Origin of the sequence: Methylobacterium sp. CB376 (genome assembly GCF_029714205.1) — a bacterium.
Taxonomy (GTDB): domain Bacteria; phylum Pseudomonadota; class Alphaproteobacteria; order Rhizobiales; family Beijerinckiaceae; genus Methylobacterium.
Map to the genome: position 1 here is coordinate 4,998,389 of NZ_CP121648.1, position 54,378 is coordinate 5,052,766.

The 54,378-nt window shown below is 73.9% G+C and carries 55 protein-coding genes (1 of these 55 running past the window's edge); 27 read left to right on the forward strand and 28 right to left on the reverse strand.

Going from position 1 to position 54,378, the window contains the following annotated elements:
• Positions 1–73 precede the first annotated feature (73 nt).
• Together QA634_RS22905 and QA634_RS22910 are read left to right on the forward strand one after the other, a co-directional pair.
• A complete protein-coding gene (locus tag QA634_RS22905; protein ID WP_012334295.1) occupies positions 74–325 on the forward strand; it encodes a hypothetical protein in 252 nt (83 codons plus the stop codon).
• A 7-nt stretch (positions 326–332) separates the two neighbouring features.
• Positions 333–608, forward strand: a complete 276-nt coding sequence (locus tag QA634_RS22910; RefSeq protein ID WP_012334296.1) for a hypothetical protein — start codon at positions 333–335, stop codon at positions 606–608.
• A gap of 171 nt (positions 609–779) precedes the next feature.
• Here the strand turns inward: QA634_RS22910 and QA634_RS22915 are convergent, their stop codons facing one another.
• Positions 780–1,484, reverse strand: coding sequence for a hypothetical protein (locus QA634_RS22915; protein ID WP_012334297.1), 705 nt, complete (start codon positions 1,482–1,484; stop codon positions 780–782).
• Positions 1,481–1,792, reverse strand: a complete 312-nt coding sequence (locus QA634_RS22920) for a hypothetical protein (protein ID WP_012334298.1) — start codon at positions 1,790–1,792, stop codon at positions 1,481–1,483. The genes QA634_RS22915 and QA634_RS22920 overlap by 4 nt, the downstream gene beginning before the upstream one ends.
• Before the next feature lie 319 nt (positions 1,793–2,111).
• On the opposite strand from QA634_RS22920, the gene QA634_RS22925 reads away from it, so the two are divergent.
• On the forward strand, positions 2,112–4,937 hold the full coding sequence (locus tag QA634_RS22925; protein ID WP_012334299.1) for a phosphoenolpyruvate carboxylase: 2,826 nt from the start codon (positions 2,112–2,114) through the stop codon (positions 4,935–4,937).
• Between the two features lie 154 nt (positions 4,938–5,091).
• Positions 5,092–6,021, forward strand: coding sequence for a glutaminase (locus tag QA634_RS22930; RefSeq protein WP_012334300.1), 930 nt, complete (start codon positions 5,092–5,094; stop codon positions 6,019–6,021).
• A 46-nt stretch (positions 6,022–6,067) separates the two neighbouring features.
• Here the strand turns inward: QA634_RS22930 and QA634_RS22935 are convergent, their stop codons facing one another.
• The gene (locus QA634_RS22935; protein WP_012334301.1) at positions 6,068–6,262 is read right to left on the reverse strand and encodes a DUF2735 domain-containing protein; all 195 of its coding nucleotides are present in this window, start codon (positions 6,260–6,262) and stop codon (positions 6,068–6,070) included.
• A gap of 455 nt (positions 6,263–6,717) precedes the next feature.
• On the opposite strand from QA634_RS22935, the gene QA634_RS22940 reads away from it, so the two are divergent.
• Positions 6,718–7,755: a glutamine synthetase beta-grasp domain-containing protein gene (locus QA634_RS22940; protein ID WP_012334302.1), complete on the forward strand. Its 1,038-nt coding sequence runs from the start codon at positions 6,718–6,720 to the stop codon at positions 7,753–7,755.
• A 337-nt stretch (positions 7,756–8,092) separates the two neighbouring features.
• Here QA634_RS22940 and QA634_RS22945 read toward each other — a convergent pair whose 3' ends face one another.
• Entirely contained in the window at positions 8,093–8,974 is an 882-nt protein-coding gene (locus tag QA634_RS22945) for a YihY/virulence factor BrkB family protein (RefSeq protein WP_012334303.1), read from the reverse strand.
• Positions 8,975–9,114: 140 nt separating this feature from the next.
• Here QA634_RS22945 and QA634_RS22950 point away from each other — a divergent pair, with 140 nt between their 5' ends.
• Together QA634_RS22950 and QA634_RS22955 are read left to right on the forward strand one after the other, a co-directional pair.
• On the forward strand, positions 9,115–10,005 hold the full coding sequence (locus QA634_RS22950) for a DMT family transporter (protein WP_012334304.1): 891 nt from the start codon (positions 9,115–9,117) through the stop codon (positions 10,003–10,005).
• Between the two features lie 169 nt (positions 10,006–10,174).
• Positions 10,175–11,857 carry an acyl-CoA dehydrogenase family protein gene (locus QA634_RS22955; protein WP_012334305.1) on the forward strand — a complete coding sequence of 561 codons (1,683 nt, stop codon included), beginning with the start codon at positions 10,175–10,177 and terminating at the stop codon, positions 11,855–11,857.
• 29 nt (positions 11,858–11,886) lie between these two features.
• Here the strand turns inward: QA634_RS22955 and QA634_RS22960 are convergent, their stop codons facing one another.
• Together QA634_RS22960 and QA634_RS22965 are read right to left on the reverse strand one after the other, a co-directional pair.
• Positions 11,887–12,375: a BLUF domain-containing protein gene (locus tag QA634_RS22960; protein ID WP_012334306.1), complete on the reverse strand. Its 489-nt coding sequence runs from the start codon at positions 12,373–12,375 to the stop codon at positions 11,887–11,889.
• Positions 12,376–12,386: 11 nt separating this feature from the next.
• On the reverse strand, positions 12,387–14,780 hold the full coding sequence (locus QA634_RS22965; RefSeq protein WP_012334307.1) for a bifunctional diguanylate cyclase/phosphodiesterase: 2,394 nt from the start codon (positions 14,778–14,780) through the stop codon (positions 12,387–12,389).
• On the opposite strand from QA634_RS22965, the gene QA634_RS22970 reads away from it, so the two are divergent.
• Positions 14,767–14,949, forward strand: coding sequence for a hypothetical protein (locus QA634_RS22970; RefSeq protein ID WP_150108714.1), 183 nt, complete (start codon positions 14,767–14,769; stop codon positions 14,947–14,949). The genes QA634_RS22965 and QA634_RS22970 overlap by 14 nt on opposite strands.
• Positions 14,950–15,137: 188 nt before the next feature.
• Here QA634_RS22970 and QA634_RS22975 read toward each other — a convergent pair whose 3' ends face one another.
• From QA634_RS22975 to QA634_RS22985, 3 genes are all read right to left on the reverse strand, one after another.
• A complete protein-coding gene (locus QA634_RS22975; RefSeq protein ID WP_012334308.1) occupies positions 15,138–18,557 on the reverse strand; it encodes an acyl-[ACP]--phospholipid O-acyltransferase in 3,420 nt (1,139 codons plus the stop codon).
• A 69-nt stretch (positions 18,558–18,626) separates the two neighbouring features.
• A complete protein-coding gene (locus tag QA634_RS22980) occupies positions 18,627–18,902 on the reverse strand; it encodes a YiaA/YiaB family inner membrane protein (RefSeq protein ID WP_012334309.1) in 276 nt (91 codons plus the stop codon).
• Positions 18,903–19,025: 123 nt separating this feature from the next.
• Entirely contained in the window at positions 19,026–19,727 is a 702-nt protein-coding gene (locus QA634_RS22985) for a PspA/IM30 family protein (protein ID WP_012334310.1), read from the reverse strand.
• A 106-nt stretch (positions 19,728–19,833) separates the two neighbouring features.
• On the opposite strand from QA634_RS22985, the gene QA634_RS22990 reads away from it, so the two are divergent.
• From QA634_RS22990 to QA634_RS35585, 3 genes are all read left to right on the forward strand, one after another.
• Positions 19,834–20,481, forward strand: coding sequence for a TetR/AcrR family transcriptional regulator (locus tag QA634_RS22990; RefSeq protein ID WP_012334311.1), 648 nt, complete (start codon positions 19,834–19,836; stop codon positions 20,479–20,481).
• Positions 20,478–21,341: a 3-methyl-2-oxobutanoate hydroxymethyltransferase gene (gene panB / locus QA634_RS22995; protein ID WP_012334312.1), complete on the forward strand. Its 864-nt coding sequence runs from the start codon at positions 20,478–20,480 to the stop codon at positions 21,339–21,341. Before QA634_RS22990 ends, panB begins: the two co-directional genes overlap by 4 nt.
• Positions 21,342–21,633: 292 nt before the next feature.
• The gene (locus QA634_RS35585; RefSeq protein WP_018259737.1) at positions 21,634–21,783 is read left to right on the forward strand and encodes a hypothetical protein; all 150 of its coding nucleotides are present in this window, start codon (positions 21,634–21,636) and stop codon (positions 21,781–21,783) included.
• Between the two features lie 189 nt (positions 21,784–21,972).
• On the opposite strand, the gene QA634_RS23010 is transcribed toward QA634_RS35585, so the two are convergent.
• Positions 21,973–22,800, reverse strand: a complete 828-nt coding sequence (locus QA634_RS23010; protein WP_012334314.1) for a dienelactone hydrolase family protein — start codon at positions 22,798–22,800, stop codon at positions 21,973–21,975.
• Positions 22,801–23,114: 314 nt separating this feature from the next.
• On the opposite strand from QA634_RS23010, the gene QA634_RS23015 reads away from it, so the two are divergent.
• Positions 23,115–24,260, forward strand: a complete 1,146-nt coding sequence (locus tag QA634_RS23015; RefSeq protein WP_265576406.1) for an acyltransferase family protein — start codon at positions 23,115–23,117, stop codon at positions 24,258–24,260.
• A gap of 117 nt (positions 24,261–24,377) precedes the next feature.
• Entirely contained in the window at positions 24,378–25,220 is an 843-nt protein-coding gene (locus tag QA634_RS23020; protein ID WP_012334316.1) for a DUF3108 domain-containing protein, read from the forward strand.
• A gap of 299 nt (positions 25,221–25,519) precedes the next feature.
• Here the strand turns inward: QA634_RS23020 and QA634_RS23025 are convergent, their stop codons facing one another.
• Positions 25,520–26,113, reverse strand: a complete 594-nt coding sequence (locus QA634_RS23025) for a hypothetical protein (protein ID WP_283026803.1) — start codon at positions 26,111–26,113, stop codon at positions 25,520–25,522.
• Between QA634_RS23025 and QA634_RS23030 the strand changes: the two genes are divergently transcribed.
• Positions 26,090–26,287 (forward strand): DUF1236 domain-containing protein, encoded by a 198-nt coding sequence (locus tag QA634_RS23030; protein WP_283026804.1) that lies wholly within the window; start codon positions 26,090–26,092, stop codon positions 26,285–26,287. The genes QA634_RS23025 and QA634_RS23030 overlap by 24 nt on opposite strands.
• 94 nt (positions 26,288–26,381) lie before the next feature.
• Here the strand turns inward: QA634_RS23030 and nadC are convergent, their stop codons facing one another.
• The 5 genes from nadC to QA634_RS23055 all read right to left on the reverse strand — a co-directional run bounded on the left by nadC (position 26,382) and on the right by QA634_RS23055 (position 32,309).
• Positions 26,382–27,245 (reverse strand): carboxylating nicotinate-nucleotide diphosphorylase, encoded by an 864-nt coding sequence (nadC, locus tag QA634_RS23035; protein ID WP_012334318.1) that lies wholly within the window; start codon positions 27,243–27,245, stop codon positions 26,382–26,384.
• A complete protein-coding gene (locus tag QA634_RS23040) occupies positions 27,242–28,744 on the reverse strand; it encodes an L-aspartate oxidase (RefSeq protein WP_012334319.1) in 1,503 nt (500 codons plus the stop codon). The genes nadC and QA634_RS23040 overlap by 4 nt, the downstream gene beginning before the upstream one ends.
• Positions 28,741–29,742 carry a quinolinate synthase NadA gene (nadA, locus tag QA634_RS23045; protein ID WP_012334320.1) on the reverse strand — a complete coding sequence of 334 codons (1,002 nt, stop codon included), beginning with the start codon at positions 29,740–29,742 and terminating at the stop codon, positions 28,741–28,743. The genes QA634_RS23040 and nadA overlap by 4 nt, the downstream gene beginning before the upstream one ends.
• A gap of 118 nt (positions 29,743–29,860) precedes the next feature.
• The gene (locus tag QA634_RS23050; protein ID WP_012334321.1) at positions 29,861–30,814 is read right to left on the reverse strand and encodes an NUDIX hydrolase; all 954 of its coding nucleotides are present in this window, start codon (positions 30,812–30,814) and stop codon (positions 29,861–29,863) included.
• Positions 30,815–31,091: 277 nt separating this feature from the next.
• On the reverse strand, positions 31,092–32,309 hold the full coding sequence (locus QA634_RS23055) for a GNAT family N-acetyltransferase (protein ID WP_012334322.1): 1,218 nt from the start codon (positions 32,307–32,309) through the stop codon (positions 31,092–31,094).
• Between the two features lie 115 nt (positions 32,310–32,424).
• Here QA634_RS23055 and QA634_RS23060 point away from each other — a divergent pair, with 115 nt between their 5' ends.
• Positions 32,425–32,721 (forward strand): hypothetical protein, encoded by a 297-nt coding sequence (locus tag QA634_RS23060; RefSeq protein ID WP_012334323.1) that lies wholly within the window; start codon positions 32,425–32,427, stop codon positions 32,719–32,721.
• 147 nt (positions 32,722–32,868) lie between these two features.
• On the forward strand, positions 32,869–33,105 hold the full coding sequence (locus QA634_RS23065; RefSeq protein ID WP_012334324.1) for a DUF6894 family protein: 237 nt from the start codon (positions 32,869–32,871) through the stop codon (positions 33,103–33,105).
• A 47-nt stretch (positions 33,106–33,152) separates the two neighbouring features.
• Here the strand turns inward: QA634_RS23065 and QA634_RS23070 are convergent, their stop codons facing one another.
• Positions 33,153–33,374 carry a hypothetical protein gene (locus tag QA634_RS23070; RefSeq protein ID WP_012334325.1) on the reverse strand — a complete coding sequence of 74 codons (222 nt, stop codon included), beginning with the start codon at positions 33,372–33,374 and terminating at the stop codon, positions 33,153–33,155.
• A 214-nt stretch (positions 33,375–33,588) separates the two neighbouring features.
• On the opposite strand from QA634_RS23070, the gene QA634_RS23075 reads away from it, so the two are divergent.
• Positions 33,589–34,770 (forward strand): DUF3095 domain-containing protein, encoded by a 1,182-nt coding sequence (locus QA634_RS23075; protein WP_012334326.1) that lies wholly within the window; start codon positions 33,589–33,591, stop codon positions 34,768–34,770.
• An 87-nt stretch (positions 34,771–34,857) separates the two neighbouring features.
• A complete protein-coding gene (locus QA634_RS23080; RefSeq protein WP_012334327.1) occupies positions 34,858–36,603 on the forward strand; it encodes a patatin-like phospholipase family protein in 1,746 nt (581 codons plus the stop codon).
• Between the two features lie 314 nt (positions 36,604–36,917).
• Here QA634_RS23080 and QA634_RS23085 read toward each other — a convergent pair whose 3' ends face one another.
• From QA634_RS23085 to QA634_RS23105, 5 genes are all read right to left on the reverse strand, one after another.
• Positions 36,918–38,171 (reverse strand): cytochrome P450, encoded by a 1,254-nt coding sequence (locus QA634_RS23085; protein WP_012334328.1) that lies wholly within the window; start codon positions 38,169–38,171, stop codon positions 36,918–36,920.
• Between the two features lie 5 nt (positions 38,172–38,176).
• Entirely contained in the window at positions 38,177–39,460 is a 1,284-nt protein-coding gene (locus tag QA634_RS23090; RefSeq protein ID WP_012334329.1) for an NAD(P)/FAD-dependent oxidoreductase, read from the reverse strand.
• The gene (locus tag QA634_RS23095; RefSeq protein WP_012334330.1) at positions 39,453–39,668 is read right to left on the reverse strand and encodes a ferredoxin; all 216 of its coding nucleotides are present in this window, start codon (positions 39,666–39,668) and stop codon (positions 39,453–39,455) included. Before QA634_RS23095 ends, QA634_RS23090 begins: the two co-directional genes overlap by 8 nt.
• Before the next feature lie 182 nt (positions 39,669–39,850).
• Positions 39,851–40,837: a glutathione S-transferase family protein gene (locus tag QA634_RS23100; protein WP_012334331.1), complete on the reverse strand. Its 987-nt coding sequence runs from the start codon at positions 40,835–40,837 to the stop codon at positions 39,851–39,853.
• Between the two features lie 45 nt (positions 40,838–40,882).
• The gene (locus tag QA634_RS23105; RefSeq protein WP_012334332.1) at positions 40,883–41,806 is read right to left on the reverse strand and encodes an alginate O-acetyltransferase AlgX-related protein; all 924 of its coding nucleotides are present in this window, start codon (positions 41,804–41,806) and stop codon (positions 40,883–40,885) included.
• A 110-nt stretch (positions 41,807–41,916) separates the two neighbouring features.
• Between QA634_RS23105 and QA634_RS23110 the strand changes: the two genes are divergently transcribed.
• From QA634_RS23110 to QA634_RS23130, 5 genes are all read left to right on the forward strand, one after another.
• Positions 41,917–42,477, forward strand: coding sequence for a 2'-5' RNA ligase family protein (locus tag QA634_RS23110; RefSeq protein WP_198293050.1), 561 nt, complete (start codon positions 41,917–41,919; stop codon positions 42,475–42,477).
• Positions 42,474–43,223: a phosphatase PAP2 family protein gene (locus QA634_RS23115; RefSeq protein ID WP_012334334.1), complete on the forward strand. Its 750-nt coding sequence runs from the start codon at positions 42,474–42,476 to the stop codon at positions 43,221–43,223. Before QA634_RS23110 ends, QA634_RS23115 begins: the two co-directional genes overlap by 4 nt.
• A gap of 152 nt (positions 43,224–43,375) precedes the next feature.
• On the forward strand, positions 43,376–44,149 hold the full coding sequence (locus QA634_RS23120) for an enoyl-CoA hydratase (protein ID WP_012334335.1): 774 nt from the start codon (positions 43,376–43,378) through the stop codon (positions 44,147–44,149).
• Positions 44,149–45,105 carry a threo-3-hydroxy-L-aspartate ammonia-lyase gene (locus QA634_RS23125; RefSeq protein ID WP_012334336.1) on the forward strand — a complete coding sequence of 319 codons (957 nt, stop codon included), beginning with the start codon at positions 44,149–44,151 and terminating at the stop codon, positions 45,103–45,105. The genes QA634_RS23120 and QA634_RS23125 overlap by 1 nt, the downstream gene beginning before the upstream one ends.
• The gene (locus tag QA634_RS23130; RefSeq protein ID WP_012334337.1) at positions 45,102–45,620 is read left to right on the forward strand and encodes a prolyl-tRNA synthetase associated domain-containing protein; all 519 of its coding nucleotides are present in this window, start codon (positions 45,102–45,104) and stop codon (positions 45,618–45,620) included. Before QA634_RS23125 ends, QA634_RS23130 begins: the two co-directional genes overlap by 4 nt.
• Positions 45,621–45,648: 28 nt before the next feature.
• On the opposite strand, the gene QA634_RS23135 is transcribed toward QA634_RS23130, so the two are convergent.
• On the reverse strand, positions 45,649–46,404 hold the full coding sequence (locus tag QA634_RS23135; RefSeq protein ID WP_012334338.1) for a trypsin-like serine protease: 756 nt from the start codon (positions 46,402–46,404) through the stop codon (positions 45,649–45,651).
• Between the two features lie 561 nt (positions 46,405–46,965).
• Here QA634_RS23135 and QA634_RS23140 point away from each other — a divergent pair.
• The gene (locus QA634_RS23140; protein ID WP_012334339.1) at positions 46,966–47,658 is read left to right on the forward strand and encodes a carbonic anhydrase; all 693 of its coding nucleotides are present in this window, start codon (positions 46,966–46,968) and stop codon (positions 47,656–47,658) included.
• 108 nt (positions 47,659–47,766) lie between these two features.
• Here QA634_RS23140 and rpsI read toward each other — a convergent pair whose 3' ends face one another.
• The 3 genes from rpsI to QA634_RS23155 form a co-directional block, all read right to left on the reverse strand.
• Positions 47,767–48,255, reverse strand: a complete 489-nt coding sequence (gene rpsI, locus QA634_RS23145) for a 30S ribosomal protein S9 (RefSeq protein ID WP_012334340.1) — start codon at positions 48,253–48,255, stop codon at positions 47,767–47,769.
• Between the two features lies 1 nt (position 48,256).
• Positions 48,257–48,718 carry a 50S ribosomal protein L13 gene (gene rplM / locus QA634_RS23150; protein WP_012334341.1) on the reverse strand — a complete coding sequence of 154 codons (462 nt, stop codon included), beginning with the start codon at positions 48,716–48,718 and terminating at the stop codon, positions 48,257–48,259.
• Between the two features lie 177 nt (positions 48,719–48,895).
• A complete protein-coding gene (locus QA634_RS23155) occupies positions 48,896–49,333 on the reverse strand; it encodes a PaaI family thioesterase (RefSeq protein ID WP_012334342.1) in 438 nt (145 codons plus the stop codon).
• 91 nt (positions 49,334–49,424) lie between these two features.
• Between QA634_RS23155 and QA634_RS23160 the strand changes: the two genes are divergently transcribed.
• Both QA634_RS23160 and QA634_RS23165 read left to right on the forward strand, forming a co-directional pair.
• Positions 49,425–50,207 (forward strand): enoyl-CoA hydratase, encoded by a 783-nt coding sequence (locus tag QA634_RS23160; protein WP_012334343.1) that lies wholly within the window; start codon positions 49,425–49,427, stop codon positions 50,205–50,207.
• A 114-nt stretch (positions 50,208–50,321) separates the two neighbouring features.
• Positions 50,322–50,864 carry a CoA-binding protein gene (locus QA634_RS23165; RefSeq protein WP_012334344.1) on the forward strand — a complete coding sequence of 181 codons (543 nt, stop codon included), beginning with the start codon at positions 50,322–50,324 and terminating at the stop codon, positions 50,862–50,864.
• 3 nt (positions 50,865–50,867) lie between these two features.
• Here QA634_RS23165 and mgtE read toward each other — a convergent pair whose 3' ends face one another.
• A complete protein-coding gene (gene mgtE / locus QA634_RS23170) occupies positions 50,868–52,238 on the reverse strand; it encodes a magnesium transporter (RefSeq protein WP_012334345.1) in 1,371 nt (456 codons plus the stop codon).
• Positions 52,239–52,533: 295 nt separating this feature from the next.
• On the opposite strand from mgtE, the gene QA634_RS23175 reads away from it, so the two are divergent.
• Positions 52,534–52,974, forward strand: coding sequence for a low affinity iron permease family protein (locus QA634_RS23175; RefSeq protein WP_043702628.1), 441 nt, complete (start codon positions 52,534–52,536; stop codon positions 52,972–52,974).
• A 46-nt stretch (positions 52,975–53,020) separates the two neighbouring features.
• Here the strand turns inward: QA634_RS23175 and QA634_RS23180 are convergent, their stop codons facing one another.
• Positions 53,021–54,378, reverse strand: the 3' portion of a protein-coding gene (locus QA634_RS23180) for an amidase (RefSeq protein WP_012334347.1). 64 nt of this gene lie beyond the right edge of the window; only the last 1,358 of its 1,422 coding nucleotides appear in the window; the start codon falls outside the window, past its right edge; the stop codon is at positions 53,021–53,023.

Genomic DNA, 54,378 nt, shown 5'->3' on the forward strand with positions numbered 1-54,378 from the left:
AGCCCGGGGATTGTGATCCGCGGCGGGACTGGCAGTTTTGGGGTCAGAGACGGCGTACAGTCCAGAGACCGCGATGATGTCACAAATCTCGCCCATGTCGCGGCTCCACCCGGCCGCGACCGTGCCGGCCGCGCGCGGGGGCAGCCTCTGTCCCTCCGGTGGCGAGCACCTGGCGAACATCCTCTCCGCCGGGCTGCAGGCCGCCTTCGAAGGCGCTCTCCTAGAGCGCCTTCCGACCGACCTCGCGTCGAGCCTCCACGAACTCGTCGCGCGGCTCGACGGCGGGCCCGCGCCGCAGGCCCGAGATCCCAACCCGCGTCCTTAAGAGTCCCATGACCGAACTCGCTTCCGAACCCACACGCATCCTCACCTTTCCCCAGGCCGTGTCCTCCGCGCCCGCGGACGAGAACACCGCCTCGATGATCGACGTGCTGCAGGACCAGCTGCGGCTCGCACGCGAGGGCAAGCTGCGCTCGGTGGCGGTGGTCTCCGTGTCCTCGGACGGCGCCTCGATCGGCACGCAATGGTCCTGCACGCACGGGGACATTTCGAGCCTGATCGGGAAGCTGACCGTGCTCGCCCACGACATGATGGCGGCGCGCAAGTAGGCCGAGGGCTCGCGGCCCGGAGAGCCGGCCCCCCGCGGCCGCCTCGCCGCGTCCCGCGGAGTCAGCTCAGCCGCTGTCCGGCCGATCACGTCCGGACGGTGTACGCCAAGCCCGCGCGGCGCGTGAGCGAAGCCGCCATCCGCATGGCGACGCGATCCGTCGGATGTCGCATCACTCGATCGCACCCTGGGGCAGCGTGAAGCCGTTCGGAAGCCGGCCGGCAGGCTCGTCCGCCTTGCGGGCAGGCTTGGCGCGACCGGTCGGCGCGGACGCCGCCGACGGGCCGCCCGGCCGAGCGTCCCCCGCATCCTTGGCGGCGCCGGGCGAGGCGCCCTTGGACGAAGCGCCCTTGGACGAAGCGCCTTTGGACGAAGCGCCTTTGGGCGCCTCGACCTTCGGCGCCGCCACCTTCGGTGCCTCTCCGCAGGCCCGGAACGGCAGGGCGGCGACCACGCCCGCCCCGTCATCCTGAAGGATCCGCAGGGTCTTCGGCAGCCCGTCGAGGCCCGCGCCCCAGCGGATCGCCGCGCCCGGACCGCTCTGCGCTTCGAGGCTCGCCGGCGCGCCGCCGCGACGAAGGTTGTCGAGGTCGGGGCCGTAGGCCGTCGCGGCCTTGCCGCGGATCACCACCTCCAGCACCTGCAGAAGGTCCGGGGTCAGCGGCCGCAGCGGGTTCTCGCGCGTGAGGGTTCCGCGCCGGGTCACCCACAGGCTCACGCCCTTGCCGCCGGCATAGGACGCGGCCTCGTTCCCGCAGGACACGGGCGCGGCATCCTCGGCGCGCGCTCGGGTCGATCCGGCCACCGGCAGCGCCGCCCCGGCGGCCAGCAGCGCCGCTGCGGCGAGCGGGACCGCCGAGCCCGCGACGCGCCTCATCGGTCCCCCCCGTTCGCGTGACGGTGCTCGTCGGGATCGTGATCGATCACCTGCGGAGGGCTCCTGTGCGGGGCCGGCCGCGGGGCGGGGCCGGGGAGGCGCCCGGCCGGCGCCTCGGGCTCCGCGTCGCTGCGGTCGACGAGGCCGTGCGGCCGCGGTCCGAGCGCGTCGTAGAGTTCGTCGCCGCGCTCCTCCAGCAGGTGCTCGCGCGGCAGGCGCAGGGGCGGCCGGCGATCTCCGGCCACCAGCACCAGAAGGAGGATGATCACCGCGAAGGTCACCGCCGCGGCGGCCAGCAAGAACACCATATCGACCGAAGCCCGAGGCCGCTCCCTGGTCCGTCCGCGATCCCGCTCGCCCGGCGCCGGCCCGGATCAGCCCTCACGCCTTCGGATCTAGCCCGAGAGCCGCCCGGTGACCAGGGGCGCCGGATGACCCGTTCCGCGGGCTGGCGCGACGCCCCCGTCCTATGATCCTCTGACGGCGCGCGCGACCGAGTCGCCCGGGCGCGCCCGGCGCCCCGCGCGGCCCGGCACGCCCGGCCTCCCGCGCGGAAGCGGCGCGGAACGGACCTTGCGTCGCCCGGCCCCGCACCCGCATCCGGCCCTGCCGCGACGAGAGATGCCCATGTACCGGCCCGAGGAAACCCCCGACTCGCCCGCCGCTCCCGAGAGCCTGGAGGCGGACCTGCTCCAGCTGGTGGAGCAGGCCCGGCAGCAGGCGAGCGAGGACCCATTCCGCAACCCCGTCCTCACCGTGGCCCTCGCGATCAGCCGCCGCATGGACCGGGGCGAGGTGAGCGAGGCGGACCTCGAACCGCTCTTCCGCTCCCTGCGCGGGCAGGCCCTGGAGGAGCGGGCGCAGCGCCTGCGCGCCTATCTGGGCCTCGACCAGGAGGGCGGCGACGACCTCGCCCGCGCGGTGCCGCTGATCCTCGGCGAGGAGAGCGACTTCGAGGTGGCCCGGGCCCGGATCGAGCGACCGCGCTTCGCGGCGGTCTTCACCGCGCACCCGACCTTCGGCATGCCCAAGGCGGTGGCCCGCCTGCTCGCCGAGGCCGCCTCGACGCCGGCCCCGGAAGGCCGGCGGGCCCTGCTCGGCGAGGCGGCGGGGCTGTCCTCCCGCCCCGACCCGGTCATCACCCTCAACGACGAGTTCGACCAGGCCCGCTTCTCGGTGCAGCACGGGCGCGCCGCCCTCGACGGGCTGAACGAGGCCCTGCTGCGGGCCGCCCGCGAGCGCTGGCCCGAGCACTGGCACGACCTGGTGCCGCAGCCGGTCGTGATCGCCTCCTGGGTCGGCTGCGACACGGACGGGCGCACCGATATCGGCTGGTGGGACACGCTGCGCTACCGGCTGGAATCGAAGCGCACGCAATTCGAGCGGGTTCTGGCGCAGCTCCCGGAGGATCCGGCCGCCGTCCCGGTGCGGCGGCTCGCGGAGGCGGCCCGCGACGCGGTGTCGCGCCAGCTCGCCGTCGCCCCCAAGCTCGGCGACGATCCGAGCCTGGAGGTGGTGCACCGCTTCGCCCTCGCGCTGATCATCGAGCGCGAGCGCGCCCAGACCGAGGCGGGCCCGCTGCTCTCCGCCCTCGGCGCGGCGATCGCGGCGACGCGCGACGAGGAGGCGCGGCTCAGGCTCTGCGTCCTGCGCGCCGGCTGCGCCGCGCACGGGCTGCAGAACGGGCTGCCGCATTTCCGGCTCAACGCCACCCAGGTCCACAACGCGGTGCGCCGCTCCCTCGACCGGGAGGGCGACCCGACCGACCCGGCCCAGCGCCGCTCGCACCTCGCCTCGATCAACGCGCTCCTCGACCACGTCGAGGCGGTGCCGGTGGATTTCGGCGCGCTCGCCGCCGAGCGCTCCTCCGCCTCCCGCCTGATGATGACGATCGCCCAGATCCTCAAGCACGTGGACGGCACCCATCCGGTGCGCTTCCTGATCGCCGAGACCGAGACCGGCTACACGCTCCTCGCCGCGCTCTGGCTCGCCGAGCATTTCGGCATCGGCGACAAGGTCGAGATCACGCCGCTCTTCGAGACCGCCTCGGCCCTGGAGCAGGGCGTGCACGTCGTCGAGGACGCGCTGCGCTCCGCCCATTGGCGGCGCTACCTGCGCCGGATCGGCCGCCTCGTGCTGCAATTCGGCTACTCGGATTCCGGCCGCTACGTCGGCCAGCTCGCCGCCACCTTCTGGATCGAGCGGTTGCGCCTGCGCATCACCGAGATGATGGTCGCGAACGGCCTCGCCGACATCGAGCTCGTGATCTTCGACACGCACGGCGAGTCGATCGGCCGCGGCGCCCATCCGGCGAGCCTGCGCGACCGCCTCGCCTACCTCGCCCCGAGCCAGGCGCGCCTGCGCAACCGCGAGGCGGGGCTGAAGGTGCGGCTCGAATCGAGCTTCCAGGGCACGGACGGCTACCTGCTGTTCGGCTCCGCGCCGCTCGCGCGCGCCACCGTGCTGCGCATCGTCGAGCACGTCTTCGAGGCGGGCGATCCCCCGCCCGATCCGATCTACGCCGAGCCCGACTTCGCCACCGAGTTCTTCACCGGCGCCCGGCAGGACATGGAGACGCTGGTCGACGATCCCGGCTACGCGGCCCTGCTCGGCACCTTCGGGCCGAACCTGATCGACCGCACCGGGTCGCGGCCGGTGGCGCGCCAGTCCGACGCGGGCGGCCCGGTCGCGATCACCCATCCACGGCAGATCCGGGCGATCCCCAACAACGCCATCCTGCAGCAGCTCGGCTTCCTGGCGAATTCGATGCACGGGGTCGGCCACGCCGCCGCCCGGGCCCCGGACCTGTTCGGCGAGATGCGGGCGGAGTCCGAGCGCTTCCGGCGCGCCTTCAGCCTCGTCCAGCACGCCGCCCGGGTCAGCGACCTCGACGTGCTGCGCGCCTACATCGAGACGCTCGATCCCGGCATGTGGCTGGAACGGGCGCGGCGGGCGACGCGCGACGGGCGGCGGGAGGAGATCATCGCCATCGCGGGTGCCCTCGACCGGCTGAACCTCGCCCCGCGCCTGCGCCGGCTGTTCGGGCGCCTGACCCACGACCACCTGATGCTGCACTCGGTGGCGCGCGACCTCGCCGCGATGAGCCTGCGGCTGACCCTGCTGCACGCGCTCCGGCTCGCGCTGATCCATCGGATCTGGTTCCTGGCCGTGCACATCCCGGGCTTCCGGCCGCAGGCCGGCGTCACCCGCGAGAGCCTGATCGAGCGCATCCTGCGGCTCGACGTGCCGGGCTGCCTGAAGGCGCTGGACGAGATCTTCCCGGTGACGCCGGACCCGACGCTCGGCCTGAATTTCGGCGAGCCGGCCGGGCCGCGCGGGGTCGGCACCTACGAGACGGAGCACCGGACCCTGTTCGAGCCGATCGGCCGCCTCTTCGCGCAGGTGCGCGAGATCAGCGGCATGATCCAGCACGAGGTCGGGGCCTTCGGCTGAGCGTCCTGCGCCGAGAGGGGCACCGGTCCGGCGGCGCCGAGGAGGCGATGCCGGTCGAAGCGGGACCGCGTCGCGCAACTCCGCTTCGCGCGGGCGGCGATGCCGCACCCGGCCGCCCCGCCACCGCCCGAACCGCCCACCGCGAGGCCCGCCCGTGACCGACCTGACCCGCGTCGTGACCGAGATCGCCGAGGAGATGCGCGCCCGCCCCGACCGCGGCGAGGTCGCCACCTACATCCCGGAACTCGCCCGCATGGACCCGCGGGCCTTCGGGATGGTGGTGATCGATGCCGACGGCGAGGTCGCCGCCGCCGGGGATTGCGACGTGCCGTTCTCGATCCAGAGCATCTCCAAGGTCTTCACCCTCACCCTGGCGCTCGGGATGGTGGGGGACCGGCTCTGGCGCCGCGTCGGCCGCGAGCCGTCGGGGAGCCCCTTCAACTCGATCGTCCAGCTCGAGTACGAGCGCGGCATCCCCCGCAACCCCTTCATCAATGCGGGGGCGATCGCGGTCACCGACGTGATCCTGTCGCGCCACCAGCCCCGCGAGGCGCTGGGCGAGATCCTGCGCTTCCTGCAATTCCTGGCGGGCGACGCCGCGATCGCCATCGACGAGTCGGTGGCGGCCTCCGAGCAGCGCACGGGCTACCGCAACATGGCGCTGGCGAATTTCATGAAGGCGCACGGGGTGCTCGACAACCCGGTGCCCTACCTGCTCGGCGTCTACTTCCACCACTGCGCCATCGCCATGACCTGCCGCCAGCTCGCCGAGGCCGGCCGCTTCCTGGCGCATTCCGGGCGTCACCCCGCGACCGGCCACCTCGTGGTGCAGCCCGAGCGGGCGCGGCGCATCAACGCCGTCATGCTCACCTGCGGGCACTACGACGGCTCGGGGGAATTCGCCTACCGGGTCGGCCTGCCCGGCAAGAGCGGGGTCGGCGGCGGCATCCTGGCGATCGCGCCCGGCCGGGCCTCGATCGCCGTGTGGTCGCCGGGGCTCGACGCGGCGGGCAACTCGCATCTCGGCCGCATCGCGCTCGAGATGCTGACGAAGCGGCTCGGCTGGTCGATCTTCGGCCAGTGACGCCGCGGGGGCCCGCCCACTCCCCCGGCGTCGCTGTCCGGCACCGTCACGGCTTGCGGCTGCGGTCGGCGTCCTGGATCGCCGCCTCGTGGTACCAGCCGGCGCCGAAGGCCGCGTCCGCGTAGCGCGTCGCGCGCTCGCCCGCCTCGGCCTGCGGCCGGCGCGCCGCCGGGGCGGCGCGGTTCCGCAGGGGGAATTGATAGATCTTCGCCGTCTCCCGCTGGGGGCCCGCCTTCATCATCAGCCGGTCTCCTGTCGTCCCGCCTGGCGGTACGCGCCAGTCACCGGGTCAATATAGCCTCCACTGCCCGCTGCTTGCACGGTCTGCTGCCAAAAAAATCAGTAAATGCACGCAATTTGCGCAGAAATGGTCTTGCCGATCACGATTGCATTGTTGCAGCGCGCTCCCTCCGCGCCGAGCGCCCCGCTGCCCTCGATCGCGGCAGGGGCGCGCGGCTGCCCATCCGGTGGGCAGTCCCGGCGCGGTCGCCGCCGCCCGCGGCGCGGGCGCGATCCGGGCGCCCCTCGCTCCCTCCGGGCCGGGACGGCGCCTCGCCTTCGGCCGGGCTGCGACCGCGACCGCGCCGCGGGAACCCCACTTGGCACAGCCTGTGCTTTAGGGTCTGCGCCTTGGGAGGCAAGGTAACTGGCAGCAGCGCCTCAAGCTCCGCATGGTTCCCTGACGAGAGGCTGGAAATGACGAAGTACAAACTGGAATATATTTGGCTTGACGGCTATACGCCGGTTCCGAATCTCCGGGGCAAGACGCAGATTAAGGAATTCGACAGCTTCCCGACCCTGGAGCAGCTGCCGCTGTGGGGCTTCGACGGGAGCTCGACGAAGCAGGCGGAGGGCCACAGCTCGGATTGCGTGCTGAAGCCCGTCGCCCTCTATCCCGACCCGGCCCGCACGAACGGCGCCCTGGTCATGTGCGAGGTCATGATGCCGGACGGCGTCACCCCGCACCCGACGAACAAGCGCGCCACCATCCTGGACGACGAGGGCGCGTGGTTCGGCTTCGAGCAGGAGTACTTCCTGTACAAGGACGGTCGCCCGCTCGGCTTCCCGGCCTCCGGCTACCCGGCCCCGCAGGGCCCCTACTACACGGGCGTCGGCTACAAGAACGTCGGCGACGTGGCCCGCCAGATCGTCGAGGAGCACCTCGACCTCTGCCTCGCGGCCGGCATCAACCACGAGGGCATCAACGCCGAGGTGGCGAAGGGCCAGTGGGAGTTCCAGATCTTCGGCAAGGGCTCCAAGAAGGCCGCCGACGAGATCTGGATGGCGCGCTACCTGCTGCTGCGCCTCTGCGAGAAGTACGGCGTGGACATCGAGTGGCACTGCAAGCCGCTCGGCGACACCGACTGGAACGGGTCGGGCATGCATTGCAACTTCTCGACCAAGTACATGCGCGAAGTGGGCGGCAAGGCCTATTTCGAGGCGCTGATGGCCGCCTTCGCGAAGAACCTCGACGACCACATCGCCGTCTACGGCCCGGACAACCACCTGCGTCTGACGGGCAAGCACGAGACGGCGCCCTGGAACAAGTTCTCCTACGGCGTGGCCGACCGCGGCGCCTCGATCCGCGTGCCCCACAGCTTCGTGAAGAACGACTACAAGGGCTACCTCGAGGATCGCCGCCCGAACTCCCAGGGCGACCCCTACCAGATCGCCTCGCAGGTTCTGAAGACGATCTCGGAGGTCCCGACCGGCGCCGTCTCGGCCGCGGCCTGACCCTCCCGAACTGACCGACGCGCGCGGCGGGGATGGCAGCATCCCCGCCGCGTCGCGTTCGGGCCGCACCCGGCGGACGGGGGCGGCCGCTCGCCCGACGCAAAGCGCCCGCCGCAGCGGGGGCTGGGGCGGGCGAAAGGTAGGTCTCCGTCTCGAGAGATCCGCGTGCAGCACAGCACGGCGCCCGCCGCGGCGCATCATCCATTTGGGGGAATGGGCCCGGGCCGGGACCTCATCCGACATCCGACGGATCGCGGCGCGAGGCGGATGTCGGCTTCGCTCAAGCGCCGCGCGGGCTTGGCATCCGCTGTCCGGACGTGATCGTCCGGTTAGCGGATCACATCAGCTTGATCGTGTCCTGGCGGCTCTGCGCCTTGGCCTGCAGGCGGCGACGGCGGGCGGCGATCAGGGTGCCGTTCACCTCGCCCCCGAACAGGAACATGGCGGCGAGCCAGTAGACGAAGATCAGGAACACCATGGCGGTGGCCAGCCCGCCATAGGTCGAGACGTAGGCGCTGGAGAAGCGGTCGAGGTAGGTGCCGAAGCCGAGGCCGGCGATCACCCACATGCCGAGCGTCACCGCCACGCCCGGCAGCACCATGTGCCAGGGCCGGCGCCCGGCCGCGATGAACTTGTGGGCGATGACCAGGACGAGGGCGATCAGCAGCGCGGTGAGCGCCACCCGCACCACCGCGATGGTGAGCCCGAGGGGTTCGATTCCGGGCGCGACCATGACCAGCGCGCGCCAGACCAGCGGCCCCAGCACCACCAGGAAGGTGAAGGCCAGCATCGCGAAGGCGCCGCAGATCACGTAGCCGATCGATTCCAGGCGGGTCAGCCACCAGGGCCGGCTCTCGCGCAGCCCGTAGGCGCGGTTGAGCCCGACCCGCAGGCTCTCGACCCCGCTCGACGAGAAGTAGAGGGCGAGCAGCGCGCCGATGGTCAGGATGCCGCCGCGCTGCTCGGTCAGCACCCGGTGCACCTCCGCGGCGACCGGCCCGGCCACCTCGCTCGGCCAGACCTCGAACAGCAGGTTGCTGGCCTCGTCCGCCAGCGACTTGGTGCCGAACACGCTGGCGAGCGCCGTGAGCAGGATCAGGAACGGGAACAGGGAGGTGAGGAGCGAGAGCGCGATGTGGCTCGCGATGGCCCAGCCGTCATGCGCGACGAAGCGCTGGGCCGCGATGGCGGCGATCTCGAGGGCGGTGCGCAGGCGCATGGCGAAGGGGTCTCTACACCGGGCCGGGACGGGGCGGGAGCGCCATTTCGTGCCCCTGCCGCCATGCGCCGGGGGCGTGGCGGGCGGGACGCGGCGGCGGTTGCGTCCGCGCCGCCGCCGTGCTGCCTGCGCGCAGAATGATGACGCTCGCGCCAGATTCGGCGGCGCTCGCTGCGCGCCTCGCCCCGGCCCTGTTCGTGGTGATCTGGGCGACGGGCTTCGTCGTCGCCCGGCTCGTCGCGCCGCACGCCGAGCCGCTGACCTTCCTGAGCCTGCGCTTCCTCGGCACGGTGGCGGTGCTGGGCGGCGTGGCCCTGCTCGCCGGGGCGCGCTGGCCGCGCGGCTGGCGCGGCTGGCGCGACGCCCTCGTGGCCGGGATCCTGCTGCAGGGCCTCTACCTCGACGGCGTGTTCTGGTCGGTCAGCCGGGGCCTGCCGGCCGGTCTCGCCGCCCTCGTCACCAGCCTGCAGCCGCTCCTGACGGCGGTCATCGCGGGGCCGCTCCTCGGCGAGCGGGTCTCGGCCCGCCGCTGGCTCGGCATCGCGGTCGGTTTCCTCGGGGCGGGGCTCGTGCTGGCCCCGAAGCTCGGCGCGGGGGCCGACGCGATCCCGCCCGCCGCGCTCGCGGTCTGCCTCGGGTCGACGCTGGCGATCACCTTCGGCACCCTGTGGCAGAAGCGCACCTCGGCGGCGGTCGACCTGCGCACCAACGCGGCGGTGCAGTTCCTGGGCGCGGCGCTGATGACGCTGCCCCTGGCGCTCCTCCTGGAGGAGGGGCGCTTCGACGCCTCGCTGCCGGCCCTGGCCGGGCTCGCCTGGGCTGTGCTGGGGCTGTCGGTCGGCGGGATCCTGATCCTGCTCTGGCTGATCCGGCGCGGGGCGGTGGCGGGCGTCGCGGCCCTGTTCTACCTCGTGCCGCCGGTCTCGGCCGCCATGGCCTTCGGGCTGTTCGGCGAGAGCCTCGCCCCCGTCCAGATCCTCGGCATGGTCGTCGCGGTCGTGGGCGTCGCGGTCGCCAGCCGGGGCGCCTGATCCCCGGGGGCGCCCCTTCGGGGGCATTCGCCCCCCTGGAGGGGCTTCGCCCCCCTGGAGGGGCTTCGCCCCCCGAAAGGTCGACGGGACGCAAGGGGACGCAGCCCTCTACAAGCCGGCGCGAACGCCGCTATCATGCGGTGCACAAGAACAGCCGGAGATACGAGCCATGTCCGCGCAGGCTGCGCCCCTGACCGTCGAGGCCGACCTGGCCACCCTGGCCCGCGAGGCGGCGACCGCCGCCAAGGCGCTCGCCGCCGATGCCGGGCGCCGAGTGCGGGCGCGCGTCGCCACCGCCGAAGGCCGGCTCTCGGCCGAGAAGCTCGAAGCCGAGCAGCACGCCGCCCACGGCCTCGCCTGGCTGGCGACCTACGCCGAGGCGGTGAGCCAGCTCGCCTCCTACGCGGAGCGGCTCCAGGCAGCCGGGCGCTTCGGCGAGACCGAGAGCCTGCTCGTGCGCATCGGCATCGGCGAGTATCTCGACCAGATATTCGGCGGCATCCCGATGAGCCAGGGCGAGATGGTGCGCCCGACCACCTCCCTCGGGCTGAGCGCCCAGGAAGTGGCGCGCCACCGCAGCGGCGCCGTCGAGACGCTGATCGCGGAGGGCAACACCGCCGCGCACCGCGCCGCCCTGGTCCGGCTGATCCGCGACGGGCAGGGCGCCGCCACGATCGGCGATTCGGGCCTCGACGAGGACATGGAGGCGATCCGCACCGAGATGCGCCGCTTCGGCCAGGCCGAGGTCGTGCCCCACGCGCACGAATGGCACCAGCAGAACGCCTACATCCCCCTCGAGATCATCGGCCAGATGGCCGAGCTCGGCGTCTTCGGCCTCACCATCCCGGAGGAGTACGGCGGGATGGGGCTGCCCAAGATCTCGATGTGCGTGGTCTCGGAGGAATTGTCGCGGGCCTATATCGGCGTCGGCTCGCTCGGCACGCGCTCCGAGATCGCCGCCGAGCTGATCCTCTGCGGCGGCACCGAGGCGCAGAAGCAGCGCTTCCTGCCGAAGATCGCCTCGGGCGAGATCCTGCCCACCGCCGTCTTCACCGAGCCGAATACCGGTTCCGACCTCGCCAACCTGCGCACCAAGGCGGTGAGGGAGGGCGACACCTGGAAGGTCTACGGCAACAAGACCTGGATCACGCATCCGGTCCGGGCCGACCTGATGACGATCCTGGTGCGCACCAAACCCGAGGAGCCGGGCCATCGCGGCCTGTCGCTGCTCCTCGGCGAGAAGCCCCGCGGCAGCGACGCGGAGCCCTTCCCGGTCGCGGGCCTGTCCGGCGGCGAGATCGAGGTGCTCGGCTACCGGGGCATGAAGGAGTACGAACTCGCCTTCGACGGGTTCGAGGTGCCGGCCGCCAACCTCCTCGGCGAGGTCGAGGGCAAGGGCTTCGCCCAGCTGATGCAGACCTTCGAATCGGCCCGCATCCAGACGGCGGCCCGCGCGGTCGGCGTGGCCCAGTCGGCCCTCGACATCGGCCTGCGCTACGCGGAGGAGCGGGTGCAGTTCGGCAAGCCGCTGGTGGCCTTCCCGCGGGTGGCCGACAAGCTCGCCATGATGGCGGTCGAGATCGCGATCGCCCGCCAGCTCACCTACTTCGCCGCCCACGAGAAGGACGAGGGCAAGCGCTGCGACCTGGAGGCCGGCATGGCGAAGCTGCTCGCCGCCCGCGTCGCCTGGGCGGCGGCCGACAACGCGCTGCAGATCCATGGCGGCAACGGCTTCGCGCTGGAGTACCAGATCAGCCGCGTGCTCTGCGACGCGCGCATCCTCTCGATCTTCGAGGGCGCGGCGGAGATCCAGGCGCAGGTCATCGCCCGCCGCCTGCTCGAGGTGCAGTAGGGCCGGGCGCGCCCGGGCCCCGGGACCGCTCAGCCGGCGAGCCCGCGCGGCCGCGGGGCGGGGCCGCCCGCCCCCGCGGCGGATTCGTCGGCCGGGGCGGCCGCCCCCCCGACGAGGAGCGCGCGCATCAGCCGGATCGTCGCCCGCGCCGAGGCGCCGTCTCCGCGCGCCTCGGGCAGCAGCAGCGCGGCCGGCAGCAGGTCGGGCCGGTCGACCGCGATCCGCGTCATCGACCAGGACCCGAACAGCCGCTCGTCCGTCGGCGCCAGTTCGAGCAGTTCGACGCGGCGGTGGCGCAGGTCGCAGCAGATCCGCTCGAAGGTCGCCTCGATGGCCGGGAGCGGGCCTTCGAGCGCCTGCACGAAGATGCCCGGCACGTGCAGGAGCGCCCCGGTGAGCCCCGCGGCCTCGTTGCGCGCCCGGGAGGCCGCGATGATCCCGTCGAGCTCGCGGTCGAGCCGCGCCGCGCGGCCGGGGAGCGCGGCCTCGCTGCGATAGAGCAGGCGGTGAAGCAGCATGGCATTCCTTCTCAGGCGCGCGGCGCGCGCGGCGCGCGAAAGAGTTCGGCGATGGACTCGGCCGGGACCGGCCGGCTGTAGAGGTAGCCCTGCAGCTGGTCGCAGCCCTCGCCCGCGATGAAGACCGATTGCTGATCGGTCTCGACTCCCTCGGCCGTGGTCTTGATGCCGAGGCTGCGCCCGAGCATCGCGATGGCGCGCACGATCGCGACGCTGTCCCGGTCCTGCGGCGTCTGGCGCACGAAGGACTGGTCGATCTTGATCTTGTCGAACGGAAAGCGGCGCAGGTAGCTCAGGCTCGAATAGCCGGTGCCGAAATCGTCCATCGAGATCCGGATGCCGAGGCCCCGGAGTTCCGTCAGCACCGCCAGGGTGCGGTGCTCGTCCTGCATCAGCGTCCCCTCGGTGATCTCGATCTCCAGGCGGGAGCCCGGGAGGCCGGTCTCGGCCAGGATGCCGCGGACCGTGGCGGCGAGCCGGGGGTCGCGGAACTGCACCGGCGAGAGGTTGACCGCGACCGGCAGGGGCGTCGCCCAGCGGCGGGCCTCGGCGCAGGCCGTGCGCAGCACCCACTCGCCGAGCGGGCCGATCAGTCCGGTCTCCTCCGCGAGCGGGATGAACTCCCCGGGCGAGACGAGGCCGCGCTCCGGATGGTGCCAGCGGATCAGCGCCTCGGCCCCGTCGAAGCGGCCGGTCCGGGCATCGACCTGCGGCTGGAAGTAGAGTTCGAATTCCTGCCGCGCGAGGGCGCGCCGCAGGTCGAGTTCGAGGGAGCGGCGGGCCTGCATGCGGGCATTCATGGTGCCCTCGAACATCCGGAAGCGCCCGCGGCCCTCCTCCTTGGCTCCGTAGAGGGCGAGGTCGGCGCTGCGCAGGAGCTGCTCCGGCGTGTCGCCGTCCTGGGGGGCGAGGGCGATGCCGATGCTCGCGCCGATGTCGAGGATGTGTCCGTCGATCACGAAGGGGCGGCTCAGGATCTCGATCGCCCGCTCGGCCGCCGCCTGGATCGCCGCGAGGTCGCCGGCGCCCGCCGCATCCCCCGCCCCGGCGAGCAGGATGGCGAATTCGTCGCCGCCGAGCCGCGCCACCACGTCGGCCGCGCCCACCACCCGCAGCAGGCGCTGCGCCACCCGGCGCAGCAGGTCGTCCCCCATCCCGTGCCCGAGCGTGTCGTTGACGGCCTTGAAGCGGTCGAGGTCCAGGATCAGCAGCGCGAAGGGCGCCGGGTCGTGCCGCCGCGCGGCGAAGCGCTCGGCCAGGAGCTCGGCCAGGACGCCGTTGAAGCGCAGGCGGTTGGCGAGGCCCGTGAGCGCGTCGTGATGCGCCAAGTGGGTAATCGCCGCCTCGGCCCGCAGGCGGTCGCGCTGGTCGCGCACCGCGACCACCAGGTGGGGTCTGGTCTCGATCGCGATGGTCTGGGCGATGACCCGCACCGGGATCTCCGCCCCGCTCGCGTCGCGCAAGGTCGCATCGCGCTCGTGGGTGAGCGGGATCGCCGCGGCCGACAGGCCCGGCAGCAGGTCCGGCAGGGCGCGGCCGATCACCTCCTCGCGGCCCCGGCCGAGGATGCGCTCGATGCTCCGGTTCACGCCGACGATCGCGTCGTCGTCGCAGATCAGCAATCCCTCGACGGCGATGTCGGCGAGGTCGCGCAGGCGCTGGCGCTCCGCCACCCGGCGCCGGTGGTTGAGGATGCTCAGGCGCAGTGCCGCCAGCGCCGCCCCGAGGATCAGGAAGGCCGCGTTGGCCGTGAGGATCGTCACCACGGCGGCGTCGAGGGAGCCGTCCGGCAGCGCGATGCGCGGGTCGTAGCGCAGGGACAGGGCGCCCATGCCGATGAAATGCGCGCCGCAGACCGCGAGCAGCAGAGCGAGCGGCGCGAGGGCGCGCGCGAGGCGCTGCGGCGCCAGGGAGAGCCGCAGCGCCAGGACCGACAGGGCGATTCCGGCGAGGACCGACACGGCCACCCGCTGCCCGTCCCAGGCGATCGTGCCCTGGACCCGGTAGGCCGCCATGCCGGTATAGTGCATGCCGGCGATCGCGAGCCCGATGAGCGCGCCGCCCGCGACCGCCCCGTGCCGCGTCCGGCTGCCGACGATCGCCAGGGCCGCGAGGCTCACCAGCATCACCGCGACCGCGAAGGAGGCGACGGTGGGCGCCAGGGCGAAGCCGAAGGCCATCCCGGGCGCGAAGGCCAGCATGGCGATGAAGTGGGTGGCCCAGATCGCCGAACTGGTGGTGAGGACCGCCGCCGCCGCCCAGCCGATCCGCTCGCGGCCCGACGCCCGGAAGGTCTGCCGCCCGAGCGCGAAGGTCGCGTAGCAGCCGACCGCGCAGATCAGCGCCGCCACGACGATCAGGCGCGGGTCGTGCTGCTGCGTGAGACAGGCGATGATGTCCATCATCGGATCCCGTTCCGGCCCGGGCGCGGCGCCGGCAGCGCCCCGGGCCCGATTCAATCGTGGCCTCATCGATGGTGCGGCTGCGCTTACCCGCCCGTTCACGCCGCCCGTGTCGGACTGGATTTTGCAAGTCCAGGTAGAGATGCCGGTGATCGTGGTGAACGCGCCGTGAAGCCGGCGGGAGATCGGTGCGCGCGATCCGCGATCGCCGCGACCTGCGCGGAACCGGTCGCGGCCGACGCGTTCCCCGACGGGGCCGGCCGCGGCGGCGCGGCCCGCGCCGACCCAATCCTCGCATTCCGGCGGAACGCGCGTGCCGGAATGCGAGGAATGGTCGGCCTCCCGGCCGGGATCGCGGCCCTACTCGGCGGCCGCCGGCAGCGCGGCGCGGGCGCGCACCATCTGCGTCACGGCCGTGAAGTCGGTCTTGCCCGAGCCCAGCTGCGGCAGGTGCTCCACCGTCACGATCTCGGCCGGCACCATCAGCTCGCTCGCCCCCCGCGCCCGCGCATGGGCCAGGAAGGCCGAGCGGCTCGCGTCGCGCTTCTCCGTGACCAGGACGAGCCGCTCGCCCTTGCGCGGGTCCGGCACCGTCGCCGCCGCGGAGGCGGCCTCCGGCCAGAGTTCGGCGGCCAGCGTCTCGACCGCCGCGAGCGAGATCATCTCGCCGCCGATCTTGGCGAAGCGCTTGGCCCGGCCCTGGATGATGACGAAGCCGGCCTCGTCGATCGTCACGATGTCGCCGGTGTCGTGCCACCCGCTCGGGGGCGGCTCCAGCACGCCGGGCTTCTCGGCCCGCAGATAGCCCAGCATCACGTTCGGCCCGCGCACGAACAGCCGGCCCCCCTCCGGAACCCCCGGCAGCGGCTCGAGCCGGGCCTCCATGCCGGGCATGATCCGCCCGACCGTGCCGAAGCGGTTGAACATCGGGGTGTTGAGGGCGAGCACCGGCGCCGTCTCGGTGACGCCGTAGCCCTCCAGGATGCGCAGCCCGAACTTCTCCGCGTAGGTCCCGCGGGTCTGCGCCTTCACGGGCTCGGCGCCCGCCAGAATGTAGCGCAGCGAGCGGAAATCGTAGGGATGCGCCGCCCGGGCGTAGCCGGCCAGGAACGTGTCCGTGCCGAACAGGATCGTGGCGTTCGAGCCGTAGACCAGTTCCGGCACGATCCGGTAGTGCAGCGGCGACGGATACAGGAAGACCGGTACCCCGGAGACCAGGGGCAGGACGAGGCCCACCGTCAGGCCGAAGGAGTGGAACACCGGCAGGACGTTGAAGACCTTGTCGGTGCGGCCGAAATCGATGCGGGCCTGGGCCTGGGCGGCATTGGCCAGCATGTTGCGGTGCGACAGGACCACGCCCTTGGGCAGGCCCTCGCTGCCCGAGGTGAACAGGATCGCGGCCGGATCCTCGGGGCGGCGCTGGGCGATCGCCCGGCGCCAGTGCAGGAGCCCGTCGAGCTTGGCGAGCAGGCCGAGCCGCGCCCGGACATCCTCCAGGTAGACGACGCGCAGGCTCTGGCCGAGCCCGGCCACCACGGCGTCGAGCCGGCCCTTCTCCACGAAGGCCCGCGAGGTGACGATCGTGTCGACCTCGGCGGCCCGGCAGGCGCTGAGGATGTTGGCGGTGCCCGCCGTGAAGTTGATCATCGCCGGGACCCGGCCCGCCGACATCACGCCGAGCACCGTCACGGCGGCGCCGTTGGCGTTGGGCAGCATCACGCCGAGGGCGCGGCCCTCCGGCGCGAGGGGAGCGAGGGCGCGGCCGAGCACGCGCGCCCCGACGAGGAGCCGACGGTAGGAGAGGGGGCCCGAGACCGGATCCTCCGCGGCGACGCGCCGCGGGCCCTCGCGCCGGGCCGCCTCGACCACGGCACCGAACACCGTGCGGTCGATCGGAGCGGTGCGGAAGATCAGGTCCGACATCACCCCGTAGAGGGCGGCGCCCGCCGCCTGGCGGCGCTGCTTGCCCTTCAGGGCGGGATCGACCGAGAGCCGCACCGGCTCCAGCACCGTCACGGTGATCTTCGGCCACCATGTCCGGCGCACCTGGGCCCGCGACAGGCGCGATAACAGCGTGCGCTCCGGCCCCTCGATCCTGACGGGCACGACCACGGCCCCCGCCTTGTCGGCGATCATGCCGGCCCCGTCATAGACCTTCATCAGGCAGCCGGTGACGGTGAGGCGCCCCTCGGGGAAGATGATCAGCGTCTCGCCGCCCCTGACCGTGTTGATGAGGTGGCGCGTCGCCATCGGCTTGGTAGGGTCGAGCGGGATCGCCCGGGTCAGCCACAGGAAGGGCTTTACCCACCAGCGCTGCGCGATGCCGTGGTCGATGGCGAAGGTCGGCTCGCGCTCGGTGAGCGTCAGCGCGAGGCCGCCGTCGAGGAAGCTCACGTGGTTGAGGGCGATGATCGGGTTCGGCCCGGCCGTGTCCAGGTTCTCCAGGCCCCGCACCTCCATCCGGTAGAAGGCGCGGAACAGGATCGACAGGAAGTCCCGGAAGGCGCTCGTCGGCAGCACCGCCAGGATGGCGATCCCGGCCGCGAGGTTGGCCAGCGCGACGATGACGAACAGCCCGGCGCCCGAGACGCCCACCTTCTGCAGCGCCGCGATGCCGGCCGCGCCGAGCACGATCAGCGCCGCCGAGAGCACGTTCGAGGCGGCGATGACCCGGGCGCGCACCTCCTTGGGCGTCCAGGCCTGGAGCGCCGCGAAGGAAGGCACGATGAACAGGCCGGCGGCCGCCGCGAGCAGCGCGAAATCCACCGCGACCCGCACGCCCTCGAAGCGGGACAGGAAGGCGACGGCCCCGAGCGGCGCTGCCGGGACGGAGGCGTGGCCCGCCAGATAGGCGAGGTCGAGGGAGACGAAGCCCATGATCAGGGCCGCGATCGGGGTCGGCAGCACCACGATCCGCCCGGCGCAGAGCCACGAGGCGAGGCCCGATCCCGCCGCCACGCCGATCGAGAACAGGGCCAACATGGCGGTGACGACCGATTCGTCCCCCCCGAAGCTGCCCTTCACCACGGCCGGCAGCAGGGCCAGGACCACGGCGCCGACGAGCCAGAACCAGCTGGTGATCAGCCCGGTGCGCCACAGCCGGGTGTCCGCGTAGAGGTCGCGCACCAGGCCGACCGTCGAGCGCAGCACGTTGCGGTCGATGACGAGACCGGGCGCGGCCTCGCCGGTCGGCGGGATCAGCAGGCTCGCCGCCCAGCACAGGACCGCGAAGCCCATCACCAGCCCGCCGAAGACCGAGGGCCCCCCATGCGTGACCGCCAGGCCGCCCGCGATCGTGCCGGTCAGGATGGCCAGGAAGGTCGCCGCCTCGATCAGCGCGTTGCCGGCCGGCAGCTCGGCCCGCAGCAGGTGATCGGGCAGGATGCCGTACTTGATCGGCCCGAACAGCGCCGCGATGGCGCCGAACATCACCAGGGCCACGAACAGGATCGGGACCGAGGCGAGGACGAAGCCGAGCACCGCCACCGCGGCGGCGCCGATCTCGGCCGCCTTGAGCCGGCGCGTCAGCCACGCCTTGTCGTGCCGGTCGGCGAGCTCGCCCCCGAGCCCCGACAGGAAGAAGAAGGGCGCGATGAACGCCGCGCCCGCGAGCGTCACCAGCGCGGCCGAGCCCCCATCCGCCCCGCCGCCCCCGCCGCCGACCCCGAACAGGATCAGGAACACCAGCGCGTTCTTGAGGAAATTGTCGTTGAAGGCCGAGAAGAACTGGCACCAGAACAGCGGCGCGAAGCGCCGCGTCGTCATCAGCGATCCGGACATGGTTGAACCTTGGTCGATGGGGGGTCTGCCGAAGGACCGGCGCCAGGGGGCGGCCCGCATTCTATCAGGTTACTCCTTGCCGATCTCCATCAGCAGGCGCTCGGCCCGGGCGTCCTCGATCCGGTTGACCATGCGCTTGCTCTCGTGAACGTCGCGGACCGTTTTCACGAGGGTCACGCAGGATTGCACCAGCATGACGACCCCCATGGCGAGATAGCCCTTGATCCAGAGATCGAGGGGCAGGAACAGGATGCCGCCCCCGACCATGGTGGCGGCCCCGAGGAAGGAGGCGTACGTGAAGGCGACCCAGGCCGAGGTGTGCTGGGTGGCGGGTTGCGTGGTCATGGGATGAGACGTCCTTCTGTGGGCAATGATGTGGCGAGACCAAAAGTGACCGGACGGTGCGGCCGGAGCACCGGCCGGCTTGCTCAGTCAGGACGCGGCCGGAGCACCGGCCGCTTTGCCGGGTCAGGACGCGGCCGGAGCACCGGCCGCTTTGGCCCGCAGGCGCTCCATGACGCCCGCGGCATTGGGACGGGTGCGGGGACCGAAGCCCGCCTCCTCCAGCCGCTCGGCGATGCCCGCGGGCTGCGCGGCGTCGAGGATGGTCATCGCTTCCGCCACGGCGGCCTCCTGCGCCTGCTTCTCGCGCAGCCGGCGCAGCGTGGCCTGCGCCTCCGCCAGCGCCGGGCCCGCGCCGGGCGCGCCCTCGCCGCGGCGGACGCGCAGGCGGCGCACCGCCTCGCCGGCCTCGGCGAGCCGCCGGCCGCGCTCCAACTCGGCGAGTTGGCGCCCGCCCTCCTGGACGGTGCGGCGCAGGGCCTCGACCTCCCTGTCGAAGGCCGCACGCGCCTCGGCCAACGACGCGAGGTCGGCCTCCAGCGCCGCGATCGCCTCGGCGGCCTCGCCGGCGAGGTCCTCCCGCCCGCCCGCCAGCGCCGCGACCGCGCGGGTCTCCAGGTCGGCGAGCCGGTCCCGCAGGCCGGCCTCGCGCTTGGCGTCGGCGCCCTGCTGAGCCATCGCCTGCGCCAGGGCCCGGCGGCTGCCGTCGAGGGCGGCCGCGGCCTCCCGGATCTGCTGCTCGAGGAGGGGAAGCGCGTGCTGGTCCAGGACGTCCTCGCAGGCGCGGGCGGCGGCCCCGCGGGCGAGGGTGGCGAAGATCCGGAGCATGAAGGACCTCATGAACGTTGTTCACGAGGCCACGATACACGTCCCTGAACATGGTTCAAGCAGAATTTTGAACGACGTTCACGCGCCGCGGAGGGAGCGAGGTGGAATGACGACGGAGGAGCGCCGCGAGCAGCTGCGCCGGGCGCTGGTCGATGCGGCGGAGGCGGCCATCGTCGAGGGGGGGCTCGGCGCCCTCAAGGCGCGCGACCTCGCCAAGGCGGTGGGCTGCGCGGTGGGTGCGATCTACACGGTCTTTCCCGACCTCGACGCGCTGATCCTCAGCGTGAACCTGCGCACGCTGCAACTCTTCGAGAGCACGATCACGGCGGTGCGGACCGCGACCGGGGAGGGCGGCGCGGCGCACGCGGACCGAGGGGCGGCGACCGAGGACCTGGTGCGGCTGGCGGTGAGCTACCTGCGCTTCGCCATCCAGCACCCGGCCCGCTGGCGCGCCCTGTTCCAGCACCGGATGGCGGTGGCGCCGCCGGCATGGTTCCTGCGCGAGCAGGTGCGCCTGTTCCAGCACATCGAGGCGCCGCTGGCGGTGCTGCGGCCCGACCTCGACGAGGCTGCCCGGGCCCTTCTGGCCCGCACGCTCTTCTCCGCCACGCACGGCATGGTAAGCCTCGGCCTCGATGAGAAGTTGATGACGCTGAGCGAGCCGGTCCTGCGCCGCCAGATCGAGACCGTCGTCGCCGCGATCGGGCTCGGCCTGACCGGCCCGGCGCGGCCGCCCGAGGAGGTGACACCGTGAGCCATCATCCCGATCCGCCCGCGACCCCGCCCGCATCCCCGCCGGTGACGATCCCGATGCTGCAGGCTTGGCGCGCCGAGGGGCGCCGGATCGTGATGGTGACGGCCTACGACGCCGCGATGGCCCGGCTCGTCGACCCGGTGGTGGACGTGATCCTGGTCGGGGACAGCGTCGGTAACGTCTGCCTCGGCTTCGACAACACGCTGCCGGTCAGCCTCGCGATGATGAACCACCACGTCGAGGCGGTGGCCCGTGCCCGGCCGCGCGCGCTCCTCGTGGCCGACATGCCGTTCCTGACCTTCCACCTCGACCTCCCCGACACGATCCGCAACGCCGGCGGCTTCCTGCAGCGCGGGGCGGCGGCGGTGAAGCTCGAGGGCGGCGCCGCGCGGGTGCCGGTGGTGGAGGCGCTCGTGGCCTGCGAGATCCCCGTGATGGGGCATCTCGGGCTCACGCCCCAGAGCGTGAACGCCATGGGCGGCTTCAAGGTGCAGGGGCGCGCGGTCGCGCAGGCGCGCCGCATCGTCGAGGACGCCAAGCGCCTCGAGGATGCGGGCTGCTTCTCGCTCGTGCTGGAGGGGATCCCGGCGGAACTGGCGGCGCGGATCACCGAGGCGCTGGCGATCCCGACCATCGGCATCGGCGCGGGGCCGCACTGCGCCGGGCAGGTCCTCGTCCTGCACGATCTCCTCGGGCTGCTGCCCGGCCGCAAGGCGAAGTTCGTGCGCACCTACGTCGACGGCTACGGCCTGCTCCAGGCCGGTCTGGCGGCCTACGCGGAGGACGTGCGCGCCGGCCGCTTCCCTGGGCCGGAGGAATCCTACGCCCTGCCGGAGGCGGTGCGGGCGGCTCTGGACTGATGCGGCCGGCGCGCCGGGAAGCCCGGGCGATCAGCCCCCACCTCCGCCCGGGCGTCGGTCGCCTCGGTGCCGGGAATGCCGAGCAGCCGCGCCAGGTCGGGCCGGGCCTCCGCGCCGAGCAGGTCCGCCAGGGTGGCGCCGTCGAGCACCGCCAGGAAGGCGGCGAGCGCCTCCCCGAGCGCGCGCTTCAGGCGGCAGGAGGGCGTGACCGCGCAGGCGCCGCCGGCGAAGCACTGCGGATGCCGCCGCGGCCCTGCAGCGTGCGGACCAGCCCGAGCCGCCCGACCTGTCCGTGAACGGCGCCCGGAACGGCCGCGTCCACGCCATGCGGGATCATGTCCGCAGCCTCGCGGCGGGGCGGGACAATGTCCGCCTGCACACCGTCCACGAGGCGCCGGACGCCCAGGACCGGGCCGGAGAGGATTCGACGGGGCGGGCCTGATCACCGCCGAATGGCTCGCCGCCCGGACGCCCTCGGACCGCGCCACCGACTGCCTGTGCGGCCCCAGGCCCTTCCCGGCCGCGCTGGTGAACGGCTTGTCGCGCCGCGGCGTGCCCGAGGAGCGGATCCGCGTCGCGTTCGTCGGCCCGGCCGACGCGCTGGAAGAGGCGCCGCTCGCCGCCCGAGCCCTCAGCGGCCGAGGAAAGCGGGCACCCGCCGCAGGGCGTCCTCCCGGGCGGCGGGGTCGGTGCCCACATGCGCGACGCCGTCCTGGTTCACCGTGTAGGCGAGGCCCCGCCGCTCCCGGACGGGCAGGTTCGGGGCGTCGAAGTCGTGGTAGGCGCCCGGATAGACGACGAGCTCGACCGGGGATCCCTCCGCCCGGGCGGCCTCGGCGAGGCCGCGGCAGGGCTCGGCCCCGGTCCAGTCGTCGGCCCCGCCGACCAGGATCAGGACCGGGATCGCCGCGTGCCAGCCCCGCTCGGCCGGGATGCGGCAGCCCGGATAGAAGGCGACCGCCTTCGCGAAGCCGGGACCCTCGAAGGGGTCGCGCGCGCCCGCGCGGGTGACGTGGAGCAGGGTCGTGCCGCCGTTCGACCAGCCGAGCAGGCTGACGGCGCGGGACTCCACGTCGGGACGCCCCTGCAGGTAGGCCTTGGCCGCGAAGGCGTCGCCCAGGCGCTCGCGGCCGGGCCGCACGACCCGGCCGGTCATGCCGCATTGCGAGCCCACGCCTCGGGACCCGAAACTGTCCGGCATCAGGACCAGGAACCCCGCGGCGGCGAGGCGCTCGCCCCAATCCGCGTGGCGGGCGTTCAGCCGCCCGTCCCGGTCGAAGAGCCCGCCGCAGCCGTGCAGGGCGACCACGGCCGGGTGGCGCCCCGCCGCCGCAGGGCGGAAGAGCAGGGCCTGGATCGGCTGGCCGTCGGCCGACGGGAAGGTCACCTGCTCGGGCTGCGCCGCGGCGCTCGCGCCGAGCGTCAGCGCGCCGAGGAGGGCGAGGAGGAGCCGGGTCACCGCGAAACTCCCTGGGCCGAACGGGGCGTCGCCGCCGAACTCCGCCCCAGGACGGGCGGCGCAGCGCGGCGCCAGAATGGTCCCGGTTCCCCGCGCCCCTGGCAAGCGCCCGCCGCCCGCCGTTCACCGGAGATCGCCGCGGCATGCCCCGCGCCCGCCGCCCCGATCGCGGTGGGCGCGACGGCGCCCGGAAGGCGCGGCCGCGGCGCGGGCAACCCCTCGACGGATCGGCTCCTGCGTATTCTTCGGAAGGCGCGCGCCTGCCGCAACCCGGTACACGTTCGGCCGCGAATGGACGCGGAATGGAGGCGCCCGTGCCGTCGACCCCTCCCGGGCCGCTCCCCTACCTGGCCCCGATCGACGGCCTGCGCGCCCTGGCGATGGCGGCGGTCCTGGCCTCGCACCTGCCTTGCCCGGACGTCCCGCCGGCCCTGGCCGTGCCCTGGCACCTCGCCAACGAGGCCTGGGTCGGCACCGTCGCGGTCGACGTCTTCTTCGTGCTGAGCGGCTTCCTCATCACGCGCATCCTGCTCCGCCAGATCCTGCTCACCGGACGGGTCGATCTCGGCCGGTTCTACCTCAACCGGGCGCTGCGCATCGTCCCGGCCTACTACGTCTGCCTGCTCGTCGCGACGCTCCTCGTCCGGCACGTCTCGCCCTACACGGTGAGCGCGCTGACCTACACGCTGAACTATTATCAACCCCTGCATCCCGCGTCGTTCACGATGGAGCACGCGTGGTCCCTGGCGGTCGAGGAGCAATTCTACCTGGTCTGGCCGCTCCTCCTCGCCCTGGTGCCGCTCGCCTGGGTCCGCTGGCTGACGCGGGCCGTCCTCCCGGGGATCGCGGTGCTGGCCGCGGTCGCGCTGGCCGAGAGCCTGCCCGCCGAGCTCTCGGCGGAACTCATCTACAAGTCGCTGCCGACGCGGATGCTCTCGCTGTCCCTCGGCGCCTGGATCGCGTTCCGGGAGGCGGAGGGACGATCCGCCTCGGGCCTGTCCTGCCTCGCGACGGTCGCGGCCGGGATCGCCACGATGGGGCTCGGCCTCCTCGGGCGCAGGCTCGGCTACGTCCCGGCCGGCGGCTGGTACTGGTGCCCGACCCTGGTCGGCTGCGCGCTGCTCAGCTACGGGATCGTCGCGCACCTCGCGGTCGGCCGCCCGGCCTCCTGGCTGTCCGGCCTGCTCGCCGCGGCGCCGCTGCGCTCCCTCGGCCGGATCTCCTACGGCACTTACCTGTACCATCTCGTCGTCATCTACGCGCTGGGCGTGCACGAGGCGCAGCTGGGCGGGCGGGTTCCCGCCGGGCTCACGGTCGCGACCGCCCTGGGGTTGAGCCTCGCGCTCGGCGCCCTCTCGCATCGGCTCGTCGAGCGGCCCTTCCTGCAGCTGCGCGACGCCGCGTGGCGCCTGCCGAGTCCCCGCCGGTTGCGGCCTGGCAGGCCAGGCCCCGCCGCGTAGGCGCCGGCTTGCCGGTGCCGTCGTTCATCGGGCGTCCAGCGCGGCCGCGCTAACCAGCGCCGCGGGGGACCGGCGCGGCCGGTCCGGCCAGCCCGCGGCGAGGAGTGCCCGCCCGTGATGCGACCGCTGCGTCCCGCCCGCCCCGTCGTCCTCGCCGGCCTCGTCGTCCTCGCCGGCCTCGTCGTCCTGGCCGCCCCGGCGCTCCCCGGCGCCCCGCGCGCCGCGACCCTGGAAGCCACCTACCGGGTGACGCTGGCGGGCCTGCCGGTCGGGACGGCGACCCTGCGCACCGAGATCGGGGCCCGGCGGCGCTACGCCCTGCGCCTCGACGCGACCCTGAGCGGCCTCGCCAGCGTGCTCTGGGGCGGCAAGGGCACCGCCACCGCCCAGGGCGGCCTCGCCGAGGCGGCGGTGCGGCCCCAATCCTTCGCGCTCGATGCCGATTACGGCGGCACGCCGATCAGCGAGCGCATGAGCCTGGATGCTGGCCGGCTCGTCGCCGTGCACATGACGCCGGATGCGCGGGCGAAACCCGACCGTGTGCCGGCGCGGCCCGGCGACGACCGCGACGTCGTCGACCCGCTCTCGGCCCTGATCGGTCCGCAGCTGAGCCCGCCCGGCGCCCCGACCGCGCGCGATTGCGACCGGACATTGCCGGTCCATGACGGCACGGCGCGCTTCGACGTGCCCCTCGGCGAGGGGCAGGCGATGACCTTCGACGGCCCCGGCTACGCGGGCCCTGCCGTGCTCTGCCGGGCCCGCTACGTGCCGCTCTCGGGCCATCGGCCGAAGCGCTGGGTCGTGCGCGCCATGCAGGAGAATCGCGACCTGCGCGTCTGGCTCGCCCCGGTCGGGTCCAGCCGCGTCCTCGCCCCCGTGCGCATCGCGGTGGGCACGACCTTCGGCACGGCGATGGCGGAGGTCACCGCGTGGCGCCTCGACGAGCCGGGTGGCCGCTGATCCCGGCGGCCATCTCCCATGACAGCTGGTTCGGTTCCCGAACCTTCGTGACGTCGTTGGCGTGTATCGCACGTTCGAGATGTCCCGGGCTCGGCCGGCGCCACCCTGTCGGGCTTCCGCGGCCCGCGCGCCGCGGCGGCGACCGCGCGGCCGGGAACCTTTTCGATCCTCCTGCGGTTGCGGGCTGACTTGCGAGCGGCCCGCCCCCGGGCAGGGCCCCGCACAGGAGGACACGCGATGAACAAGCTCGTTCGTGGAACGCTGACCGCCAGCATCCTGGTCCTCGGTGCCGCAACCGCCTACGCGCAGGGCGGCGCTGGCGGCGGAGGCGGGGCCGGCGGCGCGGGTGGCGGGGCCGGCGTCGGGGCGGGCGGCGGCGCGAGCGGCGGAGGCGCGGGCGGCGGTGTCGGCGGGGCGGGCGGCCCGGGCGGCGGGGCCGGTGCGGGCGGCGCGCGCGGTGCGGCCGGGGACCCGGCGGAGCCGGCGGCGGTGCCGCGGCCCAGGGGGCCGGCGGCGAGCGCGGCGGTGCCGCGGCCGGGGGCGAGCGCGGCACGGCGGGTCAGCCGGGCGGCCGCGCGGCGGAGGGATCGGGCCGAACCGGCGGCGCCGGGGAGGCGGGCACGCAGCGCGCCGGCGAGCGGGCCGGCGAGCGCGGCGAGCGCGACACGACCCGCGGGGCCGAGCGCGGCGGCGACAAGGGTGAGCGGGGCGAGAAGGGTGAGCGCGCGGCGGAGCGCGGCGAGCGCGGCACCGAGCACGGTGCGGGGCGCGGCGAGCGCACCGGGGCCATCGGCGAGGCGCGCGGGGCGGCGTCCCGGCTCGACACCCATCAGCGCACCGAGTTCCGCCAGACCATCGTGAATTCCGGCGTGCGGCCGCTGCGGGATGTCCACTTCTCGCTGTCGGTGGGCACGGCGGTGCCGCGCTCGGTCACCCTGCACGCGCTGCCGCCGGCCATCATCTCGCTGGTGCCGGCCTATCGGGGCTTCCGCTACGTGCTGGTCAACGACGAGATCGTGATCATCGATCCGGACACCTACGAGATCGTCGACGTCATTCCGGCCTGATCCCGTCCCGCGTCACGGTCGGCATGGCCCTTCCCCGCGCCGCGGGGGAGGGCTTTTTTCTGCACGCCGCGGCGATGGAGCGATCCGTCCCTGGTCACGCCACGTCGAGGCCGAGATCGATGATCGCCGCGCTGTGGGTGATCCAGCCGGCGGAGATCAGGTCGACGCCCGAGGCCGCCACCGCGCCCACCGTCTCGCGGGTGATCCGCCCGGAGGCCTCGCTGATCGCGCGGCCGTCGATCATCGCGACGGCGCGGCGCAGCGCGTCCGGCGCCATGTTGTCGAGGAGCACCGCGTCGGCCCCCTCCGCCAGCGCCTCCTCGAGCTGGGCCAGGGTGTCCACCTCCACCTCGATCTTGACGAGGTGACCGGTACCGGCCCGGGCGCGGCGGATCGCCGGCCCGACGCCGCCCGCCACCGCCACGTGGTTGTCCTTGATCAGCACCGCGTCGTCGAGGCCGAAACGGTGGTTCGACCCGCCGCCCGCCCGCACCGCGCGCTTCTCCAGGGCCCGCAGGCCCGGCGTCGTCTTGCGGGTGCAGACGATGCGGGCGGGGCCGTGCGCCCGGGCTGCCTCGACCAGCGAGGCCGTGGCGGTGGCGACCCCCGACAGCCGGCAGAGCAGGTTGAGCGCCACCCGCTCCGCCGACAGGATCGCCCGGGCCGGGCCGGAGAGGTGCATCACCGTCTCCCCCGGCGCGACCTGGCTGCCGTCCGGCCGCGCGATCGACACGGCCACCTCGGGATCGAGGAGCGCGAAGGCGAGCGCCGCCGCGTCGGTCCCGGCGACCACGCCCGCCTCGCGGGCCGCGATCACCCCCGAGAAGCGGGCCTGGGCGGGCACGATGCTGTCGGTGGTGAGGTCGCCCGCTCGGCCGAGATCCTCCAAGAGCGCGGCCCGGACGACGGGCTCGACCAGGAGGCGCGGCAGGGGCGGGAGCGAAAGGGCGTCGGTCATCGGACCTCCTCGACGGCGAGGGTTTCGGCGAGGCGGCGCGCCTCGCCCAGGGTGATGTCGGCGTGGCGCGGTGCCTCCTGCGCCGGGTGGTCCGCCCGCCAGTGGGCGCCGCGGCTCTCGCGCCGCCGCAGGGCGGCCGCGGCGACGAGGAGCGCCACGCTCGCCCCGGGCGCCCCGGCGGCGTCGAGGGCGGCGAGCCGCGCCAGCGCCCGGCCGAGGCCCGGAGCGTCGCGCACCACCCCGACCGCCCCGGCCATCAGGTCGCGGATCTCGGCGCAGGTCCCCCGGCCGGGCGCCGCTCCCGCAACGGGCTCAAGCGCGGTGCGCCCGGCCGCCTCGCTCCCGCGGAGATCCGCCGCGATCCAATCCGCGAAGGCGAGCGCTTCGAGCAGCGAGTTGCTGGCGAGGCGGTTCGCCCCGTGCAGGCCCGTGCAGGCAACCTCGCCGCAGGCCCACAGGCCGGGCAGCGAGGCGCGCCCGCGCGCGTCCACCCGGATCCCGCCCATGTGGTAGTGGGCCGCCGGGCGGACCGGGATCGGCGTCGAGGCCGGGTCGATCCCGGCGGCGCGGCAGAGCGCCGCCACGGTCGGGAAGCGGCGGGCGACCTCGGTGCCGCGCGCGTCCAGGAAGACGCGCTCTCCCCGCGAGGTGCGGGCGAAGATCGCCCGGGCGACGACGTCGCGGGGCGCGAGGTCCCCGCCCGCGATCCCCGCCATGACCCGCGCGCCCGCCCCGTCGACCAGCACCGCCCCCTCGCCGCGCAGGGCCTCGGTGGCGAGCGGCAGCGGGCCCCCGCCCGACACCGCGATCGCCGTCGGGTGGAACTGCACGAATTCCACGTCGCGCAGGATCGCGCCGGCCCGCGCCGCGAGGGCGATCCCCTCGCCGAAAGCCCCTTGCGGGTTGGTGGTGTCCCGGTAGAGCGCCCCGATCCCGCCGGTGGCGAGCACGACGGCGCGGGCCCCGAGGTCGACGGCCCGCCCGTCCCGGACCGCGCGCAGGCCCGCCACGCGGCCCCCTGCGTCGCGGCGCAACGCGGCCGCGCTCGCGACCACGACGTCGATCGCCGGGGAGGCCGCGACCGCCCGCTGCAGGGCGCGCAGCACGGCGAGCCCGGTCGCGTCCCCGCCCGCCTTGACGATCCGCCGCCGCCCGTGCGCGGCTTCGAGGCCGAGCGCGAGCGCGCCGCCCCGGCCGCGGTCGAAGCCGACGCCCAGCGTGGCGAGCCAGCCGACCAGGGCCGGCCCCGCCGCGGCGACGCGCTGCGCCACCTCCTGCTCGCTCAGGCCCGCCCCGGCCGCCAGCGTATCGGCGGCGTGGAGCGCGGGCGCGTCGTCCGCACCGAGCGCGGCCGCGATGCCGCCCTGCGCCCAGGCGGTCGCCGTGCCCTCGCCCAGCGGCGCGGCGGTGATCAGCGTCACCGGCAGCGGCGCCAGCCGCAGGGCCGTGGCGAGGCCGGCGATGCCGGCCCCCACCACCGCGACGCGGTCCCGGCTCACGGCCGCACCGCCAGCATGCGCTCGACGGCCCGGCGGGCGGGGGCGATCAGGTCCGCCGGCACCGTGACCTCGTGCGTCAGGGTCTCCAGGGCCCGCCGGATCTTGCGCAGGGTGATCCGCTTCATGTGCGGGCAGAGGTTGCACGGCTTGACGAACCGGATGTCCGGGTTCCGGGCCGCGAGGTTGTCGGCCATGGAGCACTCGGTGATCATCGCCACGGAGGCGGGCCGGCGCTGCTCGACGTAATGCTGCATGGCCGCGGTCGAGCCGGCGAAATCCGCCTCCGCCACCACCGCGGGCGGGCATTCCGGGTGGGCCAGCACCGTCACGCCCGGATAGGCCTCGCGCAGCTCGCGGATCTCGGCGGGGCCGAAGCGCTCGTGCACCTCGCAATGGCCGGCCCAGGACAGGATCTCGATGCCGGGCAGCTCGGCCTGCACGTTGCGGGCGAGGTACTCGTCCGGGATCAGCAGCACCCGGCTCGCGCCGAGGGACTCCACCACCGCCCTCGCATTGCCCGAGGTGCAGCAGAGGTCCGATTCCGCCTTTACGGAAGCGGAGGTGTTCACGTAGGTCACGATCGGCACGCCCGGGTAGCGCCGGCGCAGGGCCCGCACGTCCGCGGGCGTGATCGAGTCCGCGAGCGAGCAGCCCGCGGCCGCGTCCGGGATCAGGACGGTCCTGTCAGGGTTCAGGAGCTTGGCGGTCTCGGCCATGAAGTGGACCCCCGCCAGGACGATCACCTGCGCGTCGGTACGGGCGGCCTCGCGGGCGAGGGCGAGGCTGTCGCCGACGATGTCCGCCACGGTGTGGAAGATCTCGGGCGCCTGATAATTGTGGGCGAGCACCACCGCGTTGCGGGCGCGCTTGAGCGCCTGGATCGCCGCCACCTCCTCCGCCAGCGCCGGCCACTCCATCGCCGGCACGTGGCCGCTCACCCGCGCGTAGAGGTCGGGCAGGGGCAGCGTCGCCCCTGATGCACGCACCGTCGCCACCATGGCTCCCTCCGGGTTTTGCTCAAGATGAGCATTTATTCCGCGAGCCTAGACCCGGTTTCGGCGCCTGTCCAGATATGCTTCGAATGAGCATAAGGGCGCGGGCGCGCCCCGCCTCGGATCAGCCGCGCCGGCCGGGGGGCAGGCGCAGGCCGGGGGCCGGGCGCTCCAGCAGCACCTCGCGGCGGAAGCGCATCAGCCGCGCCGGGCGGCCGCCGGTCTCGCCGCTGATCGCGTCGGTCTCCTCGACGAGCCCCTGCTGGGCCACCAGGCGGCGGAAATTCTGCTTGTGCAGCCGCACCCCGGCGAGCGCCTCGACCGCGCGCTGCAGCTGGCCGAGGGTGAAGGTCGGGGGCATGAGTTCGAACACGACCGGCCGGTACTTGATCTTGCCGCGCAGGCGCCCGAGGGCGGTGGCCAGCATGCGCCGGTGATCCAGGGCCATGGGCTGCCCGGCCAGGGTCTCCGCGGCCCCCGCCTCCGGGACGAGGCCGGCCTCGAACAGCAATTCGTAGCGTTCCAGCACCCGCTCCTCGTTCCAGCCGGCCTCGGCGCTGCCGAAGGCGAGACCGATCCGGTCGTGGCGGCGGGTGCGGGCGCCCGCCTCCGGGGCGGCCTCGGCCCAGGCGGCGAGCCGGGCGCCCAGCGCGTCGAGCAGGGCGGGCCGGCCGCCGCGCCAATCCTCGTAGGGGAAGTACCGGTACCAGCTCTGCCACGCGGAATCGGCCGCCGGCTTGGCCTCGCGCACCAGGGCCAGGTAGGCGACCGAGAGGGCGTGCGGGCCGCCCCCGCCGGGCCGGCGGTCGCGGTCGCCGAACGTGTAGAGCTGCTCAACGTAGCCGAGCGTCTGTCCGGTCTTGCGCTCGACCCAAGCGCGCAGACCCCGCTCCAGCGTCGGGTGGGCCGGCTCCAGGGGGCCGGAGGGCAGGCCCTCGCCGCGGCCCGGCGGCTGGCCGGCGACCGGCACGGTGAGGACCCGCGGCTCCTCCCGGCTCGCCGCCAGGATCACGGCGGCGAGCCCGACCGTGAGGGCCGCCGCCTCGGGATCCCGCACGACCCGCACCACCTCGTCCATCCCGTCTCCCACGCGCCGGGGAGCCCTTACCACGGCGGCGGGCCGCGCCTCCACGGCCCGGGCGGGCGAATGAACCGCTTTTTCTCCAGAGACTTGCCCTGCGGACCGGCGTCCCGCCCGCGGCCGGCGCGTCATCCGGCATCCGGTTGATGGCTTCGTCATCTCCGATTTCGGCCATGCGGATGTCGGCGTCGCTCAGGCGCCGCGCTCAGGCGCCGCGCTTAGGCGCCGCGCAGGCGCGTGAGCCGGGAGCCGCTTCGATCGAGCCGATCCCGTATCACCCGTCGTCGCGGCGATAGGGGGTGCAGGTCTCGTAGTCGCGAAGCGCCTGCCGGACGTAGCCGGCCTCCCGGCGCAGGTAATCCGCGATCGCGCGGCGCAGGCCCGGATCGGCGATGTCGTGGGCCGAGTGCATCACGACCGGCCGGTAGCCCCGGGCCAGCTTGTGCTCGCCCTGCGCGCCGGCCTCGACGCGGCGCAGGCCGCGCGCGATCGCGAACTCGATCGCCTGATAGTAGCAGACCTCGAAATGCAGGAACGGGTGGTCCTCGATGCAGCCCCAGTTCCGGCCGTAGAGCGCCGCGTCGCCGATCAGGTTGATGGCGCCCGCCACGTAGCGGCCCTCCCGCCGCGCCATCACCAGGAGCACGCGCTCGGGCATGCGCTCGCCCAGGAGCGAGAAGAAGCGGCGGTTCAGGTAGGGCCGGCCCCACTTGCGCGAGCCCGTATCCATGTAGAACCGGTAGAACGCGTCCCAATGGGCCTCGGTCAGGTCCGATCCGGTCACCCACTCGACCGTGAGACCGCCGGCGAGGGCGTCCCGCCGCTCCCGCCGCAGCACCTTGCGCTTGCGGGAGGCCAGCGCCCCGAGAAAGTCCTCGAAGCCGGCATAGCCCTGGTTCTCCCAATGAAACTGCTGGTCGATGCGCTGCAGCAGGCCGAGCTCCCCGGCGCGGCGCCACTGCGCCTCGGGCATGAAGGTCAGGTGGATCGAGGAGGCCTTGGTCTCCTGGCGCAGGGCCCGCAACCCCGCGATCAGGGCGGAGGCGGCCTCCTCGGGCGGCTCGCCGGGCGCCACGAGCAGGCGCGGCCCGGTCACCGGCGTGAAGGGCACGCTGACCTGGAGCTTCGGGTAGTACGCGCCGCCGGCCCGCGCGTAGGCATCGGCCCAGCCGTGATCGAAGACGTACTCGCCCTGCGAGTGGGATTTGAGGTAGCACGGCGCGACGCCGACGAGCCGTCCGGCGCGCTCAACCGTCACGTGCAGCGGCAGCCAGCCGCTGCGCCCCGAGACGCAGCCCGCCTCTTCCAGGGCCGACAGGAAGGCGTGGGTGACGAAGGGATTGTGGGTCTCGCCGGTCCCCGCGAGGGATTCCGCCGAGAGGGCGCAGCGGTCCCACTCGGCCGCCGGGATCTCGGCGATCCGCGGCACGACGCGCACCGTGAGGGCGTCCGGCGAGGCCGGGCCGCATTCTGCTTCGCCGCCGCTCTCCATCGCCCCGGACCTAGAGCCGGCGGCCGAGCTGGGCAAGGCGCCGCGACGCCGCGGAGCCGCCGCGCCGCCCGCGCGTTCCCTCCCGGCGAACCGGAGGTCCCTCACCGTGAACCCGATGGCCGAAGCCTGGGATGCCCGCATCGACCGCGCGACGGAGCGGCTGCCCGCCCGCGCGCGGCGGACGATCACGTGGCTCAGGGCCCCGGCCCGGCGCTGGATCCGCATCCCGGCGGCCCTGCTCCTGATGCTGGGCGGGCTGCTCTCGATCCTGCCGGTGCTCGGCCTGTGGATGCTGCCCCTCGGCCTCGCCCTGCTGAGCGAGGACCTGCCGGTCATGAAGGCGCCGCTGGAGCGCGCGGCCCGCTGGATCGAGCGGGCGTGGCGCCGGGGTTTCCCCAACCGGAGAGCGTGACGCTTGCGCCACGCACCCGCCCCAAGTTGCGGAGCGCCGCCGCGGACAGCCATCGTTCAGACTTGATCCATCATCATGTGACGATCCTCACAGAACGAGGGGTCGGTTTGCCGGATGCTGGCGCCACGTTCGAAAGCGGATCGAGTCATGACCCACCTGTATTTTCACTGTGGTCGCGCCGGCGAGCTGCTCCTCGACTACCGCGGGGCTGACGTGAGCGACCTGAGCGAAGCCCGTGACCGTGCCTTGGCGGTCGCCCGCTCGATGATGGAGACGGCCTACGGGCACGAGGATTTCTCGGATTGGTTCGTCTGCGTCGGCGACGAGGAGGACGAGGAGCTGCTGCGCATCCCGTTCACCTCGGCCCTGCCGACCTTGCACTGAGGCGCCTTTCCCCGTTTCGCGCGCCGCCGGGGCCGGGCGCCCCGGCCTCAGAGCGCGTCCGAGAGGCTGACCTCCTGGTCCTGCGTGAGCGCCACCGCGGCCGGCAGGCCGCGCCATTCCAGCATCAGCATCACGGCGGCGAGCAGCGCCAGCGCGACCGTGACCAGGATCGGCGTGACGGCGCGGGCATGGCCGCGCAGCATGCGCAGGATCGCGCAGCCCAGCACGAAGCCGAAGGCCGACAGGACGGGAGCGACCTGGATGTGCATGCTGAACCCCGCGCGGAGCGTCGGATCGCAGCCTGCCAGAGGCGCGGCGCGCGCGCATCGGGCATTTGCATGACGCTGCGTCGGATCGGCCGCACGGCACCTCGGCGGAATGCCTCCGCGCCGTCGCCGCGGAGGTGCCGCGGACAGCCCGGTCCCGGCGACGCTGCGCGCCGGGCCGACCCGTGCTAGACGGCGCCCGAGCGGAGGGCCTGCCATGCGGGCGGAGCGGGCGAGCGGGGAACCGGAGCGCGACGCGGAGCGGGCCGCGTTCCGCTACGAGGCGATCGCGCCGATCACCGACTTCCAGAACGTCCTCGACGAGGCGGCCTACCGGCCGGTGCCGGATTCGTGGTGGGTCGCGCTCACGGACGTGGTCGATTCGACGGCCGCCATCGCGGTGGGCCGCTACAAGGCGGTGAATTTCGCGGGCGCGGCCGCCATCGCGGCCGTGCGCAACGCCCTCGGCGGGCGCGACCTGCCCTTCGTGTTCGGCGGGGACGGGGCGACGCTGCTGCTCGCCCCGGAGGAGGTCGAGGCGGCCCGCCGGGCGCTCGCCGCCACCGTGGCCTGGGTCGCGGCCGAGCTGGATCTCACCCTGCGCGCCGCCCTGGTGCCGGTCGCGGCGATCCGCGAGGCCGGGTTCGACCTGCGGGTCGGCCGCTACGCGCCCTCGCCGCACGTCGCCTACGCGATGATGACCGGGGGCGGGCTCGCCTTCGCCGAGCAGGCGCTCAAGGCGGGGCGCCACGCCGTGCCGCCGGCCGCGGGGGAGCGGCCGGACCTGACCGGCCTCTCCTGCCGCTTCTCGCCGGCCCGGGCGCGCCACGGGCTCATCCTGTCGGTCCTCGTCGTCGGCCGGCCCGGGGCCGATCCCGCCGCCCTGCGGGCGGTGATCGGCGACGTGCTGCGGATCGTGGCGGCCGCTCCCGCCATGGGGCGCCCCCTGCCGGACGGGGGACCGCCCCTGCGCTGGCCCCCCGCCGGGCTCGCCCACGAGGTCCGCGCCCGCGCGGGGCCGCGCCTGCTCGGCCGCCTGCGCCTCGGCCTGCACACCCTGGCGGCCCATCTCCTGTTCCGCTTCCGCATCCCGGTCGGCGGCTTCTCGCCCGACCGCTACCTGCATGAACTCGTCGGCAACGCCGATTTCCAGAAATACGACGACGGCCTGCGCATGACGCTCGACTGCGACGAGGCCGTCGCGGCGGCGATCGAGGCGAGGCTCGCCGCCGCGGAGGCGGCCGGCCTCGTCGTCTTCGGGCTGCACCGCCAGGACGCCGCCCTGACGACCTGCATCACCCCGGTGCCGAGCGCGAGCGACCACGTCCACTTCATCGACGGCGACGGGGGCGGCTACGCCCGCGCCGCCCAGGCCCTGAAGGCGAAGCTCGCCGCCTGAGCGGGCCGCCCGATATGTGTCCGGATCGGCGGACGGGACGGCCCGCGGGCGACGCCTGCGGGCGGAGCCGGGACCGGGGAGGAGCCGATGGACATCGTGGCCGACGTGCGCCCGCCGGAGATCCCGTTCCTCGGCCCCCTCGACCCCGTCACCGCCGCCGCCGTGCGCGCGCGCCTGGAGCCGATCGCGGTGCCGGGCGGCGCGGTGCTGTTCGAGCAGGACGCGCCCGCCGACGCGCTCTACGCCCTCGTCTCGGGGGCGATCGGGATCTCGGCGCGCGACCCCCTCACGGGGGAGGCGCGGCCCGTCGCCCGCGTGCGCCCGCCCGAGACCGTGGGCGAGATGGCCCTCCTCTCCGGCGAGCCGCGCTCGGCCACCGCGACGGTGCTGCGCGATTCCGCCCTGCTGCGATTGTCGAAGCGCGCCTTCGACGACCTCGTCGCCCGCCACCCGGCGACGATGCTCTACTTCGCCCGGCTCCTGGCCTCGCGGCTGCGCAGCGCCTCGGCCTGCACGCCGGTGGCGACGACGCCGATGACCTTCGCGGTGATCGGCGTGACCGAGGGCGTCGACGTGCCGGCCTTCGCGCGGGGCTTCGCGGCGGCCCTGCCCGGGCGCTCGGCCCTGCTCACCGCCTGGCCCGACGACGCGGACGAGACCTGGTTCCACGCCCTGGAGACCGCGCAGGACCAGGTCGTCTACGCGGCCGAGGCGCCGGGCTCGGGCTGGGCCAATCTCTGCCTGCGGCGGGCCGACCACGTCCTGCTGCTGGCCGCGCCCGGGCGCCGGCCCGGCGCGGCCTTCTCGGGTCGGATCACCATGCCGATGCAGGGCTGGACCCACCAGGACCTCGTCGTCCTCAACCCCGCCGACGCGCAGCGGCCCGGCCCGCTCGACCCGGCGCTGGCGGCGCTGCCGGTGGAGCTCCGCCTCCAGGCCCGGGCCGGGAACGCCGCCGACCTCGCCCGGGTCGCCCGGCTCGCCGGAGGGCGCGCCCGGGGGCTCGTGCTCGGCGGGGGCGGGGCGCGCGGCTTCGCGCATCTCGGCGTGATCCGGGCGCTCACCGAGGCCGGCCACGCGGTCGACCTCGTGGCCGGGACCAGCATGGGCGCGGTGGTGGCCGCCAGCCTCGCCATGGGCTGGGACCTGGAGGAGATCGGCGCCCACACGGTGGCGGCCTTCGTGGCGAGCTCGCCCCTCAACGACTACACGCTGCCGATCACCGCCCTCACCCGCGGCGCGAAGGTGGACCGCCGCCTCGCCCAGCATTTCGGCGAGGCGCGGATCGAGGATCTCTGGCTGCCCTACTTCTGCGTCTCCTCGAACCTGACCACCGGCGCGGCGATGATCCACCGGGCGGGGCCGCTCGTGACGGCCCTGCGCGCCAGCATCGCGGTCCCGGGCCTGCTGCCGCCGGTCCTCCACCCGGAGGGCGTGCTGGTGGACGGGGGCGTGATGAACAACCTGCCGGCCGATCTGATGGCGGGCCTGCGCCGCGGCACCGTGCTGGCGGTCGACGTGGCGAGCGACCTCGCCCTCGCCACCATGCCCGAGCGCCCGTTCCGCTCCCGGCTGGTGCGCCGCGCCCTCGGGGTGCCCTTCGCGATGCCGGGCATCGCCCAGATCCTGCTGCGGGCCGCCACCGTGTCGAGCGACGCCTCGGCGGCGATGGCGCGGGGCCGGGCGACGGCCTTCCTGCAGCCGCCCCTCGCCGGCATCGACCTGCGCGCGTGGCGCAGCTACGCGGCCGTGGCCGAGATCGGCTACCGGCACGCCCGCGCCAAGCTGGAGGAGGGCGCCCTGGAGGGCTGGGCGGCGGGGCGCGCCGGGTGATCGCGGGGCCTCGGGCCGCCGGTCCCCGGGCTGCGCGGCGGCAGGGCGCCGCGTGGCTGCGGTCATGGCTGCGGTCATGGCTGCGGTCATGGCGGCGGTCGCGAAACCCGAACCTCTCCCAGGCCGAAGCCGCCGCGGCGCTCGGGGTCAGCCTGCGACGTGGCGCGACCACGAGAGCGGGACGCACCTTCTGCCGAAGACGGTGCGCCTCGCGGCGATCGGGCTCGATCATCAGGGAGGCCGCCTGAGCCCGGCCGTGCCATGGTGCGCGGAGTTTCTCCCGCTCCTCACCCGCGCGGCGGCGCCGCGAGGCGTCATGCGTCGGGCGGCGACACGCCGTCGATGGCGAGGCGCAGGTGCTCCGGCCCCCGCAGCGACGCGCCCGGCCGATAGGGCGGCGGGTCGTCGAGGAGGCGCGGGTTGCGCAGCCGCCGCGCCAGGGCGACCAGCGCCGCCTCCGCCTCCAGCCGCGCCAGCGGGGCGCCGACGCAGAAATGCAGGCTGCCGCCGAACCCGAAATGCTGGTTGTCCTCCCGGTCCGGGTCGAACCGGTCGGGATCGGCGAAGCGGGCCGGGTCGCGGCTGCCGGAGGCGAAGAGCAGCACCACCGGCGCCCCCGCCGGGATCGTCGTCCCGGCGAGCTCGATCTCGGCCAGGGCCTTGCGGGTCCGGAAATGGACCGGCGGCTCGTAGCGCAGCAATTCCTCGATCAGCCGCGGGGCGATCTCGGGCTCGGCGCGCAGGCGCTCCAGCTGCGCGGGGAAGCGCAGCAGCGTCAGCATGCCGTTGGTGATCAAGTTCACGGTCGTCTCGTGGCCGGCGATCAGCAGCAGGATCGAGGTCGCGATCAGGTCGTAATCCCCCATCCGGCCGGCCTGCGGATCCTCGCGGGTCGCGAGCCCGGTGAGCAGGTCGTCCTTCGGGTGGCGCCGCTTGTCCTTGATCAGATCCTGCATGTAGGCGGCGATCGCGTCGAAGGTCTCGATGTTCCGGCCGAGCGCCGCCTCGTCCTGGCGCGCGTCGGGCTCGAGGGCGGTGGCGAGCTGCGTCGCCCAGCCGTGGAACCGGCCCTCGTCCTCCGGCGGCACCCCGAGGAGCTCGCAGATCACCGTGACCGGGAGCGGGTAGGAGAAGTCGTCCACGAGGTCGATCGCGCGCGCGTCCCGGCGCCGGTCGAGGAGGTCGGCCACCAGTCCGTCGACCCGGCCGTGCATGGCCCGGATCCGCTCGGGCGTGAACTCGCGCATCACGTGCCGCCGCAGCACGTCGTGGTCGGGCGGATCGCGGAAGATGAAGGGCCGGTGCTTGGTGCGGACGTGGTCCTTGAACGGGTTGATGATCCAGTCCTTGAACGGGTTGCCGGTGCGCGGGTGCGAGGTGGAGGGCAGGTCCTCCGAGCTGATGCGCGGGTCGAACAGCAGGGCCCGCAGGGCCGCGTGGGTGGTGACCACGTAGGTGCCGTCGTCCTGGAGCGCCACCGGCGCCTCGCGCAGCCGCGCGTAGAGCGGGTAGGGGTTCGGGCGGTTGGCCGGGTCCTTGACCGCGGCGAAGAGGGTCGGGTCGGGCATCGTCGTCAGCCTCGCGCCGGACTTGCGGGAAAACCGGGATCGGCGGGGGCGACGCGACCCTGGTCCGTCGCCCCGAGGATCGGCGGGAAAGCGGCGCGGGCCTCGATCCGGCCCGCGTAGGCGGGCAGCCAGCGGGTCTGGTCGAACGACACCGCCGCGACGGTGCGGCCATTCCGGCCGTAGACCGCCACGAAGCGCCGCGCGCCGAAATCGCCCTGCGTCACCGCCACGCTGTCGGCGCCGTTGGTGAGGCCCACCGACTTGATGTTCACGTCGAACTGGCTCGACCAGAAGGCCGGGATCTCGGCGTAGGGGGCGCCGGCCTGCCCGAGCAGCGTGCGGGCGGCGTGCTCGGCCTGCGCGACCGCGTGGCCCCAATGTTCGAGGGCGACGGGGCCGTCCTCGAACAGGGGGTGGGGGAAGCGCGCCACGTCGCCCGCCGCCGCGATCCCCTCGACCGCGCGGCCGTCGCGGTCGAGGACGCGGCACTGGCCGTCGCAGGCGACGCCGCCCGCATCCGCTGCCAGCCCCGAGCCGGCGAGCCACTCGGTGTTGCGCAGCGCCCCGAGCGCCACGATGACGACCGGCGCGGCGACGGTGCCGCCGCCGACGAGGCGGGCGCCCCGCACGCGGCCCTCGCCGTCCGACTCCAGGGCCTCGACGCGGGTCGAAGGACGGTAATCGACCCCGGCCTCGCGCAGCATCGCGGCCACGGCGGCGCCGATCCGGGTGCCGAGCACCGAGGCGAGCGGCGTCGGGTTCGGGTCGGCCAGCGTGACGGGTAGCCCGATCGACCGGCAGGCCGAGGCCGCCTCGCAGCCGATGAAGCCCGCCCCGATGATCAGGACGCGCCGCGGCGCCGCCGCCAGCGCGCCGCGCAGGCGCTCGGAATCGTCGCGGTTGCGCACGCTGTGGACACCGGCCAGGGCGGCCTCCGCGGCGTTCGGCCAGGGGCGCGCCCGCGTGCCCGTCGCGATCAGGAGACGGTCGAAGGGCAGGCGCTCGCCCGTCGCCAGGGCGACCTCGCGGGCTGCGAGGTCGAGGCCGACCGCCGCCGTACCGAGCCGCCAGGTCAGGTCGAGGCCGGGCCGCGAGGGCAGGGCGATGCGGTCGGCCCGCGCCTCCCCGGTGAGCACCCGCTTCGAGAGGGGCGGGCGGTCGTAGGGCGGGTAGGGCTCGTCGCCGACGAGCGTGATCGGCCCGGCATGGCCGTGCCGCCGCAGGGCCTCGGCGCCGCGCAGGCCCGCCAGCGAGGCGCCGACGACGAGGATGCGGTCCCGGTCAGCCATGGGATCCCGCCTCCTCGGGCTCGACCTCCAGCAGGATCGCCCGGACCGGGCAGGCCTGGACCGCCCGCTCGATCTCCCGGCGGCGCTCCGGCGGGGGCGCCGCGTCGTAGACCAGCACCTCCGGCCCGTGCAGGGCGAAGCTCTCGGGCGCCGCGAAGCAGCACTGGGCGTAGGCTTGGCAGCGATTGAGGTCGACGACGACGCGCATGGGCTCCTTCACCTCCTGCCGGCTCCGCCGGTGCCGGCGCCGGTCCGTGTCCCGGGCCCGCCCGCGCGGGTTCGCCGCGGCGCAACATGGCCCCGCCGACAACGCCGCGACCGGGCCGGGCGGTTCTCGCACGGGCCAATTCGCCGCGCCGCCGCAAAGGTTACGAACCGGCGAGGCGGCCGTCAGGCCGCGAAGCGCTCAGCCCGCCCGTGCGGCGCGTCGTAATCGAGGATCGGGCCCAGCGGGACGATCCCGGTCGGGTTGATGCTGGCGTGGCTCTCGTAATAGTGGCGCTTGATGTGGGTCAGGTCCACGGTCGGGCGGATCGCCGGATGCTGGTAGAGGTCGCGCAGGTAGGGCGCGAGGTTGGGATAATCCGCGATCCGCCGCAGGTTGCACTTGAAGTGCCCGACATAGACCGGGTCGAAGCGGACGAGCGTGGTGAAGAGCCGGATATCCGCCTCCGTCAGCGTCGGGCCGAACAGGAACCGACCGCGGTCGAGCCGCGCGTCCAGGGCGTCGAGTTCCTCGAACAGGGCCGTCACCGCCTCCGCGTAGGCCGCCTGGCTGGTGGCGAAGCCCGCCTTGTAGACCCCGTTGTTGACCCGGTCGTAGACGCGGGCGTTGAGGGCGTCGATCGCCTCCCGCAGGGCGTCCGGGCAGAGGTCCGGGCCGCGCGCGCCCGCGCCGTCGAAGGCGCGGTTCAGCATCCGGATGATCTCGGCCGATTCGTTCGACACGATCGTGCGGCGCTCCCGGTCCCACAGGACCGGGACGGTGACCCGCCCCGTGTAGTGCGGATCGGCCATGACGTAGATCTCGGACAGGCGCGCGGCCCCGTTCACGGTGTCGGGCCCGGCCCCGGGCGAATCGCCGAAGACCCAGCCCTCGGCGCCCATCAGCGGATCGACGACCGCGACCGAGATCGCCTGCTCCAGCCCCTTCAGGGCGCGCACGATCAGCGTGCGGTGCGCCCAGGGGCAGGCGAGGGAGACGTAGAGGTGGTAGCGCCCGGGCTCGGCCCGGAAGCCGCCGGTGCCGGTGGGGCCGGGCGCGCCGTCCGCCGTCACCCAGTTGCGGAAGGCGGAGTCCTTGCGCACGAAGCGCCCGCCGGTCTCCTTCGTGTCGTACCAGCGATCCTGCCAGACGCCGTTGACGAGCAGCCCCATGCCGATCTCCCGGATGATTCTCGACGGTGCCCGCTCCCGCGGCTCTCACGCCCGCCCGGCGAGCTTGCGCCTCGCATAGGCCTCGACGTCGAAGCGGTCGTCCGGCACGCGGTACAGGAAGCGCTCGGCCATCTCGACGAGGAGCAGGTGCGGGCGTACCCGCGCGACGTAACCCCAATCCACGCTCGCGGACCACAGGAAATGCACCTCGCGAAAGCTCTCGGCGAGGAGCCCGGTGAGGAAGAACGTGCCGAAATGCGCGCAGGAATCCCCGAACAGCACGAGGCAGCGGGGATCGGCCAGGGGGCTGTCGTTCCGGAACACCACCCGGGCGCCGACGTGGAGGTCCATCGCCCGGCCCTGCGCCTCGAAGGTCTCGACCAGGCTGTTGGCCCCGACCCGGCGCGCGTCGCGCAGGTACTCGACCATGCGGGCGACCTCGCGCGGCCGGTCCGGCAGCTTCCCGCCCAGGTCGAGCACCGCCTCCGTCTCGCGGTAGGGCCGCGCGGCCAGGTCGGCCCGCGGCGCGGCGGCGAGGCCCCGCATGATCTCCGCGTAGGCGAGCTGGCAGCCGCGCTCGGTCCAGTGCGTGTCGGTGCGCAGGAAGAGCGGGCGCTCGCCCGCCCGGGCCGCCCGCATCGGGCCGACGAGGTCGATCCAGGCGCCGGCCGCCCGCGAGCGGGCGAGCCGCGCCCCGAGGCGCCGGGCCGGCGACAGGGCCGGATCGAGGGCGATCCCGTCGAGCCGGTCCTCGTAGATGCTGAGCTTCTCGGGGATGACGACGTGGTGGTAGCGCAGGCCGAGCGCCGCCGCGCGGGCGCTGCGCCGCTCGATCAGCCGGCGCCAGCGCCACAGCAGCCAGGCATTCGGGAGGGTCGCCCGGTACTGCGCCAGGACCCGGTTGGTGCCTCCGGTGAGGAAGAGCCACCCGTCCCGCCCGACATGGACGCCATCGCGGTTTCTCGTCATGCGCGCCGCTGTAGCTTCCCCGGCCGCGCCTGAATAGCGCGGCACGCGCCTGAACAGCGCGGCACGCGCCCGAACAGCGCGGGATGCGCCCGCGCAGCGCGGCCGGCGGGATGGACAAGCCCGGCCCGCCGCGCCATCTCGCCTCGCGCATGGAGCACGCGCCCCTCATCCTCACCCTGGACCTCGACGAGGCCGCCTTCGGGCGCTTCGACGCCGAGCGCCGCACCCATTTCCCGGCCGCCCTCAACCGCATCCCGGCCCACGTCACCCTGTTCCACCACCTGCCCGGGGAGGAGGAGCGCGGCATCGTCGAGACCCTGGCGGGCGCGGCGCGGGAGGAGGCCCCGGCCGCGGTCGCGGTGACGGGCCTGCGCTTCACGGGCCGCGGCGTCGCCTACGCGCTCGACGCGCCCGCGGTGGCGGCCCTGCGCGCGCGCCTCGCCCGGGCCTTCGCGCCCTGGCTCACCGCGCAGGACCGCCAGGGCTTCCGCCCGCACGTGACGATCCAGAACAAGGTGGCGCCCGAGGCGGCGCGGGCGCTGCATGCGCGCCTCGCCGCGGACTTCGCTCCCTTCCGCGTCACCGGAACCGGCCTGCTGCTCTGGCGCTACCTCGGCGGGCCCTGGGAGGCGCGGGGCCGCTTCCCCTTCGCGGAGGCCTCGCCCCGATGACGCGCGCGCTCGACCGAATCCCCCTGCGCGGCGGCGCCGTCCTGTGGCGGCGGCTGCGGCTCAACGAGGTCGGCCCGCTCGCCTCGCTGCTCGCCGTCAGCCTGTTCGGCTTCGGCTTCTTCAAGCTGGCCGGGGAGGTCTCGGAGGGCGACACCAAGGCGCTCGACGAGCGGCTGCTGCTGGCCCTGCGCCGGCCCGGCGACCCCGCCCAGCCGATCGGCCCCCACTGGCTGCCCGAGACGATGCGGGACATCACCGCCTTCGGCAGCGTCTTCGGCATCGTCTACGTCACCGCCTGCGTGGCGCTCTACCTCGCCGGCACGCGGCGCTGGCGGGCGGCCCTGTTCGTCCTCGCCGCGGTCGGGGGCGGCGAGCTGCTCTCGACGATGCTCAAGCTGGTCTTCCGGCGCCCGCGCCCGGACCTCGTCCCGCACGGGATGGAGACCTTCACGGCGAGCTTCCCGAGCGGCCACGCCATGCTCTCGGCGATCGCCTACCTGACCCTGGCGATCCTGCTCGCCCGGATCTCGCAGGGCCGGCGGGTCAAGGCCTTCGTGCTCGCGCTCGGGGTCGCGACGACGCTGCTCGTCGGGATCAGCCGGGTCTATCTCGGGGTGCACTGGCCGAGCGACGTGCTCGCCGGCTGGTGCATCGGCGCCGCCTGGGCCTCCCTCTGCTGGTTCGTCGCGCTGCAGCTCCAGCGCCGGCACGTGGTCGAGGCGCCCGATCCGCCGCCGCCCGCCTGAGCCTTGCGGCGGCGGCCCGGCTCTTCTAAGCATCATTCGCCGAAGGGGTCACCGGTTCGGTGGCGAAAAATCATGCGAGAACAAGGGGCTAAGCGGAATTGCGGCGTGCGATTCGGCTTCGCCAGGAGACGAGCCGAACGGAGAGAGACGGGATGGAGTACGAGAACATCCGGGTCGAGACGCGCGGGCGGGTCGCCCTCATCACGCTGCACCGGCCCGCGCAGCTCAACGCCCTCTGCGGGCCGCTGGTGGCCGATCTCAACCACGCCCTCGACGGCTTCGACCGCGATGACGGGATCGGCTGCATCATCCTGACCGGCTCCGAGAAGGCCTTCGCGGCCGGCGCCGACATCGCCGAGATGCGCGACCGCACCCATCCGGAATTCGCCATGGCGGATCCGTTCGGCGAGTGGGACAGGGTCGGCCGGCGGCGCAAGCCGATCATCGCGGCGGTGGCCGGCTACGCCCTCGGCGGCGGCTGCGAACTCGCCATGATGTGCGACTTCATCCTGGCGGCCGAGACCGCGAAGTTCGGCCAGCCGGAGATCAAGCTCGGGGTCATCCCGGGAGCGGGCGGCACGCAGCGCCTGACCCGGGCGGTGGGCAAGGCCAAGGCGATGGAGCTCTGCCTGACCGGGCGCCTGATGGACGCCGCGGAGGCGGAGAGGTCCGGCCTCGTCGCCCGGATCGTGCCGGCCGCCGACCTCCTCGCCGAGGCCTGGAAGACCGCCGAGACCATCGCGGCGATGTCGCTGCCCTCCGTCATGACCGTGAAGGCCTGCGTGGACCGCGCCTTCGAGACGAGCCTGAGCGAGGGCGTGCGCTACGAGCGCGGCGTGTTCTACGGCCTCTTCGCCACCGCCGACCAGAAGGAGGGCATGGCCGCCTTCCTGGAGAAGCGCAACCCCAACTTCGAGCACCGCTGATGACCATCACCTTCGCGCAGGTCGAGGCCGCCGCGCACCGCCTCGACGGCGTCGCCCACCGCACGCCCGTCCTCACCTCGCGCACGGCCGACCAGCGCACGGGCGCCCGCCTGTTCTTCAAGGCGGAGCCGCTGCAGCGCGCCGGCGCCTTCAAGTTCCGCGGCGCCTACAACGCCATCGCGGCCCTCGACGCGGCGGCGCGGCGGCGCGGCGTGCTGGCCTTCTCGTCGGGCAACCACGCGCAGGCCATCGCCTATGCGGGGGCGCTGCAGAACGTCCCGACCGTGATCGTGATGCCGCACGACGCGCCGGCCATCAAGGTCGCGGCGACGGCGGGCTACGGCGCCGAGATCGTGCGCTACGACCGCTACAAGGAGGATCGCGAGGCGGTGAGCCGCGGGATCGCCGAGGCGCGCGGCCTCACGCTGATCCCGCCCTACGACCACCCGGAGGTGATCGCCGGCCAGGGCACCGCCGTGAAGGAGCTCCTGGAGGAGACGGGGCCCCTCGACGTGCTCCTGGTCTGCCTGGGCGGCGGTGGGCTGCTCGCGGGCTCGCTGCTCTCGGCCCGCGCCCTGGCGCCGGATTGCGCCGTCTACGGCGTCGAGCCGGAGGCCGGCAATGACGGGCAGATGTCGCTCGCCAAGGGCGAGGTCGTGCGCATCCCGGTCCCGGTCTCGGTCGCCGACGGGGCGCTCACCACGCATCTGGGCGCGCACACCTTCCCGATCATCCGCCGGGAGGTGACCGGGCTCGTCACCGTCTCGGACGCGCAGCTCGTGGCGGCGATGCGCTTCTTCGTGGAGCGGATGAAGCTCGTGGTCGAGCCGACCGGCTGCCTCGCGGCGGCGGCGGCGTTCGAGGGCGTGGTGCCGGTCGCCGGCAAGCGCGTCGGCGTGGTGCTCTCGGGGGGCAACGTGGATCCGGCGGCCCTCGCCCGCTTCCTCGCCGCATGACGGCCGCCGGCCCGGACGACCTGTTCGCCTACCTGGCCGATCTCGGCATCCCGGTGCGCACGGTCGCGCACCGGCCCGTGCACACGGTGGCGGAATCCCGCGACCTCAAGGCCGGGATGCCGGGCGGGCATTCCAAGAACCTGTTCCTCAAGGACAAGCGCGGGCGGCTGTTCCTGGTGGTGGCCGAGGCCGAGGCGGCGATCGATCTCAAGCGGCTGCACGGGGTGATCGGGGCGACGGGCCGGCTCTCCTTCGGCTCGGCCGAGCTCCTGGAGGCGGTGCTGGGCGTCAAGCCCGGCTCGGTCACGCCCTTCGGGGTGATCAACGACCGCGCGGGCGCGGTGAGCGTCGTCCTCGACGCCGCGCTGATGGCGCGGGACCCGGTGAATGTCCACCCGCTCCACAACGCGGCGACGACCGCGATCGCGCCCGGCGACCTGATCCGCTTCCTGGAGGCGACCGGCCACCCGCCGCGGGTGATGGCGCTGCCGGCGCCCGAGGGAGACCCGCTTTAGGCGGGGCCCCGGGCGGGCGCCTCCCGCCTCACGGCCCCCGGGCGAGGCGCGCGCCCGCGGGGGCGATCACCACGAGGCTGCCGCAGGGCGGCGTCGCGGTGATGACCGCGCTCGCCACGCCCCACAGCCGCCCGCCGCCCGCCGTCACCACCGGCCCGCCCGAATCGCCGATGCAGACCTGGGCGCCCTCGCTGCGCGCGAAGGTGAGGCCGGTCGCGGTCATCGCCAGGGGCGTGAGGCGCGCGGTCTTCAGCGTCCCCGGCGCGCCGCCCGAGAGGCCGACCCCGGCGAGGACGAGCCGCCCGGGCAGGCGGCGCACGGGCCGGCCGACCGCCACCGGCGCGCGGTCGCGCACCGGCCGGGCGAGGCGCACCACCGCGATGTCGAGGGAGAGGGCCGCGAGGTTGATGCCGAGGTCCCCGGCCTCCGCCCCGTCGCGGTCGACCGCGAAGCGCGACACCGCCGCCGCCCGGTAGACCGGCCCGACCGGGTCGCTGCCGCGGTAGAACACCACCACGGCGCCGAGCGGGCTCTCGCCGATGCAGTGCGCCGCCGTGAGGACGAGGTCCCGCGCGATCAGGACCCCGGAGCAGCGGGTGACCTGGATGTCGTCGCCCGACTGGTTGACGGTGCCCAGCGCCACCGTGGCGCGGGCCAGGGCGTCGCGCGCTCGCGCCGGGGCGCCGCCCTCGATCGCCCGCGCCGGAAGGGTGCCGGCCAGGCCCCCCGCGAGCCCGAGCAGCCACGGCGCGGCGCGGGTGAGGAGGCGCGGCCAGCGGCCCATGGCGACAGCTCCGGAGCTTCGATGCGGCATCCCGTCGGATCGACCCTAAGCATCATTCGCCGAATGGGCCACCTCTGCTTGGGCCGGCGCCCCCGCGGCGCGAGCCGGGCCCATGCCCCGGCAGCCTGCGCCGCTCCGCCGCGGGATTAAAATATCAGGTCATCCGGGTGCGTTTTCGCACGTGGCGATAGATGAGCTCTGTCCTATCTCTGAAATCGCGGTGCAACAGAGCGTTGTTTCATCGCGAAATCAGACGACAAGAGGATGATTGCGTGGAGACAATCGTTGTGGAACGATGGAACCCAAGGGCAGACGCGGCGCGTGCCGCGCCGCCGCGGGCCGAGGCGCGGGCGGGGCAGCGGCCGGGCAGGCGGGCGGTCCGTGCCGACCACGCGGCATCCGACCGCCCGGCAGCGGACCTGGCCCCGGACCCGCGCACCGAACCGGCGGTCCGACCGGGCCCTTGACGCAGAGTTGCGCGCGGCCCCCCGCATGCCGGGGCACCCCGCCGGCCGCGCCGCGCCGGACACTCCCGCATCTCCCGACAGCGAGGATCTCGTCATGGACACGATCATTCAGGGCATCTCGACCTTCCGCGAGCGGGTCTTCCCGGGGCAGCAGCAGATGTACCAGCGCCTCGTGCGCGACGGGCAGCAGCCGAAGGCGCTGATCATCGCCTGCGCGGATTCCCGCGTCGCGCCCGAGCACATCACCCAGGCCGAGCCGGGCGAGCTCTTCGTCTGCCGCAACGCCGGCAACATCGTGCCGCCCTTCACGCAGCAGAATGGCGGCGTCTCCTCGGCGATCGAGTACGCGGTGGTGGCGCTCGGCGTGCGCGACATCGTGGTCTGCGGCCACTCGGATTGCGGCGCGATGAAGGGGCTGATGCAACCCAACGCGCTCGACGCCATGCCGAGCGTGGCCGCGTGGCTGCGCCATTCCTGCGCGGCCGAGCGGATCGTCTGCGAGGCCTACCCGCCGGACATCGACCCGGCCACCCGCCTGCGCGCGCTCGCCATGGAGAACGTGGTGGCGCAGCTCACGCACCTGCGCACCCATCCGAGCGTCGCCGCGGCGATGGCCAAGGGGGAGCTGCGCCTGCACGGCTGGTTCTTCGCCATCGAGACGGGCGAGATCCTGGCCTATGACGGCGAGGCCCAGCGCTTCCTGCCCTTCGCGGGCGATGCCGACATGCCGGTCGCCGAGGCGCCCGAGGCCCGCGCCGCGGCGGACATGCCCCGGGCCGCCGAATGAGCGGCGCGGCGCGGCTGAGCAGCCGCCAAAGAGAAGGGCGGCCCGGTTCTCCGGGCCGCCCCTGCCGACGATGTCGTGCCGGCGAAGTCGCGCGGATGCGCGACGCCCTCAGCGCTTCGAGAACTGGAAGCTGCGGCGGGCCTTCTTGCGGCCGTACTTCTTGCGCTCGACCACGCGCGGGTCGCGGGTCAGGAAGCCCTCACGCTTGAGGGGCGAGCGCAGCTCCGGCTCGTAGTGGGTCAGGGCCTTGGCGAGGCCGTGGCGCACCGCGCCGGCCTGGCCCGAGAGGCCGCCGCCGGTGACCGTGACGACGATGTCGTACTGGTCGGCGCGGTTGGCGACCTGGAGCGGCTGCTGCAGGATCATCCGCAGCACCGGGCGGGCGAAGTAGGTCTCGACCGGGCGGTCGTTGACCGTGATCACGCCGGAGCCGGGCTTGATCCAGACGCGGGCGACCGCGTCCTTGCGCTTGCCGGTGGCGTAGGCGCGGCCGTGGGCGTCCAGCTTCTGGACGTGGACCGGGGCCTCGTTCTCGGCGGTCCCGAGGGCCGCCTTGTTGGCCTGGCCGAGATCGGCGAGGGACTGAAGGGTCGCCATCTTACGCGCTCACGTTCTTGCGGTTGAGAGCGGCGACGTCGAGCGTCTCCGGCTGCTGGGCGGCGTGGGGGTGCTCCGAGCCCTTGTAGACCCGCAGGTTGCCGAGAATCCTCCGGAACAGCGGGCCGCGCGGCAGCATGCGCTCTACCGCCTTCTCGACCACGCGCTCGGGGAACCGGCCCTCGAGGATGTACTTCGCCGAGCGCTCCTTGATGCCGCCCGGGAAGCCGGTGTGGTGGTAGTAGACTTTCTGATCGTACTTGCGGCCGGTGAACTTCACCTTGTCCGCATTGATCACGATCACGTTGTCGCCGCAATCGACGTGGGGCGTATACTGGGGCTTGTGCTTGCCCCGCAGACGCATCGCGACGATCGACGCGAGACGGCCTACGACGAGGCCCTCGGCGTCGATGATCACCCACTTCTTCTCGACGTCGGCGGGCTTCAGCGAAAAGGTCTTCATCGCGCTGGAATCCCGAGAACTTTCTTCAGAAACAGGACGCCGCCACGCGAGGGGCGCGGCGGCGATGGCCGGGTGTGTACGCGAGGAGGGGGCGCCCGTCAATCGCTTTCGCCGGGGAGCACTGCGGAAAATATCCAATCGGACAAAGCGCTTGGCGCTTGTGGTAGCGCGATACCGCTAGTCTCGCCGCGGCGGGATGGCGTAGGTGCCGGTGGCGTGGCAGACGAGGTCCGGCTCGCCCGCGCTGCGGATCAGCACCTCGCCGACCGCCAGCTGGCGGCCGAGCTTCATCAGCCGCGCCTCGCCGATCAGGTCGCGCGGCGCGGGCTTGCGCATGAAGTTGAAGGACAGGTTCGTGGTGACCGCGAGGGCGACCGGGCCGAGGCTCGCCAGGATCGCCGCGTAGAGGGCGAGGTCGGCGAGCGCCATCATGGCCGGTCCCGAGATCGTGCCGCCGGGCCGCAGGTGGCGCTCGTGATAGGGCAGGCGCAGGCTGGCCGTGAGCGGGCCCACCGCCTCCACCACCGGGCCGGGGCCGCCGTGATGGATCTGCGGAAACACCTCGTCGAGGTAGGCGATCACGGCCTCGCGGCTCATCACGGGTTCGGTCGGCATCGGCTCCGGATCCGTCGGGGAGGGGCCCGCCTTGCAGCACGGGCCGGGCCGCCCGACAATGGGGCTCCGGACGAGGAGCCCTTCCGCCGCCATGGACGAGACCGCATCCCTGCTCACGCGCCGCGACCGGGACGGCGTCGCGACCCTGACGCTCAACCGGCCGCGGGCCCGCAACGCCCTGTCGCAGGCGCTGCTCGGCGCCCTGCTGGACGCCCTGGCGGCGCTCGGCGAGGACGAGGCGATCCGGGCGGTGGTCCTGGCCGCCGAGGGGCCGGCCTTCTGCGCCGGCCACGACCTCAAGGAGATGACGGCCTTCCGGGCCGAGCCGGACCGGGGCGCGGCGCGGTTCGCGGCCCTGTTCGACCTCTGCTCGCAGGTGATGATGGCGATCCCGCGCCTGCCGCAACCGGTGATCGCGGCGGTGGAGGGGGTGGCGACGGCGGCGGGCGCCCAGCTGGTCGCCTCCTGCGACCTCGCCGTGGCCGGCGAGGCGGCGCGCTTCGCGACGCCCGGCGTGCAGATCGGCCTGTTCTGCTCGACCCCGATGGTGGCGCTGTCGCGCAACCTGTCGCGCAAGGCCGCGATGGCGATGCTGCTGACCGCCGAGATGGTCGAGGCGGCCGAGGCCCGGGATCTCGGCCTCGTCAACCGGGTGGTGCCCGCCGGGACCGCGCTGGCGGAGGCCGAGGCGCTCGCGCGCGGGATCGCGGCGCGCAGCCCCTACACGGTGCGGGTCGGGAAACGGGCCTTCTACGAGCAGATCGAGATGCCGCTCGCGGAGGCCTACGCCCATGCCGGCCGGGTGATGACCGAGAACATGCTGGCCCGCGCGGCGGAGGAGGGGATCGCCGCCTTCCTCGCGCGCAAGGGGTGAGGGCGGCGCGTGAGCGAAGCCGACATCCGCATTGCCGAAATGGGAGATGGCGACGCAATCCGTCGGATGTCGTATGACGCCGCGAGGTCCCACCAGCCGCCGCACCGGAACACGATGCCCCTCTCCGACCCCGCCCGCCACGACGATTACGACACCGAGCACCTGCGCGGCCTGCTGCGCGCGGTGCGCTCGATCGCCCTCGTGGGCGCCTCGGCCAACCCGGCCCGGCCGAGCTGGATCGTCACCAAGTACCTGCTGGAGCGCGGCTACGACGTCGTCCCGGTCAATCCGGGCCTCGCCGGGCAGGATCTCCTCGGCCGGCGCGCGGTCGGGCGCCTGGCGGAGCTGGGGCGTCCCGTCGACATGGTGGAGATCTTCCGCAATTCCGAGGCCGCCGGCCCCCTGGTCGACGAGGCCCTGGCCCTCGACCCGCTGCCCAAGGTGATCTGGATGCAGCTCGGCGTGCGCAACGACGAGGCCGCCGCCAGGGCGGAGGCGCGCGGCGTCACCGTCGTGATGAACCGCTGCCCGAAGATCGAGTACGGCCGGCTCTCGGGCGAGATCGGCTGGACCGGGGTGAACTCCCGGATCCTCAGCGCGAAGAAGCCGAAGCTCTCGCCCAAGGGGTTCCAGAAGCTCACGATCGAGCAGCGCTGAGCCTCACAGCAGGGTGCCCCTCAGGATCACCAGCGCCACCGTGAAGTAGATCACGAGGCCCGACACGTCGACGAGGGTCGCCACGAACGGCGCCGAGGCCGTCGCCGGGTCGAAGCCGAGGCGCTGCAGGATGAAGGGCAGCATCGAGCCGGCGAGCGAGCCGAACAGCACGATGCCGATCAGCGCCGTGCCGACCGTCAGGGCGACCAGCACCCAGTGCTCGCCGTAATCGTAGAGCCCGGTCTTCTGCCAGATGAAAATCCGCACGATGCCGATCAGCCCGAGTATCGCGCCGAGCGTGATCCCGGCCGGGATCTCGCGCAGGGCGACCCGCCACCAGTCGCCGAGCTTCAGCTGATGCAGGGCGAGGGCCCGGATCAGCAGCGAGGTCGCCTGCGAGCCGGAATTGCCGCCCGAACTCATGATCAGCGGGATGAACAGGGTCAGGACGATCGCCTTCTCCAATTCGCCCTCGAAGCCCTGCATGGCGCTGGCGGTCAGCATCTCGGACAGGAACAGCACGCAGAGCCAGCCGGCCCGCTTGCGGATCATCTGCCAGAACGAGATGTCCATGTAGGGCTCGTCGAGCGCCTCCATGCCGCCGAAGCGCTGCACCTGCTCGGTCTGGCGCTGCACCATGGCGTCGATGACGTCGTCCACCGTGACGATGCCGATGACGTGGTTCGACTCGTCGACCACCGGGATCGCCAGGAGGTCGTATTTCGAGATCAGGCGCGCCGCCTCGTCGCGGCTGGCATCGGCGCTGACCACGATCGGGCGCCGCGCGGGGGCCACCGACAGGATGTTGTCGCCCGGCTCCCCCGAGAGCAGGCGCCGCAGGGGCACCGCCTTGGTGAGCGCCCGCGTGCGCGGATCGAGCACGAAGATCGAGTAGACGGTCTCGCGGGTGCGCTCGACCTCGCGGATGTGCTCCAGCGTCCGCCGGATCGTCCAGGTCGCCGGGACCGAGACGAATTCCGTCGTCATGATCGAGCCGACGCTCTCCTCCGGATAGGCCATCAGCTTGTCGACGGCGCCCCGGGTCTCCGCGTCGAGGCGGGCGCGCAGGTCCGACAGGCCCGGCTCCTCGATCTCCAGGAGCAGGTCGGTCACCCGGTCGGCCGACATCGCGCTGAGGTAGGACGCGACCCGGTCGCGGGGCAGCATCTCGATGATGTCCGCCGCGCAGGAGAGCTCGGGCTGGTCCAGTACCTCGACGGCCCGGTCGTGGGGCAGGCCCAGCAGGATCGCGGCGGCGACCTCGGGCGCCTCCTCGTTCAGGGCCTCGACGATGTCGGGGGCCCTCTCGTCGGAGAGGCGGGCGGCCAGCGCCGCCGGCTCGACGGTCCCGTCGAGGCTCAGGGTATCGATCATGGCTCACCTTCCTGTCGACCAGCCGTTCCGGGCCGGTCGCGGTGAGCCGCTCAGGCGCGAGCGGTCAGCCGATGGCTCGGGAACGGCACGGTCGGTCGACTGTGACTGTCGCTCGGCATGGGGTGGGGGTTCTCGGGATGAGCCCGCGGCGCGAGATGCGGGCGCAGGCTGAATGTTCCCTGCGCCTCGTCGCGCCCGGCGTCAAGGGGCGGAACCGTGGGCGCGGTGAATGCTTTTGAAGGGGCTCGCGGGCACCACGATCCCCCTTCTCGCCCGCCTCACGCTGGAGCTTCGCATGGCGCCGCGCCGCAGCTTCTCGGACTTCGCGGCCGCCGTCGCCAGGGCGGCGGGCAAGCCCGTCACCTTCGCGCTCAGCATCGCGATCATCCTCATCTGGGCGGTCAGCGGCCCGTTCTTCCACTACTCCGATACGTGGCAGCTGATCATCAACACAGGCACCACCATCATCACCTTCCTGATGGTGTTCCTGATCCAGAATACTCAGAACCGGGACGGCGCCGCGATCCAGGCGAAGCTCGACGAGCTGATCCGCGCGAGCGCGGCGCAGAACGTCTATATCGGGATCGAGCACCTGACCGAGGAGGAGCTCGACTCCCTGCGGGCGCGCTGCGAGGCGCGGGCCAAGAGCGCCCGCGCCGCCGAGGCCGCCGATGCGGCGCAGGGCGCCGCCAACGCCAAGGCGGCGCGCGCCGCCGCCCGGGTCGTCGGGAGCTGAGCGGCGGGGCTCACCCGGGCTCCGGACCGACCTCCGGGGCGCCGGATCAGAGCGGCGGCAGCCGCCCGTGCCAGTCCGTGGCCTGCTGGTAGGCCTGCCCGATCCGCAGGGCCGTCGCCTCCTCGTAGCCGCGGCAGGCGATCTGCAGGGAGAGCGGCAGCCCCTCCGCGGTGAAGCCGCACGGCAGGGCGAGGGCGCAGAGTTCGAGGAAATTGCCGAAGCGGGTGAAGCGCGAGGGGACAACCGCCTGGTCGACCGCGTCGAGCGGGATGGCCGCGGTCTCGGTGGTCGGCGTCAGCAGGGCGTCGAGCCCCGCCATCGCCCGGTCGAAGGCGCGCTTCATGTCCTGCTGCAGGCGCCGCGTGCGCAGGTAATCCCGCGCCGAGACCGAGGCGCCCGACAGGATGCGGGCGCGCACGTCCTCGTCGAGGGGCGCGGCGAAATCCTCCGCGATCGCGCCGTTGTGGAAGTAGGCCTCGGCGTTGACGATCGCCGCGGCGTTGACGAAGTCGACGAAGCGGAACGGCAGGCGGGTGTCGACGATCTCGGCCCCGAGCCGGTCGACGAGGTCGAGGGCGCGGTCGTAGGCGGCCAGCATCTCGGGGGCGCAGCCCTCCCGCTCGGCGGCGGGCATCCGGCCGAGCCGCATCCCGCGGACGCCGCGCTCCAGGCCGGGCAGGGGATCGACCGGCACCACGCCCCGGGTGTTGGGGTCGAGGGGGTCGGGGCCCTGGAGCACGTTGTAGAGCAGGGCCACGTCCTCGACGCTGCGCGCCATCGGGCCGGGCGTGTCGAGCGTGGTCGAGAGGGGCAGCACGCCCGCCGTGCTGACGCGCCCGACCGTGACCTTCAGCCCGGTGATGCCGCAGAAGGAGGCCGGCAGCCGCACGGAGCCGCCGGTATCGGTGCCGATCGCCCAGGGCGCCATCCGGCTCGCCACCGCCACGCCCGAGCCGCTGCTCGACCCGCCCGGAACGCGCGGGCGCGCCGGGTCCCAGGGATTGAGCGGCGTGCCCATGTGCTGGTTGGTGCCCCAGCCCCCGAAGGCGAATTCCACCGTGTGGGTCTTGCCGAGCAGGATCATGCCCTGCGCGATCATCCGCTTCGCGACCGTGGCGGAGGCGGTGGCGCGCTGGACCCGCCGGGTCATCGAGCCGCCGGTCGAGATTCGTCCCTCGACGTCGATCAGGTCCTTGAGGGCGACCGGCACGCCGTGGAGCGGACCCACGGCGTGGCCGGAGCGGATTGCCCGCTCGGCGCCCTCCGCGGCGAGGCGCGCATCCGCCGCGTAGACCTCCACGAAGGCGTGCAGCCGCGGCTCCAGCCGGTCGATCCGGGCGAGCAGCGCCTCGACCGCGTCGACGGGGGAGAGGCGCCGCGCCGCGATCGCCCGGGCGAGGCTCG

Excerpts from the sequence above, each read along its gene's own strand:
- QA634_RS23095 (WP_012334330.1), bottom strand. The coding sequence starts at position 39,668 with ATGCGCGTCGTCGTCGACCTCAATCGCTGCCAAGCCTACGCCCAGTGC.
- QA634_RS22925 (WP_012334299.1), top strand. The coding sequence starts at position 2,112 with ATGTACCGGCCCGAGGAAACCCCCGACTCGCCCGCCGCTCCCGAGAGC.
- QA634_RS23125 (WP_012334336.1), top strand. The coding sequence starts at position 44,149 with ATGACCATCACCTTCGCGCAGGTCGAGGCCGCCGCGCACCGCCTCGAC.
- QA634_RS22990 (WP_012334311.1), top strand. The coding sequence starts at position 19,834 with ATGACGACGGAGGAGCGCCGCGAGCAGCTGCGCCGGGCGCTGGTCGAT.
- QA634_RS23115 (WP_012334334.1), top strand. The coding sequence starts at position 42,474 with ATGACGCGCGCGCTCGACCGAATCCCCCTGCGCGGCGGCGCCGTCCTG.
- QA634_RS23100 (WP_012334331.1), bottom strand. The coding sequence starts at position 40,837 with ATGGGGCTGCTCGTCAACGGCGTCTGGCAGGATCGCTGGTACGACACG.
- QA634_RS23135 (WP_012334338.1), bottom strand. The coding sequence starts at position 46,404 with ATGGGCCGCTGGCCGCGCCTCCTCACCCGCGCCGCGCCGTGGCTGCTC.
- QA634_RS22940 (WP_012334302.1), top strand. The coding sequence starts at position 6,718 with ATGACGAAGTACAAACTGGAATATATTTGGCTTGACGGCTATACGCCG.
- QA634_RS22945 (WP_012334303.1), bottom strand. The coding sequence starts at position 8,974 with ATGCGCCTGCGCACCGCCCTCGAGATCGCCGCCATCGCGGCCCAGCGC.
- QA634_RS22980 (WP_012334309.1), bottom strand. The coding sequence starts at position 18,902 with ATGACCACGCAACCCGCCACCCAGCACACCTCGGCCTGGGTCGCCTTC.
- QA634_RS23160 (WP_012334343.1), top strand. The coding sequence starts at position 49,425 with ATGGACGAGACCGCATCCCTGCTCACGCGCCGCGACCGGGACGGCGTC.
- QA634_RS22915 (WP_012334297.1), bottom strand. The coding sequence starts at position 1,484 with ATGAGGCGCGTCGCGGGCTCGGCGGTCCCGCTCGCCGCAGCGGCGCTG.
- QA634_RS23070 (WP_012334325.1), bottom strand. The coding sequence starts at position 33,374 with ATGCACATCCAGGTCGCTCCCGTCCTGTCGGCCTTCGGCTTCGTGCTG.
- QA634_RS23175 (WP_043702628.1), top strand. The coding sequence starts at position 52,534 with ATGGCGCCGCGCCGCAGCTTCTCGGACTTCGCGGCCGCCGTCGCCAGG.
- QA634_RS23090 (WP_012334329.1), bottom strand. The coding sequence starts at position 39,460 with ATGGCTGACCGGGACCGCATCCTCGTCGTCGGCGCCTCGCTGGCGGGC.
- QA634_RS23060 (WP_012334323.1), top strand. The coding sequence starts at position 32,425 with ATGGCCGAAGCCTGGGATGCCCGCATCGACCGCGCGACGGAGCGGCTG.
- QA634_RS23105 (WP_012334332.1), bottom strand. The coding sequence starts at position 41,806 with ATGACGAGAAACCGCGATGGCGTCCATGTCGGGCGGGACGGGTGGCTC.
- QA634_RS23075 (WP_012334326.1), top strand. The coding sequence starts at position 33,589 with ATGCGGGCGGAGCGGGCGAGCGGGGAACCGGAGCGCGACGCGGAGCGG.
- QA634_RS23050 (WP_012334321.1), bottom strand. The coding sequence starts at position 30,814 with ATGGACGAGGTGGTGCGGGTCGTGCGGGATCCCGAGGCGGCGGCCCTC.
- QA634_RS22985 (WP_012334310.1), bottom strand. The coding sequence starts at position 19,727 with ATGCTCCGGATCTTCGCCACCCTCGCCCGCGGGGCCGCCGCCCGCGCC.
- QA634_RS22975 (WP_012334308.1), bottom strand. The coding sequence starts at position 18,557 with ATGTCCGGATCGCTGATGACGACGCGGCGCTTCGCGCCGCTGTTCTGG.
- QA634_RS23155 (WP_012334342.1), bottom strand. The coding sequence starts at position 49,333 with ATGCCGACCGAACCCGTGATGAGCCGCGAGGCCGTGATCGCCTACCTC.
- QA634_RS23110 (WP_198293050.1), top strand. The coding sequence starts at position 41,917 with ATGGACAAGCCCGGCCCGCCGCGCCATCTCGCCTCGCGCATGGAGCAC.
- QA634_RS23020 (WP_012334316.1), top strand. The coding sequence starts at position 24,378 with ATGCGACCGCTGCGTCCCGCCCGCCCCGTCGTCCTCGCCGGCCTCGTC.
- mgtE (WP_012334345.1), bottom strand. The coding sequence starts at position 52,238 with ATGATCGATACCCTGAGCCTCGACGGGACCGTCGAGCCGGCGGCGCTG.
- QA634_RS23080 (WP_012334327.1), top strand. The coding sequence starts at position 34,858 with ATGGACATCGTGGCCGACGTGCGCCCGCCGGAGATCCCGTTCCTCGGC.
- rplM (WP_012334341.1), bottom strand. The coding sequence starts at position 48,718 with ATGAAGACCTTTTCGCTGAAGCCCGCCGACGTCGAGAAGAAGTGGGTG.
- QA634_RS22970 (WP_150108714.1), top strand. The coding sequence starts at position 14,767 with ATGATGTCCATCATCGGATCCCGTTCCGGCCCGGGCGCGGCGCCGGCA.
- QA634_RS23065 (WP_012334324.1), top strand. The coding sequence starts at position 32,869 with ATGACCCACCTGTATTTTCACTGTGGTCGCGCCGGCGAGCTGCTCCTC.
- QA634_RS23130 (WP_012334337.1), top strand. The coding sequence starts at position 45,102 with ATGACGGCCGCCGGCCCGGACGACCTGTTCGCCTACCTGGCCGATCTC.
- QA634_RS23140 (WP_012334339.1), top strand. The coding sequence starts at position 46,966 with ATGGACACGATCATTCAGGGCATCTCGACCTTCCGCGAGCGGGTCTTC.
- QA634_RS23085 (WP_012334328.1), bottom strand. The coding sequence starts at position 38,171 with ATGCCCGACCCGACCCTCTTCGCCGCGGTCAAGGACCCGGCCAACCGC.
- QA634_RS22950 (WP_012334304.1), top strand. The coding sequence starts at position 9,115 with ATGACGCTCGCGCCAGATTCGGCGGCGCTCGCTGCGCGCCTCGCCCCG.
- QA634_RS22910 (WP_012334296.1), top strand. The coding sequence starts at position 333 with ATGACCGAACTCGCTTCCGAACCCACACGCATCCTCACCTTTCCCCAG.
- QA634_RS22965 (WP_012334307.1), bottom strand. The coding sequence starts at position 14,780 with ATGATGGACATCATCGCCTGTCTCACGCAGCAGCACGACCCGCGCCTG.
- QA634_RS22905 (WP_012334295.1), top strand. The coding sequence starts at position 74 with ATGATGTCACAAATCTCGCCCATGTCGCGGCTCCACCCGGCCGCGACC.
- QA634_RS23165 (WP_012334344.1), top strand. The coding sequence starts at position 50,322 with ATGCCCCTCTCCGACCCCGCCCGCCACGACGATTACGACACCGAGCAC.
- rpsI (WP_012334340.1), bottom strand. The coding sequence starts at position 48,255 with ATGGCGACCCTTCAGTCCCTCGCCGATCTCGGCCAGGCCAACAAGGCG.
- QA634_RS23055 (WP_012334322.1), bottom strand. The coding sequence starts at position 32,309 with ATGGAGAGCGGCGGCGAAGCAGAATGCGGCCCGGCCTCGCCGGACGCC.
- nadA (WP_012334320.1), bottom strand. The coding sequence starts at position 29,742 with ATGGTGGCGACGGTGCGTGCATCAGGGGCGACGCTGCCCCTGCCCGAC.
- QA634_RS22960 (WP_012334306.1), bottom strand. The coding sequence starts at position 12,375 with ATGCTGCTTCACCGCCTGCTCTATCGCAGCGAGGCCGCGCTCCCCGGC.
- QA634_RS22935 (WP_012334301.1), bottom strand. The coding sequence starts at position 6,262 with ATGATGAAGGCGGGCCCCCAGCGGGAGACGGCGAAGATCTATCAATTC.
- nadC (WP_012334318.1), bottom strand. The coding sequence starts at position 27,245 with ATGACCGACGCCCTTTCGCTCCCGCCCCTGCCGCGCCTCCTGGTCGAG.
- QA634_RS22955 (WP_012334305.1), top strand. The coding sequence starts at position 10,175 with ATGTCCGCGCAGGCTGCGCCCCTGACCGTCGAGGCCGACCTGGCCACC.
- QA634_RS22920 (WP_012334298.1), bottom strand. The coding sequence starts at position 1,792 with ATGGTGTTCTTGCTGGCCGCCGCGGCGGTGACCTTCGCGGTGATCATC.
- QA634_RS23120 (WP_012334335.1), top strand. The coding sequence starts at position 43,376 with ATGGAGTACGAGAACATCCGGGTCGAGACGCGCGGGCGGGTCGCCCTC.